This window comes from Bradyrhizobium liaoningense, from assembly GCF_018130825.1.
GTDB lineage: Bacteria > Pseudomonadota > Alphaproteobacteria > Rhizobiales > Xanthobacteraceae > Bradyrhizobium > Bradyrhizobium liaoningense_B.
Genome location: NZ_JAFCJS010000011.1, coordinates 57672 through 114521, shown reverse-complemented (window position 1 = coordinate 114521; position 56850 = coordinate 57672). Strand labels below are relative to the sequence as shown.

General features: G+C 64.8%; 50 protein-coding genes and 1 tRNA gene (2 of these 51 running past the window's edge). 30 read left to right on the top strand and 21 right to left on the bottom strand.

Annotation, left to right across the window (positions count from 1 at the left end; genetic code table 11):
- The 4 genes from JQ603_RS34310 to JQ603_RS34295 form a co-directional block, all read left to right on the top strand.
- Positions 1 to 117, top strand: the final stretch of a protein-coding gene (locus tag JQ603_RS34310) for a sulfite exporter TauE/SafE family protein (RefSeq protein ID WP_212346869.1). It extends 612 nt beyond the left edge of the window; the window shows 117 of its 729 coding nt (coding positions 613-729); its start codon lies beyond the left edge, outside the window; its stop codon occupies positions 115 to 117.
- Between the two features lie 78 nt (positions 118 to 195).
- Positions 196 to 432, top strand: coding sequence for a response regulator transcription factor (locus JQ603_RS34305; RefSeq protein WP_245004040.1), 237 nt, complete (start codon positions 196 to 198; stop codon positions 430 to 432).
- 437 nt (positions 433 to 869) lie between these two features.
- The gene (locus tag JQ603_RS38190) at positions 870 to 1454 is read left to right on the top strand and encodes a hypothetical protein (protein ID WP_245004039.1); all 585 of its coding nucleotides are present in this window, start codon (positions 870 to 872) and stop codon (positions 1452 to 1454) included.
- 214 nt (positions 1455 to 1668) lie between these two features.
- Positions 1669 to 2451 (top strand): response regulator transcription factor, encoded by a 783-nt coding sequence (locus tag JQ603_RS34295; protein WP_212346867.1) that lies wholly within the window; start codon positions 1669 to 1671, stop codon positions 2449 to 2451.
- On the opposite strand, the gene JQ603_RS34290 is transcribed toward JQ603_RS34295, so the two are convergent.
- The 6 genes from JQ603_RS34290 to JQ603_RS34265 form a co-directional block, all read right to left on the bottom strand.
- Positions 2448 to 3866, bottom strand: coding sequence for an HlyD family type I secretion periplasmic adaptor subunit (locus JQ603_RS34290; protein ID WP_245004038.1), 1419 nt, complete (start codon positions 3864 to 3866; stop codon positions 2448 to 2450). The genes JQ603_RS34295 and JQ603_RS34290 overlap by 4 nt on opposite strands.
- 50 nt (positions 3867 to 3916) lie before the next feature.
- Positions 3917 to 5653, bottom strand: a complete 1737-nt coding sequence (locus JQ603_RS34285) for a type I secretion system permease/ATPase (RefSeq protein WP_212346864.1) — start codon at positions 5651 to 5653, stop codon at positions 3917 to 3919.
- Positions 5654 to 5794: 141 nt separating this feature from the next.
- On the bottom strand, positions 5795 to 6253 hold the full coding sequence (locus JQ603_RS34280) for a hypothetical protein (protein ID WP_035705682.1): 459 nt from the start codon (positions 6251 to 6253) through the stop codon (positions 5795 to 5797).
- 239 nt (positions 6254 to 6492) lie between these two features.
- Positions 6493 to 7905, bottom strand: a complete 1413-nt coding sequence (locus tag JQ603_RS34275) for a hypothetical protein (RefSeq protein ID WP_245004037.1) — start codon at positions 7903 to 7905, stop codon at positions 6493 to 6495.
- Positions 7906 to 8364: 459 nt separating this feature from the next.
- Positions 8365 to 8440, bottom strand: a tRNA-Ile gene (locus tag JQ603_RS34270).
- 419 nt (positions 8441 to 8859) lie between these two features.
- Positions 8860 to 9834 carry a Bug family tripartite tricarboxylate transporter substrate binding protein gene (locus JQ603_RS34265; protein ID WP_212346860.1) on the bottom strand — a complete coding sequence of 325 codons (975 nt, stop codon included), beginning with the start codon at positions 9832 to 9834 and terminating at the stop codon, positions 8860 to 8862.
- Positions 9835 to 9941: 107 nt separating this feature from the next.
- On the opposite strand from JQ603_RS34265, the gene JQ603_RS34260 reads away from it, so the two are divergent.
- The gene (locus tag JQ603_RS34260) at positions 9942 to 10907 is read left to right on the top strand and encodes a TAXI family TRAP transporter solute-binding subunit (protein ID WP_212346857.1); all 966 of its coding nucleotides are present in this window, start codon (positions 9942 to 9944) and stop codon (positions 10905 to 10907) included.
- A gap of 19 nt (positions 10908 to 10926) precedes the next feature.
- Here the strand turns inward: JQ603_RS34260 and JQ603_RS34255 are convergent, their stop codons facing one another.
- The 3 genes from JQ603_RS34255 to JQ603_RS34245 all read right to left on the bottom strand — a co-directional run bounded on the left by JQ603_RS34255 (position 10927) and on the right by JQ603_RS34245 (position 13469).
- On the bottom strand, positions 10927 to 12141 hold the full coding sequence (locus JQ603_RS34255; protein WP_212346854.1) for an ABC transporter substrate-binding protein: 1215 nt from the start codon (positions 12139 to 12141) through the stop codon (positions 10927 to 10929).
- A gap of 104 nt (positions 12142 to 12245) precedes the next feature.
- The gene (locus JQ603_RS34250) at positions 12246 to 13139 is read right to left on the bottom strand and encodes a helix-turn-helix transcriptional regulator (RefSeq protein WP_212346852.1); all 894 of its coding nucleotides are present in this window, start codon (positions 13137 to 13139) and stop codon (positions 12246 to 12248) included.
- Positions 13140 to 13232: 93 nt separating this feature from the next.
- A complete protein-coding gene (locus JQ603_RS34245; protein ID WP_212346851.1) occupies positions 13233 to 13469 on the bottom strand; it encodes a hypothetical protein in 237 nt (78 codons plus the stop codon).
- Between JQ603_RS34245 and JQ603_RS34240 the strand changes: the two genes are divergently transcribed.
- The 4 genes from JQ603_RS34240 (at position 13468) to JQ603_RS34225 (ending at position 18682) form a co-directional block, all read left to right on the top strand.
- Entirely contained in the window at positions 13468 to 14301 is an 834-nt protein-coding gene (locus tag JQ603_RS34240; RefSeq protein ID WP_212346849.1) for a substrate-binding domain-containing protein, read from the top strand. The genes JQ603_RS34245 and JQ603_RS34240 overlap by 2 nt on opposite strands.
- A gap of 51 nt (positions 14302 to 14352) precedes the next feature.
- Positions 14353 to 15459, top strand: coding sequence for a molybdopterin-binding protein (locus JQ603_RS34235; RefSeq protein WP_212346847.1), 1107 nt, complete (start codon positions 14353 to 14355; stop codon positions 15457 to 15459).
- Positions 15460 to 15472: 13 nt separating this feature from the next.
- Positions 15473 to 17422, top strand: coding sequence for a molybdopterin biosynthesis protein (locus tag JQ603_RS34230; RefSeq protein WP_245004036.1), 1950 nt, complete (start codon positions 15473 to 15475; stop codon positions 17420 to 17422).
- A gap of 129 nt (positions 17423 to 17551) precedes the next feature.
- Positions 17552 to 18682 carry an FAD-dependent monooxygenase gene (locus tag JQ603_RS34225; RefSeq protein ID WP_212346843.1) on the top strand — a complete coding sequence of 377 codons (1131 nt, stop codon included), beginning with the start codon at positions 17552 to 17554 and terminating at the stop codon, positions 18680 to 18682.
- Here JQ603_RS34225 and JQ603_RS34220 read toward each other — a convergent pair.
- Positions 18649 to 18870, bottom strand: a complete 222-nt coding sequence (locus JQ603_RS34220) for a hypothetical protein (protein ID WP_212346840.1) — start codon at positions 18868 to 18870, stop codon at positions 18649 to 18651. The two genes, JQ603_RS34225 and JQ603_RS34220, sit on opposite strands and share 34 nt — an antisense overlap.
- A gap of 111 nt (positions 18871 to 18981) precedes the next feature.
- On the opposite strand from JQ603_RS34220, the gene JQ603_RS34215 reads away from it, so the two are divergent.
- Positions 18982 to 19281: a hypothetical protein gene (locus JQ603_RS34215; protein ID WP_245004035.1), complete on the top strand. Its 300-nt coding sequence runs from the start codon at positions 18982 to 18984 to the stop codon at positions 19279 to 19281.
- Between the two features lie 5 nt (positions 19282 to 19286).
- Here the strand turns inward: JQ603_RS34215 and mobA are convergent, their stop codons facing one another.
- Together mobA and fdhD are read right to left on the bottom strand one after the other, a co-directional pair.
- Entirely contained in the window at positions 19287 to 19943 is a 657-nt protein-coding gene (mobA, locus tag JQ603_RS34210) for a molybdenum cofactor guanylyltransferase MobA (RefSeq protein ID WP_433996668.1), read from the bottom strand.
- Complete coding sequence (gene fdhD / locus JQ603_RS34205) at positions 19924 to 20814, bottom strand: formate dehydrogenase accessory sulfurtransferase FdhD (protein ID WP_212346834.1); 891 nt, start codon at positions 20812 to 20814, stop codon at positions 19924 to 19926. The genes mobA and fdhD overlap by 20 nt, the downstream gene beginning before the upstream one ends.
- A gap of 211 nt (positions 20815 to 21025) precedes the next feature.
- Here fdhD and mobB point away from each other — a divergent pair, with 211 nt between their 5' ends.
- The 11 genes from mobB to JQ603_RS34150 all read left to right on the top strand — a co-directional run bounded on the left by mobB (position 21026) and on the right by JQ603_RS34150 (position 35613).
- Complete coding sequence (gene mobB, locus JQ603_RS34200) at positions 21026 to 21553, top strand: molybdopterin-guanine dinucleotide biosynthesis protein B (protein WP_212346832.1); 528 nt, start codon at positions 21026 to 21028, stop codon at positions 21551 to 21553.
- Positions 21554 to 21562: 9 nt separating this feature from the next.
- Entirely contained in the window at positions 21563 to 22819 is a 1257-nt protein-coding gene (locus tag JQ603_RS34195) for a molybdopterin molybdotransferase MoeA (RefSeq protein ID WP_212346830.1), read from the top strand.
- Between the two features lie 46 nt (positions 22820 to 22865).
- Positions 22866 to 23099, top strand: coding sequence for a sulfurtransferase TusA family protein (locus tag JQ603_RS34190; RefSeq protein WP_018643991.1), 234 nt, complete (start codon positions 22866 to 22868; stop codon positions 23097 to 23099).
- Between the two features lie 121 nt (positions 23100 to 23220).
- Positions 23221 to 24654: a sigma-54-dependent transcriptional regulator gene (locus tag JQ603_RS34185; protein WP_212346828.1), complete on the top strand. Its 1434-nt coding sequence runs from the start codon at positions 23221 to 23223 to the stop codon at positions 24652 to 24654.
- Positions 24647 to 26671 (top strand): sensor histidine kinase, encoded by a 2025-nt coding sequence (locus JQ603_RS34180; RefSeq protein ID WP_212346827.1) that lies wholly within the window; start codon positions 24647 to 24649, stop codon positions 26669 to 26671. Before JQ603_RS34185 ends, JQ603_RS34180 begins: the two co-directional genes overlap by 8 nt.
- 343 nt (positions 26672 to 27014) lie before the next feature.
- Complete coding sequence (locus JQ603_RS34175; protein WP_212346825.1) at positions 27015 to 28667, top strand: OFA family MFS transporter; 1653 nt, start codon at positions 27015 to 27017, stop codon at positions 28665 to 28667.
- Positions 28668 to 28753: 86 nt separating this feature from the next.
- Positions 28754 to 29035, top strand: a complete 282-nt coding sequence (locus JQ603_RS34170; RefSeq protein WP_212346823.1) for a hypothetical protein — start codon at positions 28754 to 28756, stop codon at positions 29033 to 29035.
- 285 nt (positions 29036 to 29320) lie between these two features.
- A complete protein-coding gene (locus JQ603_RS34165) occupies positions 29321 to 31024 on the top strand; it encodes an NADH-ubiquinone oxidoreductase-F iron-sulfur binding region domain-containing protein (RefSeq protein WP_212346820.1) in 1704 nt (567 codons plus the stop codon).
- Positions 31021 to 33789 (top strand): formate dehydrogenase subunit alpha, encoded by a 2769-nt coding sequence (fdhF, locus tag JQ603_RS34160; protein ID WP_212346817.1) that lies wholly within the window; start codon positions 31021 to 31023, stop codon positions 33787 to 33789. Before JQ603_RS34165 ends, fdhF begins: the two co-directional genes overlap by 4 nt.
- Before the next feature lie 252 nt (positions 33790 to 34041).
- The gene (gene ybaK, locus JQ603_RS34155) at positions 34042 to 34515 is read left to right on the top strand and encodes a Cys-tRNA(Pro) deacylase (protein WP_212346814.1); all 474 of its coding nucleotides are present in this window, start codon (positions 34042 to 34044) and stop codon (positions 34513 to 34515) included.
- Between the two features lie 18 nt (positions 34516 to 34533).
- Positions 34534 to 35613 carry a HupE/UreJ family protein gene (locus tag JQ603_RS34150; protein ID WP_212346811.1) on the top strand — a complete coding sequence of 360 codons (1080 nt, stop codon included), beginning with the start codon at positions 34534 to 34536 and terminating at the stop codon, positions 35611 to 35613.
- Positions 35614 to 35630: 17 nt separating this feature from the next.
- Here the strand turns inward: JQ603_RS34150 and JQ603_RS34145 are convergent, their stop codons facing one another.
- Positions 35631 to 36314: a GntR family transcriptional regulator gene (locus JQ603_RS34145; protein WP_212346808.1), complete on the bottom strand. Its 684-nt coding sequence runs from the start codon at positions 36312 to 36314 to the stop codon at positions 35631 to 35633.
- 160 nt (positions 36315 to 36474) lie between these two features.
- On the opposite strand from JQ603_RS34145, the gene tcuA reads away from it, so the two are divergent.
- From tcuA to JQ603_RS34120, 5 genes are read left to right on the top strand one after another with little or no spacing between them, the layout of a single operon-like run.
- Positions 36475 to 37866, top strand: a complete 1392-nt coding sequence (gene tcuA, locus JQ603_RS34140) for an FAD-dependent tricarballylate dehydrogenase TcuA (protein WP_212346805.1) — start codon at positions 36475 to 36477, stop codon at positions 37864 to 37866.
- A 30-nt stretch (positions 37867 to 37896) separates the two neighbouring features.
- Positions 37897 to 38925, top strand: coding sequence for an esterase (locus JQ603_RS34135; RefSeq protein WP_212346803.1), 1029 nt, complete (start codon positions 37897 to 37899; stop codon positions 38923 to 38925).
- Between the two features lie 4 nt (positions 38926 to 38929).
- Complete coding sequence (tcuB, locus tag JQ603_RS34130) at positions 38930 to 40036, top strand: tricarballylate utilization 4Fe-4S protein TcuB (RefSeq protein ID WP_212346801.1); 1107 nt, start codon at positions 38930 to 38932, stop codon at positions 40034 to 40036.
- A gap of 7 nt (positions 40037 to 40043) precedes the next feature.
- Positions 40044 to 40265 carry a DUF5993 family protein gene (locus JQ603_RS34125; protein WP_212347111.1) on the top strand — a complete coding sequence of 74 codons (222 nt, stop codon included), beginning with the start codon at positions 40044 to 40046 and terminating at the stop codon, positions 40263 to 40265.
- 10 nt (positions 40266 to 40275) lie between these two features.
- Positions 40276 to 40842, top strand: a complete 567-nt coding sequence (locus tag JQ603_RS34120; protein WP_212346799.1) for a disulfide bond formation protein B — start codon at positions 40276 to 40278, stop codon at positions 40840 to 40842.
- On the opposite strand, the gene JQ603_RS34115 is transcribed toward JQ603_RS34120, so the two are convergent.
- Positions 40835 to 41506, bottom strand: coding sequence for an alpha/beta fold hydrolase (locus JQ603_RS34115; RefSeq protein ID WP_212346797.1), 672 nt, complete (start codon positions 41504 to 41506; stop codon positions 40835 to 40837). The genes JQ603_RS34120 and JQ603_RS34115 overlap by 8 nt on opposite strands.
- 4 nt (positions 41507 to 41510) lie before the next feature.
- Positions 41511 to 44915 (bottom strand): acyl-[ACP]--phospholipid O-acyltransferase, encoded by a 3405-nt coding sequence (locus JQ603_RS34110; RefSeq protein WP_212346794.1) that lies wholly within the window; start codon positions 44913 to 44915, stop codon positions 41511 to 41513.
- A gap of 663 nt (positions 44916 to 45578) precedes the next feature.
- Here JQ603_RS34110 and JQ603_RS34105 point away from each other — a divergent pair.
- Positions 45579 to 46214 carry a TetR/AcrR family transcriptional regulator gene (locus JQ603_RS34105; RefSeq protein ID WP_212347084.1) on the top strand — a complete coding sequence of 212 codons (636 nt, stop codon included), beginning with the start codon at positions 45579 to 45581 and terminating at the stop codon, positions 46212 to 46214.
- A 10-nt stretch (positions 46215 to 46224) separates the two neighbouring features.
- Here the strand turns inward: JQ603_RS34105 and JQ603_RS34100 are convergent, their stop codons facing one another.
- The 4 genes from JQ603_RS34100 to JQ603_RS34085 all read right to left on the bottom strand — a co-directional run bounded on the left by JQ603_RS34100 (position 46225) and on the right by JQ603_RS34085 (position 53073).
- Positions 46225 to 48654, bottom strand: coding sequence for an autotransporter outer membrane beta-barrel domain-containing protein (locus JQ603_RS34100; protein ID WP_349630771.1), 2430 nt, complete (start codon positions 48652 to 48654; stop codon positions 46225 to 46227).
- A 552-nt stretch (positions 48655 to 49206) separates the two neighbouring features.
- The gene (locus JQ603_RS34095) at positions 49207 to 50520 is read right to left on the bottom strand and encodes a GGDEF domain-containing protein (RefSeq protein WP_212346790.1); all 1314 of its coding nucleotides are present in this window, start codon (positions 50518 to 50520) and stop codon (positions 49207 to 49209) included.
- Positions 50521 to 50758: 238 nt separating this feature from the next.
- Positions 50759 to 52063 (bottom strand): nicotinate phosphoribosyltransferase, encoded by a 1305-nt coding sequence (gene pncB / locus JQ603_RS34090; protein ID WP_212346788.1) that lies wholly within the window; start codon positions 52061 to 52063, stop codon positions 50759 to 50761.
- Between the two features lie 80 nt (positions 52064 to 52143).
- Entirely contained in the window at positions 52144 to 53073 is a 930-nt protein-coding gene (locus JQ603_RS34085) for a LysR family transcriptional regulator (RefSeq protein ID WP_212346787.1), read from the bottom strand.
- A gap of 97 nt (positions 53074 to 53170) precedes the next feature.
- Here JQ603_RS34085 and pcaH point away from each other — a divergent pair, with 97 nt between their 5' ends.
- Both pcaH and pcaG read left to right on the top strand, forming a co-directional pair.
- Positions 53171 to 53959 (top strand): protocatechuate 3,4-dioxygenase subunit beta, encoded by a 789-nt coding sequence (pcaH, locus tag JQ603_RS34080; RefSeq protein WP_212346785.1) that lies wholly within the window; start codon positions 53171 to 53173, stop codon positions 53957 to 53959.
- A gap of 4 nt (positions 53960 to 53963) precedes the next feature.
- Complete coding sequence (pcaG, locus tag JQ603_RS34075; protein WP_212346783.1) at positions 53964 to 54590, top strand: protocatechuate 3,4-dioxygenase subunit alpha; 627 nt, start codon at positions 53964 to 53966, stop codon at positions 54588 to 54590.
- A 24-nt stretch (positions 54591 to 54614) separates the two neighbouring features.
- Here pcaG and JQ603_RS34070 read toward each other — a convergent pair whose 3' ends face one another.
- Entirely contained in the window at positions 54615 to 55226 is a 612-nt protein-coding gene (locus tag JQ603_RS34070) for an NYN domain-containing protein (protein ID WP_212346781.1), read from the bottom strand.
- A 352-nt stretch (positions 55227 to 55578) separates the two neighbouring features.
- Complete coding sequence (locus JQ603_RS34065) at positions 55579 to 56484, bottom strand: helix-turn-helix domain-containing protein (RefSeq protein ID WP_212346779.1); 906 nt, start codon at positions 56482 to 56484, stop codon at positions 55579 to 55581.
- 50 nt (positions 56485 to 56534) lie between these two features.
- Here JQ603_RS34065 and pobA point away from each other — a divergent pair, with 50 nt between their 5' ends.
- A protein-coding gene (pobA, locus tag JQ603_RS34060; RefSeq protein WP_212346777.1) for a 4-hydroxybenzoate 3-monooxygenase crosses the window boundary here: on the top strand, positions 56535 to 56850 show its start. 857 nt of this gene lie beyond the right edge of the window; only the first 316 of its 1173 coding nucleotides appear in the window; the start codon lies at positions 56535 to 56537; its stop codon lies off the right edge, out of view.

Sequence of the window (56850 nt, the reverse complement as noted above, 5' to 3'; positions counted from 1 at the left end):
GCACTCCTCGCAGGAACGGCGCTCGGCATTTTTGTTTTTCGGTGCGTCGATGATGCGTTGTTCCGGCGAATTATTCTCAGCATCTTGCTGGTTTCGGGACTGTTGCTGGTATTGTAGAGCGCCTCGCGATGCGCAGGCCCCTCGCTTCTCGCCGCAGGACGGCCAGCGTCTGGGCTTCGTGATGCGCGGGTTGAGATGGTTTCCCGTCAGCAACTGCTCAGCCACGGCCTGCTCATCGCCAATGCACCCCTGACACCTGCTGAACGCCGGGTGTTGCTCGCACTGCTCGACGGGCACACGGAAAAGCAGATCGCGCAGAGGATTGACCAAAGTCCGAACACCACGCACTTCCACGTCAAGTCGATCTACGCCAAGTTCGGCGTGCGCAATCGCTCGGCGCCCACCGCGCTGTGGCTCGGCAAGCTGCGATAACGAACTTACACAGTTGATTTGCTGGTGGGCTCGGCAGGACCTCGAACCTGCAACCAGACCGTTATGAGCGGGAGAATATTGGTCAGCTTCGTTGATCTTCCTGCGGTTTTGCTCGATCCCAGTTGCCTTCGTTCCGTTTCTTTCACGCCGTTTCTGGTGCGAAACTGGTGCGGTGCTCTGGAATTGGCCTGAGGGCCATAAGCCGGTGATCGGCAGCTTTTGGTGGTGCAAAGCGGACCTTCGAACACGCAAGTTGCAAAGGGGGCCAAGAGCCGACCAAATCGGGCCATGCTTGCTTTTCTGATCCGCCGATCCAGGCATGGGCCAGACGACTGCGCGCTTAATGGGCGTTTAACGCTTTTGCGCAACAGATGGATCACCAGCGCGGAATTAGTCCTACTTGCAAGTGCGAGCCGAGCTCCCGGGGAGGGAATCGCATGGGACTGCTTTTTGTTGGAGTGCTGGCAGGAGTCCTGATCGGCTTTGGCTGGTTCGCGCCTTCCCGAGGGTATTTCCTTGGGTGTGCGTCACGACCCTGTTTCGACCGGGTTGCGGTCGCCCGACCCGCGCAGCCAATGCCGACGGCATTCGCGCCGGATCCCGTGATCGTCAAATCGAATTCTGCAACTCCGGAAAGGTCCGGCAAGAAATCATCTCCAAAGAAGGGCGGATCGGTCGACCTCGCCAAAGCGGCGTCACCGCGGACGACGATCAGCGTCCCGGCATCCGAACGGCCCGCGGAAGTATCAGATCCTGTCCTGGAAAAGGCGAAGGTCACCGTCGCGGCGAAGATGGAGGATCCAGGATCGACCGAATTCACCGAAATGAAGCGCACGATGCGAAAGAACACGCTTGGACGCCCCGTGGATACGATTTGCGGGCGTGTGAAAGGAAGAAGCGCATCAGGCGGCGAGACCGCAGAGAGACCGTTTCTTTATCTCGTGAAGGAGGATGAAGCATATGTCGTCGACGGCAAGTCGGGGTCGGCGGCGTCAACGGCGTATCGAAATATCTGCAATTAGGGAATGCGTCGACTGCGTCAGCGCGCGGTACGCGCCGAAATGAATTTGAGCGGAAAGAATTTCCACCCAGGCGCCAGGTAAAGCCGCAGTGCATAAGGCACTGGCGGCGGTACAGCGCCACTCTCGTGATGATCATTCAGGATGAATGCAGCAGCAGGGGAGACGCAATACGGAATGGGAATTTCGCGGAAGCTCTTTTCATCTCGAGGAAATCATGGACGACATAACAAACGCCTCAAAGCGGCTCGATGGATCGCTTCACTTTCCGGTTCTGGTAATCGTCGAACCGCTCCTGTTGCCTCGCACATGTATTCTGAACGTCCTCAGGCGGGAATTGGCGGAATTCGAGATCCTCGACATGGCAACGGTCGAAAGCCTGGACTGCACGTCAACCCGCGATGTTCGTCTGGTGGTGCTGAGTATCGCAGACAAGCCTATCGACGATCCCTCGGTTGAGGGCAGTCTCGCCTTCGTCGCGGAGTGTTGTCCCAACGCCGCCGTTGCAATCCTGTCGAACCATGACGACGAGCCGACCGTGCAGGCCGCGATGCAGCGGGGCGTACGCGGCTTTCTTTCTACCTCGCTGCCGATCGAGATCGCCATAGCTGGCCTGCGCCTTGTCCTCGTCGGCGGCGTCTACAGGCCGTTGCCTGTCGCCGGGATGAACAGGATACCGGATTTCGAGGCGCCGGATGCACGCAGGCTTGCGCGCGCATATCTTGTGAACGAGGGAGCCGGAGTGACTATCGAAAGGAGCGTGACGGATCTCACGCCTCGTGAGCAACAGGTTCTGGCGGAATTGGAGCTCGGCCTGCCCAACAAGCTGATCGCCGCCAAATTGAACCTCTCGGAAAGCACAGTCAAAATGCACATCCAGCATATCATGCGGAAATGTGCTGCGCACAATCGGACGGAAGCCGTGCTCCGCTGGCGCGGCCGGTTGCCGGCGCAGGGTCGCGATCACGAACCCGGCGCAGGTCCGATGCAGGAGACCTAGTCCTCTCTGAATGCACCACGGAAGCTGTCGAGCAGGGGCCTGAGCGCGTAGAGAGCCACGGTACCGCGCCCTGTCGTGATGAACACTTGAACCGGCATGCCGGGGACGATCTGGATGTCGTTTGCGACGATCTGCGCGTCGTCGATCCGGATTTTGGTCGCGTAGTATGGCTGGTCGGTACGCTTGTCGAGGAGCCGGTCTGCGGACACGTGCACGACAGTTCCCTTCAGGCGAGGTACGCGACGCTGATTGTACGGTAGGAGGTGAACCTCGGCATTGAGGCCGGGATGAACCACATCGATATCCTCGGGCCTCAGGCGCGCGGTCACGATGAGACGGTCTTGCCGGGGCACCAGGTCCATGAGCGGAGCGCCCGCTCCGATGACGCCACCGGCTGTATGAATCCGCAAATCGGTTATCACGCCGTCCTCTGGCGCCTTGACCTCCGTTCGCGATAGCTGGTCCCTGGCCGCAAGCAACCGCTCGCGGAGCTGGAATATCTGGTTCTGTGCTTCACGAAGCGACTGTGCGATCTCGTTCTGCCTCTCGCTCTCGAGCTTGAACAATGTGGCTTGCTGTTCGCTGATGACTTGCGCGGCGCGGGAAATCTGCGCCGCGATCTCGCCCCGCCGGCCCTCAACGTCGGCCAGTTCCCGCTGCAGGTTCAGAAGTCGCGGCCGCCGTTCGAGCCCCTTGTTGACGAGGGTCGCGACCATATCTAGTTCCTCCCGGACGATGCCGATCCGCTGCCCGGTGGCGCTCTCCTGCGCCGTGAGACCTTCGATCTCCTTCTCGACTTGACGCCTTCGTTCGCGAATGACCGCAAGCTGCGACTCGTGAACCTGCAGGCGCGCCTGGAAAATGAATTGCTGCGCCGACACCGCGGCGGCGGCCACTCCGCTCTGCCTGCTGTCCTGTTCCAGCGCGTCCGGAATTGCGATCCTCTCGAATCTCTGCTGCTCGGCTTGAAGCCGAGCGGCACGAGCAGCCGCATCCCAAAATTGGCCTTGAAGACTTTGTACCTCCGAGCTCGCCCGGGTGTCCTCCAGCGCGATCAGCGTTTGGCCGCTGCGCACGATATCGCCATCCGAAACCAGGATCTTGCTGACGATACCGCCTTCCAGATGCTGGATCGTCTTGCGACTCGATTCCGATTCCACGACGCCGGACGCGATCGCGGCGCTCTCGAGCGGCGCGAGGCTCGCCCATGTACCAAGCCCCAGCATGAAGCAGAGCACCAGCAGATTGCCCGCGACGGTGATAGGGCGAAGCCTTCCGCGTGGCGAGGTCGGCGTAGGCGTCGAGCACCATGGAAATTCCAGAGGCTCGAAATCGTCGATTGCGGTTACCAGGACGCCGGATCGTCGGGCGGGCGGGGGGCGCGCCGGCGCGCGCATGAGCCGGTCCCAGATCATGGGAAGTCTCGAGACGGCAGGATGCTTCCAGATGGTGAGAGAATTCAAGATCATGGCGCAACCTGCGAAGTAACCTGGGGTCGGCTCAGGTGCCGTTCAAAGATGTCCTCGCTGTCGCCGAACGCGGTGACCGCACCGTCTTCCATGATGGCAATCTTGTCCGTGGCGGCGAGGAGACCCATCCTGTGAGTGACGACGACAAGGATGACGCCTGCGAGCTTCATGCGCTCGATGGCATCCAGGAGCATTCGCTCGCCCCCGTAGTCGAGGCTGGCGTTGGGTTCGTCGAGAACGACGAGGCGTGGACTGCCGAAAAAGGCGCGGGCAAGACCGAGGCGCTGCCGATACCCGCGTGAGAAGATTGTTTCACTGTGAACCACCGTGTCGTAACCCTGCGGCAGGCGCATGATCGCCCCATGGATTCCGGCGAGCTTGGCCGCTTCGACGACCTTCCGCCGGTCGGCATCTTCAAGGCGTGCGATGATGTCGTTGATGGTGTCGCCGATCAGATTGATGTCCTGGGGGAGATATCCGAGGCCGTCGCCGTTTCGGCCCTCGCGAAGCAGCGAGACGTCGGTATTGTCGAGGAGGACACGGCCATGCGTCGGCATCGACAGCCCGGCGATCACCTGGCCGAGCAAGGACTTGCCTGACCCGGACGGACCGATGATGCCAAGGCATTCTCCGGGCATGAGGCTGAAGGAGACGCCGTTCAGCAGAAGATGGTCGGTCCCCGCAAGCCATACGCCCACATTGTCGACGACGAGGCCGCTTCGCGCCTGCGGCGGGAAAACCCCCGCGCTCTCCTGCCGGGCGACCGGGAATGCGGCGAGAAGTGCGCCGAGCCGCTGACAGGCGTTCACGGCCGTCACGAGTGATTTCCAGCCTGCGACCGCACTTTCGACCGGCGCGAGCGCCCGGCTGAACATCAGCGTAGAAGCAAAGATGATTGCCGGACTTTTCCCGTGATCGAGGACGAGCCACGCGGCAGCCCCCATGATCAAGACCTGCGACAGCGCGCGAACCGGCTTGGTGGCCAGTGAGACGATCTCGCCTCGCCGGAGCGCCACATCGTGCTCTCTGCCTGCGTGCTGCGCGTCACGGTGGATCATGCGCGCAGCGCTATCGAACATTCCCATGGCGCGGATCATGTGGATGTTGCCCGCGGCAGTCTGAAGGCGACCGTAGCTTCTGGAGAGCGCGGCGCTGGACCTGAGCAAAGCGTCTTCCGTGACCAGCTCTCCGGCGACCGTGAGTGCGAACAGGAAGGCGACGCAGCAGGCGCCCACCACGCCAAGCAGGGGATGGATCAGAACGAGGACAAGGAGGAACAAGGGCGCCCAGAGCGCGTCGAACAGCATCGTACATGAGCCGGACTCGACGAACTGGCGCAGCACGGTGAGGTCCCGATATGCGCCCGACGCTTGCGTCGAATCGCTGCGAAACGCCGATTCGAGGCCGGCCGAAAGCACGCAGGGACGAAGGCGATCGTCGAGCCAGGCGCCGAGGCGTCCAAGGACGGCGCGCCGCAATGCATCGAACACGCCGCCGACGACCACTGTGATCGCGACTATGAGCGTGAGCAGGAGCAACGTGTCGCCGCTCCGGCTCGACAACACCCGGTCGTAGATCTGAAGAAGATAGATGGAGGGCGCAAACAGTAGCAGATTGTAACTGCAGCTATATGCGAATACGAGACCCAGCGGTCCCACGCAGGACCGGAGGGCTGTGTGCAGTGGCGTCCGGATCTGCGGCAGGATGGGCAACCGAATGGGCGGCATCAGCATGATCGTCACCGCCTGAAATCGAGGTCCGGCGCGCCTGACTGATGGTCAACGCAATCCGGCAACCGCATCGGTAGATCTTCGGCGCGAAATCCGGGACCGGCGGCCGCGGCCGCCGGTCCCGCCGGTCGGACGAGCGGCTCGTCAGAGCGTGTCGAGATGGAAGGTCACTCCGCCACCCCATGCGAAGTTGCCGTCTCCGCCATCGCCGCCGATGCCGGCGACGACTTCCTGGTGCTGGTCCACCGCGAGCTTGTTGATCTGGGTGGCATCCGTATTGGCGTAGACCTTGGAGGTATCGTAGCCGCTGTAGGACTTCTGGCTGCCGTTCGACTCGGCGTCTCCGCCATGAGCCTTGGAGAACACCGAGGCCTTGGCGTTGGCGCCGCCGGCATCCCAATCCGCCGTCTGTTTGACGTGATCGCCGGTGCTCACGTGCACGTCGGCGCCTTCCGCCTTGTTGGTCGGATCGTAGTTGACAGTCGGCTTGCTGATGATGGCTCCCTTGAAAGTGCCGTCGCCGCCATTTCCGGCACTTTGACCACCGGTGTCGATCGATTTGACTTTGATCGTATCCGAGATGTTGATTGCCTTTGGCATCATTTGAGGCCTCCGTCGTTTTGTTGGCTGTCGTGCAACATCCATCCCGATCAGGCGGACGCGCACGGCAAGTCTGATCCGCCCGTGCGCGAGAGCGATAGATGTCAAATCGAACATCATCCGGTTTGGTGGGCCTACCTACGAAAGTACGATATTTCGTCAGGGGAGGGCGCCTCTGAGCGGGCTTTGCATGCGAAGAGCGGCGACGGCGCGTGCCGCGATGCGATCGATGCGACGTTTCGCTATGCCACGAGGTGAAGATCCGACAAGAGATGCGCGGCATCGCCACCTGGCGCGAGGTTGCCGTAGCCGCCGTCCCCGCCAACGCCGGCGATCTGGGTCGCACTCTGGTCGATGTGCACGTTGTTGACCTGATCGGCCACGGCCGTCGAATGTGGACCTGCGATTGCTATGTTGATGGGCGCGTAGATCGCGACGCTGACGTCGACCAGACTGCCCGCAAAATAACCGTTGCCGCCATTGCCTGCGCTGTTCGAACCGGTCGCGATCGTATCGGACCCGCCCCACAGATGATGGGAGAGAAGGTTTGCATGGCCGCCCGCTGCGGCGTTGTCGTTGCCGCCGTGCCCGCCAATGCCGGCGATCTGAACCGCGGATTGATCCACGGAGACATCATTTATCTGGACCGCGTAAGCGCTGGAGCCATAGCCCGCGATGGCGATGTTGATCGGGTTGTACACGACAAACGAGGTATGGACGAGTTCCCCGTAGAACATGCCGTCACCGCCATTGCCGGCCTGGCTTCCGCCCGTTTGGACGTCAAAGATGCTCGATCCCCAACTGGGGTCGAGCGTGATGACGCTGCCGCCGGCGGCCACATTGCCATGTCCGGCACTTCCGCCGACGCCCGCGATCTGTGTGGCCGATTGGTCGATGTCGACCGTGTTCGACTGACTTGCATGTGCAGTGCCGCCCGAGCTCGCCAACGCAATATTGATCGGATGATAGATCACCACGGGAGCGTCCACGATCGCACCCGAGAAATAGCCGCTGCCGCCGTTTCCGGCGCTGTTGTCGCCGCTCGCGATCACGCCGGAGCCTGAAAACGTACTGATGCTCCCACCCGCCGCAATGTTGTCATTGCCGCCATGGCCGCCGACGCCGGCCATTTGAAGAGCGGATTGATCGACATTCAAATTGTTGGACTGGTTGGCCAGGGCGACCGAGCCGTATCCCACGCTGATCGAAATGTTGATCGGTTCGTAGATCAAAAGGGACGCGTGAATGATGCCTCCGTAAAAATGGCCATCCCCGCCGTTCCCTGCCGTGTTCGCCCCGCTCTCGACCGAAGCAATGCCCTTCTCGGGAAGGGATGCGCCGGCAGCAGGCTTCGCGGACGGAACATCCGGGCCCGCTGCAGCGTGGTTGCCGGCGTGGCCGCCCATCTCGCCCCCCGATGGGGGATGTTTGGATTGAACCGGGTCGGAGTCTTTATGCTGGCTGTTCGCGCTCGCGGCGTATGCTCCAGGACCAGCAAACGGGCCGGGACGATGGAACATGGCGCCACCGCCGACCGGGTCAGCCACGAACGGAGCACTCGACGCAGGGCCCAATTCGCCCGCGCCATCGTACCCATCGTGGTGACGAGAGGCGTGATGCAGCCGGATTGCATCCGACATCCGCGTAAAATCCATCGTAGCCTCCCTCATCGCAATCGCTCCGCGCGATCGGACGGGTTCTGCACTCCGGAGAGAATGTCGTCCCGGGAAGGTCGAATGCCCAGCCGTCAGTTCGGATATAGCGCTCGTCTGGCATCCGTAACATCGGCTACATCCGTTCGGATGCGGCTACAGCCTTTGCATCAATCTTCCCGGTCCGCGTACTCATCTCGCCTGCGGCCATTGCCGGATTTGAACCGTATTGCGCCTAGGTCGCGGCCGCGTGTCCGGCCAGGGGCGCAATACCGGGGGGTTTCATGTCCGGTTATTTGCGATCTTGTTTCGCCGCTTCTGTACTTCTTGCAGGTCTCTCGACGTCGTCCGCGTCTGCGAACCCATTTTCCGCATTCTTCAAGCCCGAACCCGCGACAACCCCTGCGCCCGCTTCAGCGGAAGCGGAATGCTTGTCGCGGCCCGGCAACGTGATCGATTTATTGGTGGGCCCGGCAGGACTCGAACCTGCAACCAGACCGTTATGAGCGGCCGGCTCTAACCATTGAGCTACAGGCCCCGCCGCGGGACGGCCGCTTGAATGCGGCCGGCAACGGTGCGCGGTTCGTTTACAGGGCCTGAGGCGGGGGTGCAATCCTCAAGCGTTTTCAAAGCGAAGTGGTCCTCGGTTCGCGTCGGGAAAACGCGTCAAACACAGTGCTGCGATCGAGGGGGACGCGGGCGCGCGCGCAAAAGCACTGCTCGCCGGACGACTGCCGAATTCGGAATAATGGCATTTTGCCACTGTTTTGCCCGACGAGTCAAACCGCCCTCACGATCATCCGGCCGGTGCCCATTTTGGCGCCTCCTTAAGCCCCTGTGATTGCTCAATTCTTCTACTGTGCATGGGGTTGTTTTCGCACTTTTTGTTTGAGAGGGCCTGTTGGCCCCCTCAACTGCTTTGCCGGCGCGCGACGGACCCCGCGACGGGCCCGCGGCTTAATCCACCGACACCCCCGCGAACTCCACCACCTTGCGCCACTTCTCGGTCTCGTCGGTGACCAGCTTGCCGAACTCGGCGGGTGTCATCGGCCTCGGGATGCCGCCATTCTCGGTCAGCCGTGCGATCACCTTCGGGTCCTTCAGCGCTTCGCCGACGGCCTTGTTGAGGATCTCGATCACCTCGCTCGGGGTGCCCTTCGGCGCCGAGATGCCGTAGAAGCCGACCGATTCGAAGCCCGGCACGGTCTCGGCGATCGCGGGCACGTCGGGAACGATCGGCCAGCGCTGCGGCGAGGTGACCCCGAGCGCGCGGACATTGCCGCCCTTCGCCTGCTCCAGCGCGGACGGCAGATTGTCGAAGATCAGCTGCACCTTGTTGGAGATGATGTCGGGGAAGGCGATCGCCGAGCCGCGATAGGGCACGTGGATCATGTCGCACTTGGTCATCGCCTTGAACAGCTCGGCCGACATGTGCACCGAGGTGCCGTTGCCGGACGAGGCATAGGAGATCTTGCCCGGATTGGCCTTGCAATAGTCGATGAACTCCTGAACCGTCTTCGGCGGAAACGCGTTGGAGACCACCAGCATGTTGGTGAGCTGCATGATGCTCGCGACCGGCACCGTGTCGCGCAGGAAGTCGAACGGCAGCTTCTTGTAGAGCGAGGTCGAGATCGCGTTGTTCGGCGCGACGAACAGCAGCGTGTAGCCGTCGGGGGCTGCGTTGACCGCGGCCGCGGCCGCGATGTTGCCGCCGGAACCGGTGCGGTTCTCGACGATGAATTGCTGGCCGAGGCGATCCGAGAGCGCCTGCGCCATGATCCGCGCCACGATGTCGACCGGGCCGCCGGCGGCAAAGCCGATCAGCCAGTGCACGGGACGGTCGGGATAAGCCGCGGCGGCGGGAGGGGTGGTGCTGAAAAGACCTAAGAGGGCCGCGAGCCCAAACAAACCGTGACGCAAAATTCGCAACATGATGCCTCCCATTGTTCTATTGTCGTTGGGCTGCATGCTTTCACAAAAACAGGCGGCTGCCTACATCGCCGCAAGTCGGTGTTGACGCAAGCCCGCCGGGAACGACCATGAGATTCGCTCTTCCCATGCTTTTCGCCGCGGCGCTGCTCGCCAGCCCCGCCGCCGCCCAGACCGGAGGCAACGCCATTCCCGCCACGACACTCAGCCTCGGCACCGCGACACCCGGCGGCGGCTTTCCGCTCTATGGCAACGCCTTCGCGGAGGTGATGAACGCGGCCGATCCGGTCATCACCATCGCCCCGCGCAACACCAAGGGCAGCAACGAGAACATTCCGCTTCTGGAGAAGGGCGAGCTCGATCTCGCTTTGGTCGCAGGCGAGCCGGCCTATGAGGCTTTTGCGGGCATCGGGCGCGCGCCGGTACGGCTGAAGATCTTGACGGCAATCTATTCCAACCCCGGCATGTTCGTGGTGCGCGCCGACAGTTCCTACAAGACCATTCGCGACCTTGTCGGCCAGCCGGTCGCGTTCGGCGCCAAAGGCTCCGGCCTGCCGATCCTGGCGCGCTATGTGCTCGATGGCCTCGGCCTCAAGCAGGACGAGGACTTCAAGGCTGTTTATCTCGACCGCGCCGGCGACGGCCCCGCGATGGTCGAGGACCGCCGCGTCGCTGCGCTCTGGGGCGCCGGCATCGGCTGGCCCGGCTTTGCCGCAGTGGCCGCGAGCGCGTCAGGCGCGCGGTTCATCGCGCCGAGTGCTGAAGAGATCGCACGTATCCGCGCCAAGCATGCGTTCCTGAAGCCGCTCACCGTTCCGGCCGGCAGCTACCCGAAGCAGTCCGAGCCGATCGCCTCGCTCGGCTCGTGGAGCTTTGTGCTGACGCGCGAGGATCTGCCCGACGACATCGCCTATCGCCTCGCCAGGACCCTGCACGGCAATGAGGCGACATTCTGCAAGACACTCGCGCAGGCCTGCGAGACCACGGCCGCGAACACCGTCGCGGCCGCGCCGAAGGCGGAGCTGATCCATCCGGGTGTAATGAAGTATTTTCGCGAGATCGGCGTGGTGAAGTGACGATCGCTTTAAGCGATCGTCACTTCTTCACCAGCGGACACGCCGGGTCCGGCGGCCCGAACGCCTTGTCGCCGGAGATCGTCGTGAGGATCTTGTAATAGTCCCACGGATATTTGCTCTCCTCCGGTGTCTTCACCTGCACCAGCCAGAGGTCGTGCACCATCAGATTGTCCTCGCGCAGCTTGCCGTTGCGGGCGAAGAAATCCTCGATCGGCTTTTCGCGCATCTTTGCCGCGACCTTGAGCGGGTCGTCGGTGCCGGTCTCCTTGATGGCGTTGAGATAGTGCATCACGCTGGAATAGACGCCGGCCTGCCACATCGACGGCATCTTGTTCATCTTGGCGAAATAGCGCTTCGACCATTCGCGCGTCTTGTCGTCCATGTCCCAGTAGAACGAGGTGGTCAGCAGCAGGCCTTGCGCGGCCTGCAGGCCGAGGCCGTGGATGTCGGTGATCAGCGCCAGCAGCGCCGCCATCTGCTGGCCGCCCTTGAACACGCCGAACTCCGAGCCGGTCTTGATCTCGTTCATGTTGTTGGGGGGACCGGCGGCAATGCCGATGATCTTGGCCTTGGAGGCCTGCGCCTGCAGCACGAAGGAGGACAGATCAGGCGTTGCCAGCGGCGGCCGCACCGAACCCAGCACCTTGCCGCCATTGGCGGTGACGACGCTGGAGGCATCGCGTTCAAGAGAGTGCCCGAAGGCGTAGTCGTCGGTGATGAAGAACCAGCTGTCGCCGCCGCGCTTGACCACGGCATCCGCGGTGCCGACCGCGAGCGCGCGGGTGTCGAACACCCACTGGATCGCGTAAGGCGAGCAGAACTTGCCGTGGAAATCGGCGGTGCCGGTGGAGTGGGTGATGAACAGCCGCTTCTTCTCGTTGGCGACGTTCTGCACCGCGAGGCCGACGGCCGAGACCGGCACGTCGACGATCAGATCGACCTGGTCGACGTCATACCAGCGCCGCGCGATCGTGCCGCCGATGTCGGCCTTGAGCTGGTGATCGCCGATCACGACGCTGATCGGCTTGCCGAGCACGGTGCCGCCGAAATCGTCGATCGCCATCTGCGCCGCCGTCACCGAGCCCTGGCCGGTCGGCGCGGAGGCCGGGCCGTTCATGTCGGTGAGCACGCCGATCTTGACGACGTTGTCGGACACCTGCGCCATGGCGGCGCCCGGCAGCAGGGCCGCGGCCAGCGCGGCCGCGACCGGCAGTCCAAATCTCGCTCGCTTCACGTTTGTCCTCCCCTGATCCGGCGCGTTGGCCGGGCGTTGCTTTTGCCGGGTATGGCCCGGCTGAATTGGTTTCTTTTGCAACTATTTTGGGGTGGGCGTCAACGTCAGGCCGCGAAGCGGATCTGTCCCGCCGGCGAGGGGTCGTAGCCGGTCAGCTCCTCCGCGCGCTGGCGCAGCCGTCTTTCGCTGAGAAACCGGATCAGCGCCTGCATCGCAGGGCGGAAATAGCTGCGCTGCCGCATCGCGAGATCAAAGTTCTCCCAGACCAGCGGCACGAAATCGAGGCCGGCCGAGCGCGCCGCCGCGCGCGTCGCGATGCCGCAATCGGCTTGTCCGGCGCGGACCATTTCGGCGAGATCCGGCCCGGTGAGGGCCGGCGTCTCCACCCGCCGCAAATCGCGCGTCGTGGCGTCCGCGCGCTTCAGCAGCGCCTCGAGCAGCATCTGCGCGCCTGTGCCCTGTTGTCGCATCGCCATCCTGGCGCCGGCCGCGAGCACGTCGGCGAGGCCGCGCAGCCGTTTCGGATTGCCCGGCGGCAGCACGAGACCCTGCTCGCGCCGCACGAAGGCGACCAGCAGCGCGTCATGCAGGTCCGGAGCGTTTTGCAGCGCCGTCACACTGGCATCGGTGCCAAGATTGCCGGTGGCGTCCAGGCTGTGGAAGTGCACGGCTACGGCCATCACCTCGTCGCGCTGCAGGCGCTCGAGCCCGCGCGCGCTGCCCTCGCTCATCGATCCGAGGCCGGAGCCGGATTCGCGCAGGCTCCAGTCCAGCAGCTCGTCCTGGCTGCCGCCCATGACGGGCGGCGGCTCCGTGGTCAGCATGCCCGCCGGACGTGCGAGGCCCGAGAGGACCCAGAGGTCGAGCTCGTGCCGGGGGAAGAGCCACTTACCGGTCACCTTGCTGCAGGGGATCGCACCGGTGGTGACGAGTTCGTAGAGCTTGCGTTCGCCAAGTCGGAGATAGTCAGCGGCTTCACTGGTCGTCAGGAATTCCATCCTGCATTCCTATGCAAATTCTTGCTTCTTTTTGGACGTTCGTCGCAGGTGGAATTCTGCATTTCAATTAGTGTCCGCGGGAACCATGCCCGATCATCTCGTTGCTTTGCAACACATCCGCGCGCGCGATTTCTGCTTTGGTGAACGATCCTGAAGCGCGCGAATGGTGCGGGCCTTGCGGCTGTCGCGAACGTGCATGCGATCGGCGGTTTTGCAATCGCCATGCCGCGTCGTGCCTTGCCGAAATTTCCCGAACGACAGCGCGATGGCGTCACGAGTGCGGCGCAATCCATCATCATGATCGCGCCGTATCGAAGGGAACCAGCTCATGGCCGCTCGCCGCCTGTCCGTTGCATTCGCGCTTCTCTGCGGCCTTGCTGTGGGCGTTGCGGCCTCCTTCGCGGAGGATCGTGCGATCGTGCTGGCCACGACGACATCGACGCAGGAGTCCGGCCTGCTCGATCATCTGCTGCCGATCTTCCGGGACAAGACCGGTATCGACGTGAGGGTGATCGCGCGGCGTGCGGACGAAGTGCTCGACGGCGCGCGAAAGGGCGAGGCGGACGTCGTGCTGACGCATGCGCGGCCGCAGGAGGAAAAATTCGTCGCCGACGGTTTTGCCGTGAAGCGCTTTGACGTGATGTACAACGATTATGTGCTGGTCGGGCCGAAGAGCGATCCCGCCGGCGTCAAGGGCAAGGACATCGCGACCGCGCTCAAGGCGATCGAGGCCAAGGGCGCGCCGTTCGTGACGCGCGGCGATCGCTCCGGCACCCACGCTGCGGAGCTCGCGCTCTGGATCGTCGCCGGCATCGACATCGCTGCCGCCAAGGGCGCTTGGTATCGCGAGGCCAAGCAGGGAATGGTCGCGGCACTCGAGGCCGCGCGCGCCGCGAACGGCTACGTGCTGTCGGACCGCGGCAGCTGGATCGGCTTCAGCGATCGCGGTGATCTCAATGTCGTCGTCGAAGGCGACAAGCGACTGCTCAACCAGTACGGCGTGATGCTGATGAGCCCCGACAAGTTCCCGAACGTGAAGAAGGAGCTGGGGCAAACCTTCGTCGACTGGCTGATCTCGCCGGAGGGACAGGCCGCGATCGCCGCCTACAAGGTCGACGGCCAGCAGCTGTTCTTTCCAAATGCGGACAAGACGGGCGGCTGAGATCCTCTCCCGCGGTTGCCAAGCCGGACGAGGCATGGTCCATCATGGCGCATGACCCAGCGCCTGCCGCCATCGCTGACGCCGCTCGACACCGCGCTCGCTGCGTTGCTGCGAGGCGTTGATCCGGTCGCGCCGATCGCATTGCCGCTGTCCGAGGCCCTTGGCTGCGTCGCGGCGGGCGCGCCGCCGATGGCCGCCTATCCGCCTCATGACATTGCCGCCGCAGACGGCTGGGCGCTGTGCGCCAACGATCTCGTCGGTGCCTCCGCCTATGCGCCGCTGCCTTTGGCGACGGCCCCCGTCTGGGTCGATGCCGGCGATGCCATGCCGGAGGGATGCGACTGTGTGCTCGATGCCGACGCTGTGGAGGTATCGGGGCCGCTTGCGCAAGTGCTGGCGGAGGGTGTGCCGGGGCAGGGCATCCGACGCGCTGGAAGCGACATTGCCGCCGGCACGACGGCCGGCGCGAAGGGATACCCGGTCGGTCCGGCGGACCTGTTGCTTGCTGGCGTCGCTGCGGTGAACGGGCTGAGCGTGCGCCGACCGCGGCTGTGCATCGTCAACGTGCCGGGCGCGACGACGACGGCGCATATGATCGCCGGGATGGCTAATGCCGCGGGACTTGAGGTGCGGACGCATGAAGCCGGTGCGCGCGATGAAGCATCGATCGCCGATGTGCTCGACGCCTCCGCTTGCGACCTGCTGCTGACGGTCGGCGGCAGTGGCCTCGGTCGCCACGATGCCGCGGTGACGGCATTGGCCGGGCGCGGCGAGTTGCTCGCCCATGGCATTGCGCTTCAGCCCGGCCGCACCGCTGCGGTCGGACGGCTTGGCGAGGTTCCCGCCGTTGCTTTGCCCGGCTCGCCGGATCATGCGCTGGCGGCATGGCTGGCGCTGGTGCTTCCGCTCATCGATCGTCTGTCGGCACGGCAGCCGCGCCGGCAAACGACTCTGCCGCTCGCGCGAAAAATCGCGTCCACGGTCGGCATCGCCGAAATCGCACTGCTGGCCGAGGAACATCGTGCCTGGACGCCGCTTGCCGTGGGCGACTGGCCGCTCCAGGCCATCGCCCGTGCGGATGCATGGCTGATCATTCCCGCCAGCCACGAAGGATTTGCAGCGGCTACGTCCGTCGATGCCTATCTGATGCGGGAGTGATATGGGTTCCGGCATGACCATGATCCCAAAACCGTCCGACCGCAGCGCGCTCGAACAGGAGCAATTCCTCACGATCCTTTCGCGCGAGGAAGCCTTGGCGCGCTTCGAGGCGGCCTTGTTCCCGCGGGCGCTTCCGAGCGAGGCGCGCAAGCTCGCTGCTGTGCTCGGTTCGTCACTCGCCGAGGACATCACTGCGCCGATCGACGTGCCGCCGTTCGATCGTTCCAACGTCGACGGTTTTGCCGTCCGCTCGGCCGATCTTGCGACGGCCGGCGAAGGTGCACCGAGGCGCCTTGCGTTGAACGCCGAGACCATTCAGTGCGGCACCGCGCCGAGGATGCAGGTCGCCACGGGCACCGCCACACCGATCGCCACCGGCGGCCCGCTGCCGCGCGGCGCGGATGCCGTGGTCATGGTCGAGCATACCCAGCCGGCCGGCTCCGATGCGATCGACGTACGTCGCGCCGTCTCGCCCGGGCAGTTCGTGTCCTGCGCCGGCTCCGACATCGCGCGCGGCGAGGCGTTGCTGCGCGCCGGCACGATCATCGGCTCGCGCGAGATCGGCATGCTGGCGGCCTGCGGCATCGCGCAAGTGATTGTCGCGCGAAAACCGCGGGTCGCCGTGATCTCGACCGGCGACGAACTGGTCCAGCCAGGCGAGGCGCTCGCGCCGGCTGCGATCTACGACACCAACGGCGCGATCGTCGCGGCCGCGATCGACGAGAACGGCGGCGAGGCGATCTTCCTCGGCGCCATTCCCGACGATGAGGCCAAGCTCGAAGCCGCCATGCGCAGCGCGCTGGCGGATGCCGACATGCTGGTGCTCTCAGGTGGCACGTCCAAGGGCGCGGGCGATCTGTCCCATCGCATCATCGGCCGGCTCGGTCAGCCCGGCATCATCGCGCATGGCGTCGCGCTCAAGCCCGGCAAGCCGCTGTGCCTGGCGGTGTGCGATGGCAAGCCGGTGGTGATCCTGCCGGGCTTTCCGACCTCGGCGATGTTCACCTTCCACGACATGATCGTGCCGGTGCTGCGCAGGATGGCCGGCCTGCCGCCGCGCTCCGATGCCAAGGTCGGCGCGACCGTGCCGGTTCGCATCGCCTCCGAGCTTGGCCGCACCGAATTCGTCATGGTCTCGCTGGTCGAGGGCAAGAATGGCCTGATCGCCTATCCCTCCGGCAAAGGCTCCGGTGCGATCACGTCTTTCGCACAGGCGGACGGATTCCTGCGCATCGACGCGCTCGCCGACCAGATGCCGGCCGGGACCGAGACCGAGGTGACGCTGTTCACGCCGCATGTGCGGGTGCCCGATCTCGTCATCGTCGGCAGCCATTGCACCGGCCTCGATCTCGTTACCGCACAGCTTGCGCATGCCGGCCTGACGGTGCGCTCGATCGCGGTCGGTAGCCTTGGCGGCCTTGCGGCGGCCAAGCGCGGCGAATGCGATCTCGCGCCGATCCATCTGTTCGACGACAAGAGCGAGACCTACAACACGCCCTATCTCGTCGAGGGGCTCGAACTCGTCCCCGGCTGGCGGCGCATGCAGGGCATCGTCTTCCGCAAGGGCGACACGCGGTTCGAGGGCCTGGGTGCGAAGGAGGCTGTCGCCGCCGCGCTCACTGACCCCGCCTGCATCATGGTCAACCGCAACCAGGGCGCGGGCACGCGCATCCTGATCGACCGGCTGCTCGGCGGTGCGCGCCCGGAAGGCTATTGGAACCAGCCGCGTTCGCACAACGCCGTTGCCGCGGCTGTCGCGCAGCACCGCGCCGACTGGGGCATGACCATTGCGCCGGTCGCCCATGCGACCGGCCTCGGTTTCATTCCGCTCGCGGAAGAGCATTATGACTTCGCGCTGGTGACGGCGCGCAAGCAGCGACCGGCGGTGCAGGCCTTTCTGGATGCGCTGGGCTCGGACAAGGCGCGTGCGGCACTGGAGCGGGCGGGCTTCCGGCCGGCCTAAAGCGCGTGAACGCGCTTTAGATTCTTGTTTGAGCATGATCTGTTCGGAAAACCGCTTCACACTTTTCCGGATCATGCTCTAGATCGACGACGCGGCATTCAAGCTGCGCGATAGAGGGTGGGGGACGCGATGGCAAGGCCGCTTTCGGTTGCGATCGTCGGTGCCGGCATGGGCGGGCTTGCGACCGCCGCAGCGCTTCGCCGTGTCGGCGTCGACGTCATGGTCTACGAGCAGGCCTCCCAGTTCGCGCGCATCGGCGCCGGCATCCAGATCGGCTGCAACGCCATGAAGGTGTTGCGCGCGCTTGGTTTGGAACAGCGAATGCGGAGCCAGTCCTTCTATCCACGCTCCTGGAACAATCGCGACTGGAAGAGCGGCGACATCAAGTTCGATATGATTTTCGGTGAGAGCGCGGAAGAGAAGTTCGGCGCGCCCTATCTGCTCGCTCATCGCGGCGATCTCCACGCGGCACTGGCGAGCGTGGTGCCGCGTGAAGTTGTGAGGCTCAACCGCCAGCTGGTCGGCCTGGATGACACCGACGATGGCGTCCGGCTGACCTTTGCCGATGACACCAGTGCCGTTGCCGATGCCGTGGTCGGCGCGGACGGCGTGCATTCGACGGTACGCGATATCCTGTTCGACACCGCGCCGGCCAGGTTCACCGGCCGCATCGCCTACCGCACCACGTATCCCGCCGCTCTGCTCGGCGGGGAAAAGATCGACGACTGCACGAAGTGGTGGGGCGAGGACCGCCACATCGTGATCTATTACGTCAAGCCGGATCGCAGCGAAGTCTATCTCGTCACCAGCCAGCCCGAGCCTGATTTCCGCATCGAGTCATGGTCGGCGAAGGGCGATGTGCGTGATCTGCGTGCCTCCTTCGAAGGCTTCCACCCGCAGGTCGGTCAGGTGCTCGCGGCGTGTCCCGACGTGCACAAATGGGCGATCATGGACCGCGAGGCGCTCGATCGCTGGGCCGACGGCAAGGTGACGCTGCTCGGCGATGCCTGCCATCCCATGACGCCCTACATGGCGCAGGGCGCGGCCATGGCGATCGAGGATGCGGCCGTGCTGTCACGCTGCCTCGACGGTGTCGATCGCGACGGTGTTGCGAGAGCCTTCCGCCGCTTCGAGGCGACGCGGAAAGGGCGGACAACGCGGGTGCAGGAGACCTCGCGTGCCAACATCTGGCTCAAGGAAAGGACCGATACGAGCTGGGTCTACGGCTACGACGCCTGGTCGGTGCCGCTGGCGGCGTGATCGTGTTGGCGTTCACGTTCCTCGGCTTCGGCAAGTGCACGCTGCGCGGCGGGCGGCAGCGGCTTCGGGTCCGGCGGGACCTCGACGATGTCAGGCTTGCTCAGCTGCTTCGTGCGGTCGATCGTGGCCGAGAGATCGAACACGAAGTCGACGACTTCGAAGATGGCATTGAGGAGCGAGTCGGCCATGGTTGATCTGGAGGCGTGTCCCTAGCAGTGGTCGCGGCCGGCCTCGGTCCGGTTCGATCCTTCCATGAACTCCGGAGGCTGCCGCTGCGACCAAGGAATATGAGCCAGGCCATGACCGCATCGCCCCCTCTGAATTTCCGGAAAACCGCCGCCCTTGTAGCGGCTGCCGGGACACTGTTCTGGCTGTATACTTTCTATTTCATCGCCCATGTCCCGCCGGGCGACGGCACCGGATTCCAGTGGCTCGCGGTATTCCCGCTCGGCGCGATCTTCGGATTGTTCTTCCTGCCGGCCTGGCTGCTGGTCGCGATCGGACGCCTCCCGCGATTCACCACAGCCGTCGGTCTCTGCGGCCTGATCGCCTTCGCGATCATCTGGGTGCAGCTCCTCAACGAGTTTCCCAAATCGTAAGGCTGCTACGACGCGTCATCCAGCGCCGCCAGCCGTTCGGCCTCGGCGATGTCTTCGACCGTGTTGGCGTTGAAGAATGGGTCGAGCGGCTCGGCCGGCCATCTCACCGTCGCGAGCGGGTAGCGCGCGGTCCAGCGGTCGATCTTGCGGAGATCCTCGACGACCAGCGCGTGACGCAGCTCGTCACGCAGGGCAACACGCCACAAGCCGATCACCGGATGCGACTGGTCGCCGGATGCCGCGACCGCGAGCTGCGCGTTCTCTCGGCTCCGCGCTTCGTGTAGGCGTGCGACCAGATCGCGCGGCAGGAACGGGCAGTCGCCGGCGGCGCTGAGCACCCATTCGATGTTCGGCCGGTTCGCCGCGGTCCAGTCGAGCGCAGCGAGGATGCCGGCGAGCGGGCCGGGAAAGCCGGGCACGTCGTCTGCGACGACCTGCAGGCCGAAGGCTGCGAAGCGCGCGGGATCGCCGTTCGCGTTGAGGATCAGCCCGCTGCATTGAGGTTTCAGGCGCGCGATCACGCGCTCCAGAATGGTGCGGCCCCCGATGGTGCGCATCGGCTTGTCACCACCGCCCATGCGGCGCGCGAGGCCGCCGGCGAGCAGCACGCCAAGAGTCGGCGGAACATTCGTTGGCGGAATCTCAGTCGTCACCACCTTCACCCTTGCGCTTGTGCTTGGCTGATTCTTCCTCGACATAAGCGAGGTTTTGGTCGTAGACGATGCGCTCCTCGCCTGCGAGCACAATGAAGCGCTTTCCGCGCGTACGTCCGACCAGCGTCAGCCCGACCTGTCTCGCGAGATCGACGCCCCAGGCAGTGAAGCCGGAGCGCGAGACCAGGATCGGAATGCCCATTCGCACGGTCTTGATCACCATCTCCGAGGTGAGGCGCCCCGTGGTGTAGAGGATCTTGTCGGAGGGATCGACGCCGTGCCGGTACATCCAGCCCGCGATCTTGTCGACGGCGTTGTGGCGGCCGACGTCCTCGGTGTAGCAGAGCGGCTCGCCCGCCTTGCACAGTACGCAGCCATGGATCGCGCCGGCCTCGAGGTACAGCGAGGGCATGGTGTTGATGGTCTGCGTCATCTGGTAGAGCCAGGAGGTGCGCAGCTCCGCCTTCGGCAGCGCGACACTTTCGACCGCCTCCAAGAGATCGCCGAAGGCGGTACCCTGCGCGCAGCCCGAAGTCTGCGTGCGCTTCTTCAGCTTGGCTTCGAAATTGGTGTGGTGCTCGGTGCGCACCACCACCACCTGAAGGTCGTCGTCGTATTCGACCTCTGTGACCACGTCATTATATTTCAGCATGTTCTGGTTCAGCAGGTAGCCGAGCGCCAGATATTCCGGATAGTCGCCGATCGTCATCATGGTGACGATCTCCTGGGAGTTCAGGTAGAGCGTCAGCGGCCGCTCCATCGGCACCTTGATCTCGACCCTGGCGCCGGTCTGGTCGGTGCCGGCCACGCTCTGGGTCAGGCGCGGGTCGTCCGGGTTGGGGACGATCAGGGGCACCGGGGCTTTGTCGATCTTCATCATGGCCGCGACGTTAGCATGACATTCGGGTCAAGCCGATATAAGCATGGCGGGGAGAGAACGAAATGCCGCCTCGTCGTCATTGCGAGCGCAGCGAAGCAATCCAGAATTATATTCGCGGTGACAGTCTGGATTGCTTCGCTTCGTTCGCAATGACGGGGATAGGCCGGCGGGTTCCATCGGCTAGCGAGCCGTTGGCGGAGATCGAACGGTTATGAACGTCATCGGCCTTGCAGGCTGGAGCGGTGCGGGAAAGACCACGTTGTTGACGCGGCTGATCCCGCATTTCAACGCGCAAGGCCTGCGCGTGTCCGTCATCAAGCATGCGCATCACCAGTTCGACGTCGACGTGCCCGGCAAGGATTCCTGGCGGCATCGCGAGGCCGGGGCGGCAGAAGTCCTGGTTGCCTCGTCGAATCGCTGGGCCTTGATGCATGAATTGCGCGGCGCGGCGGAGCCGCGGCTGCCGGAATTATTGAGCAAGCTCTCGGCGGTCGATCTCGTCGTGGTCGAGGGGTTCAAGCGCGAGCCGCATCGCAAGATCGAGGTGCATCGCGCCGCCAATGGCAAGCCGCTGCTGTTTCCGGACGACCCCGGAATCGCCGGGATCGCGACCGACACCGCCATTGAAACCCGGCTGCCGACCGTCCATCTCGATGATATCCCCGCTGTGGCCGCGCTGCTGCTGCGCGCGGCGATGCCGGTCGAGGAAGCGGTGGCGAAGAGCGCCGCGATACGCTGACGAGGCACCATGGCGCAACTGTCAGACGATTGCTTTGCCTTCGGCGGACCGATGATGTCGGTCGACGAGGCCGTTGGCCTGATCACGACGCGCGTCAACGCGATCGTCGATCTGGAAACCGTGGGGCTCGTCGATGCCGACGGGCGCGTGCTGGCGCGCGATATCGCAGCGCCCCTACCGCTGCCGCCGTTCACCAACTCGGCGGTCGACGGTTACGCCGTGCGCAACGCTGACCTTCCGCAAGCTACGGAGCAGGCATTCCCGCTCGACGGCCGCATCCAGGCCGGCGGTCTTGCGCAGGCACCGATCAAGCCCGGCCACACCGCGCGCATCTTCACGGGTGCGCCGATGCCGCCGGACGCCGAAACCGTCTTCATGCAGGAGGATGTCCGCATCGATGCTTCCGGCAGGATCGTGTTGCCGCCGGGGCTGAAGCCGGGCGCGAATGTCCGCCCTGCCGGCGAGGATATTCCGAAGGGACACGTCGCGCTGCGCGCCGGCCAGCGCTTGCGGCCGCAGCATGTCGGCCTTGCTGCGGCGTTCGGCCTTGTCAGGCTCGACGTCGTCAGGCGCCTCCGCGTCGCGGTGTTCTCGACCGGCAACGAGCTGGCCTCGCCCGGCGAGCCGCGCGAGGCCTCGCAGCTGTTCGATTCCAATCGCTTCATGCTGATGGCGATGCTGCGCCGGCTCGGCTGCGAGGTCAGCGATCTCGGCATCTTGCGCGACGAGCGAACGTCGCTTGCGAGCGGCCTGAAGCAGGTGGCAGGCGCGCATGATCTGATTCTCACCACCGGTGGTGTCTCGACCGGCGAGGAGGACCACGTCAAGGCGGCGGTCGAGAGCGTCGGCTCGCTCGTGCTGTGGCGGATGGCGATCAAGCCGGGCCGTCCCGTGGCCATGGGCATCATCGGCGGCACGCCGCTGATCGGCTTGCCCGGCAATCCCGTCGCGAGCTTCGTTACTTTCGTCCATGTGGTGCGGCCGACGGTGCTGGCGCTGGCCGGTGCCCTCCCGGAGCCGATCGTTCCGATCCCCGTCCGTGCCGCCTTCACCTACAGGAAGAAGGAAGGCCGGCGCGAATATGTCCGCGTCTTCCTGCGCAAGGGGCAGGACGGTGCGCTCGAGGTAACCAAGTTTCCGCGCGAGGGTGCGGGGCTCCTGTCGTCGCTGGTCGAGACCGACGGCCTGGTCGAGCTCGGTGAAGCCGTCACGGGCGTCGAGCCTGGGCAGAGCGTCGGCTTCCTGTCCTATGCCGGCCTGATCTGATGCCCCACGCGTTGACGCCGCCGGCCCGCCCCGCCATGTTGCCGCGATGACCAGGACGACACTCGATCTCACCGGGCTGAAATGCCCGCTACCGGCCCTCAAGACCCGCAAGGCGCTCAAGCCGCTCAAGGCAGGGGACCAGCTCGAGGTCCACTGCACCGATCCCCTCTCGGTGATCGACATCCCCAACCTGATCCGCGAAACCGGCGACAAGGTCGAGATCACCGAGCGCAACGAGGCGCGCATCGTGTTCCTGGTCGAAAAGAGCGACGGCCCGTAGAAAGGCGAATGTTCACCGCCGCAACGCTTGACTATGGTGCTCCCACGGGGAACGGCCGGAGCTTCGCTGCAGTGCGATAAGGCCGGTTGCGGTGGATGATCTCAAACCTAAGACGTCGGGCATGAATCTCTCAACATCGAAGGCGAGCGCAGCTGCAGGTTCCGCGGCCGCCCGCGAGCCTGCCGTCAAGCTCGGCAAGACGGCCACGGGTCCCGAGTTCAGCGCACTGTCGCAGGCCTCCATCCTGATCGTCGACGACGAGCCGGGCATGCGCAATTTCCTGGTGCGCACGCTTGCGCCGCGCTGCAAGCTGGTGGACGAGGCGGCCGACACCGATCAGGCATCGCGCAAGCTCGATTCCAACCGCTACGACGTCGTCATTCTCGACAACATCATGCCGGGCAAGAATGGCGTCGATTGGCTCGCGGAGCAGCGCGCTGTCGGCTTTTTCGCCGACGCGATCCTGATCACCGCCTATGCCGACCTCGACACTGCGATCCAGGCCCTGCGCGCCGGCGCGGCCGATTTCGTGCTCAAGCCGTTCCGCTCCAACCAGATCCTCAACGCGGTGGCGAGATGCCTCGACCGTGTCCGCCTCCAGCGCGAGAACTATGTGCTGCGCTATGCTTTGCGCGCCTCGTCCGACCGCACCTTCCTGCGCGACAACCTGATCGGACAGTCGGCGCCGACGCTGCGCGTGCGCGAGACCATCGCACGCGTCGCGCGCCTGCCGACCTCGGTTCTCCTGACCGGCGAATCCGGCACCGGCAAGGAAGTGGCAGCGCGCTCGATCCACTCGCTGTCAGACCGCGCCGACAAGCCCTTCGTGCCTGTGAATTGCGCGGCGATCCCGCCCGAGATGATCGAGGCCGAGCTGTTCGGACACATCAAGGGCGCCTTTACCGGCGCCGATTCCGGACGCGAAGGCCTGTTCCTGTATGCGCATGGCGGCACGCTGTTCCTCGACGAGATTGGCGAGCTGCCGTTGCCGATGCAGAGCAAGCTGCTCCGCGTGCTCGAGGATCGCCGCGTCCGTCCCGTCGGCTCCGAGCGCGAGGTTCCGGTCGACCTGCGCTTCATCTTCGCAACCAATGCCGAGCTTCAGAAGGAGGTCGAGAAGGGCCGCTTTCGCGCCGATCTGTTCTACCGCCTCAACGTGATGCAGATCCACTTGCCGCTTCTGAAGGATCGCGGCGACGACGTGCAGGAGCTCGCCGCCATCTTCATGAGCAAGCTGTCGGCTCAGCTCGGCATGCCGCCGGTTCCGATCGATGCTTCGGTGCGCGCGGCGCTCGCAAGCTATGACTGGCCGGGCAATGTGCGCGAGCTGCGCAATTTGATCGAGCGGACGCTGATTCTCGGCGCTTTCCCCGACGACTTCGCCGGTCCCCGCAACGACGGCCAGTCCGCGCCCGCCGACAGTCTCGCGGAGCTCGAGCGCCGTCACATTCTCGGCGTGCTGAAAGAGGTCAATGGCAATCGCGAGGAGGCGGCGCGGCGGCTCGGTATCTCGCGCAAGACCATCGACCGCAAATGCGCGTTGTGGGATGTCTGATGCGGCACGCCGCAGCGATGAACCCGTGCGGGGGCGCTCCGTCCGCTTCCGCCTGCTCGCGATCGCGCTGTTGCCGATGCTGGTCATCCTGCCGCTCTTGCTCGGCGTTGCGATCTATCGCTGGAACGCAAAATTCGACGCGACCCTGATCTCCAAGGTGAACGGCGATCTCACCATCGCCCACCAATATCTCGCCCGCATCCTCGAAAAGACCGGCGTCCAGCTCCGGGCGCTCAGCCTGTCGGCCCGCTTCCAGGAGGTGCTGGCGCCGGATGCGCGCGGCTCCCTGCGCGATCTGCTCGACGAGACCCGCAAGGAAATCGGTCTCGACTTCCTGTATCTGACCAACGTCCGCGGCGACATCCTGGCCTCATCGCCGCCGTTGCAGCACCAACCGAGAAATGACTGGCCGATCATCATGTCGGCGCTGTCGGGGCAGGTCCCGGCGACGGGCATCGACATTTTCGGCAATGACGAGCTCGCCGCGATCTCGCCGACCCTGGCCGAGCGCGCGCGCCTCGACCTCGTGCCGACGCCGAATGCGGTGCCGACCGACCGCAGCACGGAGACGCGCGGCATGGTCGTGCATGCGGCGAGCCGCGCGATGCTGCCCGACGGCGGCGCCGCGGCGCTGGTCGGCGGCACGCTGCTCAACCAGAATCTCGAATTCATCGACACGATCAACGACCTCGTCTATCGCGCGGCGAGCCTGCCGGAGGGCAGCCAGGGCACCGCGACGCTGTTCCTGGAGGACGTGCGGATCTCGACCAACGTCCGTCTGTTCGAGGGACGGCGCGCGCTCGGCACGCGCGTCTCGGCGGCGGTACGCTCGGCCGTGCTGGGCGAGGGACGCACCTGGCTCGACAGCGCCTTTGTGGTCAATGACTGGTACATCTCCGCCTACGAGCCGCTGGTCGACAGTTACGGCAAGCGCGTCGGCATGCTCTATGTCGGCTTTCTGGAAAAGCCTTTCAGCGAAGCCAAATACCAGACGCTGGTGATCGTCATCGCGGCGTTCATCGCGATCACGGCCGCGACCGTACCGATCTTTCTGCGCTGGGCGAGCTCGATCTTCATGCCGCTGGAGCGCGTCACCGCGACGATCGGCGAGGTGGAGCGGGGGAACCTCTCCGCCCGCACCAAGATGCCTGTCTCGGGTGACGAGATCGGCCGCGTCGCGGTTCATCTCGACAGCCTGCTCGACCAGATCCAGGAACGTGACCGGCAGCTCCGGGAATGGAACGAGGAGCTGAACGTCCGCGTGCGGGAGCGGACCCGGGACCTCGAGCACGCCAATCTCAAGCTCGAGACAACCACCAAGCAGCTCATCATGTCGGAGAAGCTGGCTGCGATCGGCGAGATCACCGCGGGCGTCGCACACGAGATCAACAATCCGATCGCGGTGATGCAGGGCAATCTCGACGTCATCCGCAGCGTGTTCGGGGCCGATGCCGACAAGGCGAGGGTCGAGTTCCGCCTGCTCGACGAGCAGATTCACCGCATCAGCCAGATCGTGACCAAGCTGTTGCAGTTTGCAAGGCCGGAGGAATATGCCGGCTATGTCGAGCGCCATGCGCCGGCAAGCATCATTTCGGACTGTCTGCCGCTGGTGCAGCATCTCCTGAACAAGACCGAGATTGCCGTCGTCAGGGACGACCGCGCCAGCCGGCTGGTGCTGATGAACCGCAACGAGCTGCAGCAGGTGCTGGTCAATCTGATCGTCAACGCGATCCACGCCATGCCGGATGGCGGAACCCTGACGCTCCGCGCCTTCGATGCCGAGCGCGACGGCCATCAAGGCGTCGCCATCGAGGTCGCCGACACCGGCATCGGCATGAGCACTGAGGTGATCGAAAAGATCTTCGATCCCTTCTACACGACGAAACGGCGGCAAGGCACCGGGCTGGGCCTCTCCATCAGCCAGACGCTGATCAAGCGCCAGGGCGGACAGATCACGGCGGAGAGCCGCGTCGGTTCCGGCAGTACATTCACGGTGTGGCTGCCCGAGGCGGCTTGATTGGACATTTTGTCCGGGGATTTCAGGACATTTTGTCCCGCGCAGTACTTTGCGCTGCGGGAAGTCATTGATTCATCACAGCGCGACTTCTGGCACGGGCGTTGCTCATCCCAAGACAGGGTGTTGAGGGGGATGAGGGCGCGATAGCCGTCACTGCAACGCTGCTCGCGAGGCGAAGGGACATCACCCGCGAGCAGCTGCTTGCTCGGCGCACACGACGAGATGCGCGCCAGGCGATTCCACTTCGGCATGAAGTTCGACCGGTCATGCGCGGCTGCCAAGCACGCGTGCGACCGGTCTCAAACCAATGCGCCAGTAAGGCCACGCTTTGGAGGTAATGCTTATGTCAACTGCCGATACCGTTCTTGCACCTGTTGGTGCCTCCGGCTTTCTCGATCGTGAACGCACGATCGCGACAGCCGGTTTCAATCGCTGGCTGGTGCCGCCGGCGGCGCTGTGCATCCACCTCTGCATCGGCATGGCCTATGGCTTCTCGGTGTTCTGGCTGCCGCTGTCGCGCGCGATCGGCGTGACTGCGCCGAAGACCTGCGGTGACATTTCGCTGTTGCAGGAGCTGTTCACGACCAGCTGCGACTGGAAGGTCGCCAGCATGGGCTGGATGTACACGCTGTTCTTCGTGCTGCTCGGTATCGCGGCCGCGGTCTGGGGCGGCTGGCTGGAGCGCGTGGGTCCGCGCAAGGCCGGCTTCGTTTCGGCGCTGTGCTGGTGCGGTGGCCTGTTCCTCGGTGCGATCGGCGTCTACACCCATCAGCTCTGGCTGTTGTGGCTGGGGTCGGGCGTGATCGGCGGCGTCGGCCTCGGCCTTGGCTATATCTCGCCGGTGTCGACGCTGGTGAAGTGGTTCCCGGATCGCCGCGGCATGGCGACTGGCATGGCCATCATGGGCTTCGGCGGCGGCGCCATGATCGGCGCGCCGCTGGCGAACCTGCTGATGAACTATTTCAAGACCCCGACCTCGGTCGGCGTCTGGGAGACCTTCGTCGCGATGGGCGTCATCTACTTCGTGTTCATGATGATCGGCGCATTCCGCTATCGCCTGCCGCCGCCTGGCTGGCAGCCCGAGGGCTGGACCCCGCCGGTCAAGGCCAACGCGATGATCTCTAAGAACAACGTCCATCTCAACGACGCGCACAAGACCCCGCAGTTCTGGCTGATCTGGTGGGTGCTCTGCCTGAACGTGTCGGCGGGTATCGGCGTGATCGGCATGGCCTCGCCGATGCTCCAGGAGATCTTCGGTGGCAAGCTGATCGGCCTGCCGGACGTCGGTTTCAACGCGCTTGATGCCGGGCAAAAGGCGCAGATCGCGGCGATCGCCGCCGGCTTCGCCGGATTGCTGTCGCTGTTCAACATCGGCGGCCGTTTCTTCTGGGCGTCGCTGTCGGACAAGATCGGGCGCAAGAACACCTACTACACCTTCTTCATCCTCGGCATCGTGCTCTACGCGCTGGCGCCGACCTTTGCGGCGATGGGCTCGAAGCTCCTGTTCGTGCTCGGCTTCGGCATCATCCTGTCGATGTATGGCGGCGGGTTCGCCACCGTGCCGGCCTATCTCGCCGACATGTTCGGCACCCAGTTCGTCGGGGCCATCCACGGCCGGCTGCTGACGGCGTGGTCGACGGCCGGCATCATCGGCCCGGTCGTCGTGAACTACATCCGCGAGTTCCAGCTCGCGGCCGGCGTGCCGCGCGACCAGCTCTACAACACGACGATGTACATCCTGTGCGCGATGCTGATCGCGGGCCTGATCTGCAACTATCTGGTCAAGCCGGTCGATGCGAAGTGGCACATGAAGGATGCCGACGTCGCCAAGTTGCAGGCGGCGAGCGCCAGCGCCGCCGCCGCGGGGCCGCACGGCTCCTACGGCATCGGCTTTGGCGGGCTCGACGCCAAGGCGGCGCTGTTCTGGGCGTTCGTCGGCGTTCCCTTGGCTTGGGGGGTCTGGAAGACGCTGGAGAGCGCGGTCAAGATTTTCTGATCGCCCATTCATCGCGAGCGGGAGCGCACCATGCGCGCGCTCCCGCCGCCATCTCGATTGTTCAAAATGACCCCTGGGGGAATTCGATGGTTCGTAAACTCGTTTGTGCCGCCGCCATGCTGCTCGTCGCCGGCGCCCTGCAATCCGCATCCGCACAGACCGCTGCGGCACCGGCCCCAACGCCGCCCGCCGCGACCGAGGCCAAGCCCGGCAAGATCAAGCTGACCGTGCAGAAGCTGAAGGACATGAAGGCCAAGTGGAGCGCCAACAAGCCGAAGCTCAAGGAGTGCCGCAAGGATGTGAAGGCCAAGGGCCTCGCGGGCGACGATCGCTGGTTCTATATCGAGGAGTGCATGGGCAAGAGCTGACCCTATCAGCATCGGGGCATGGAGGGTCACCTGTAACCTCGGCGCGGGAGCTCGATACGATTTCGCTATCGCAGCATAGGAAGCCTTTATTGATCTCCAGACCAATTCAGGCTTCGTTTGATCAGTTGGCGCGTTGGGCGAACGCAAGGCCGTGTCCGGGCAGCGATCCAGGGTTGCCCTTGAGCTGCGCTTAAATGCTTCCGCGAGCATGATAATTCGCTTGGCATCTGGCATGCCAGAAGCTAGAACTGGAGCCGTTCTAAAAGACGAGATCGAGACGAATCGATGAGCCACGACGTGCAGCAGGTCCGTTCGTTCGAACATCCGGGCGAGGGACGGAAGCGAGCCAAGGCCACGCCCAAGGGGCGGCAGGTCGATCCGACCGCCGCCCACGAGATCGAGCAGTTGCTCGGCGACAGGCCGCGGCGGCGCGATCTTCTGATCGAATATCTGCACCTGATCCAGGACAAGTATCACCAGATCTCGGCCGCGCACCTTGCCGGGCTCGCCGACGAGATGAAGCTCTCCTTCGCCGAGGTGTTCGAGACCGCGACGTTCTATGCGCATTTCGACGTGGTGAAGGAAGGCGAGCCCGACATCGCGCCGCTGACGATCCGCGTCTGCGATTCTCTCACTTGCGCGATGCTCGGCGGCGAGAAGCTGCTCGAGGATTTGCAGAGCGCATCGGGGCCCGGCATCCGCGTCGTGCGCGCGCCCTGCGTCGGTCGCTGCGATACCGCACCGGCCGCTGAAGTCGGACACAACTTCGTCGATCATGCGACCGTCGCCAATGTGATGGCGGCCGCGAAGGCCGGCGACACCCACGCGCATCTCCCCAAATATATCGACTACGACGCCTATGTTGCCGGCGGCGGCTACAAGCTGCTGGGCCGCCTGCGCTCGGGCGAGCTGTCGAAGGACGACCTCCTGAAGTCGCTCGACGATGCCTCGCTGCGCGGCCTCGGCGGCGCCGGCTTCCCGACGGGACGCAAATGGCGCGCGGTGCTGGGCGAGCCCGGTCCGCGGCTGATGGCCATCAACGGCGACGAGGGCGAGCCCGGCACGTTCAAGGACCGCTACTATCTGGAAACCGATCCGCACCGCTTCATCGAGGGCATGCTGATCGGCGCGCATGTGGTGCAGGCCTCCGACGTCTACATCTATCTGCGTGACGAATATCCGGCCTCCCGCGAGATCCTCGAGCGCGAGATCGCAAAATTGCCCGCCGGCGGTCCGACGCTGCATATGCGGCGTGGCGCCGGTGCTTACATCTGCGGCGAAGAGTCCTCACTGCTCGAGAGCATCGAGGGCAAGCGCGGCCTGCCCCGGCACAAGCCGCCTTATCCGTTCCAGGTCGGCCTGTTCGGCCTGCCGACGCTCATCAACAACGTGGAAACGCTGTGGTGGGTGCGCGACATCGTCGAGAAGGGCGCCGACTGGTGGAAGAGCCATGGCCGCCATGAGCGTCACGGCCTGCGCAGCTTCTCTGTCTCGGGCCGCGTCAAGAATCCCGGCATGAAGCTCGCGCCCGCGGGCATCACGATCCGCGAGCTGATCGACGAATATTGCGGCGGCATGGCCGACGGCCACACGTTCTATGCTTACCTGCCGGGCGGCGCGTCTGGCGGCATCCTGCCGGCATCGATGGATGACATCCCGCTCGATTTCGGCACGCTGGAGAAATACGGCTGCTTCATCGGCTCGGCCGCGGTCGTCATCCTGTCGCAGAAGGACAGCGTGCGCGCGGCTGCGCTGAACCTGATGAAGTTCTTCGAGGATGAGAGCTGCGGCCAGTGCACGCCGTGCCGCGTCGGAACCCAGAAGGCGGCGCTGCTGATGCAGAAGCCGGTCTGGAACCGTGCCTTGCTGGAAGAATTGAGCCAGGCGATGCGCGACGCCTCGATCTGCGGGCTCGGACAGGCGGCATCGAATCCGCTGTCCTCCGTGATCAAATATTTCCCTGACGAGTTCAAGGAAGCGGCCGAATGACGAAGATTACGTTCGAGCTCGACGGCAAACAGGTCGAAGCCAAACCTGGCGAGACGATCTGGCAGGTCGCAAAACGGCAAGGCCGCGACATCCCGCATCTCTGCTATTCGCCCGCGCCCGACTATCGCCCCGACGGCAATTGCCGCGCCTGCATGGTCGAGATCGAGGGCGAGCGCGTGCTGGCTGCATCGTGCAAGCGCACGCCGTCGGTCGGCATGAAGGTGAAGACCGAGAGCGCCCGCGCGACCGCCGCGCAGAAGATGGTGATGGAGCTGCTCGTCGCCGACCAACCGGCGCGCGAGACCTCGCACGATCCGGATTCGAAGTTCTGGCACTGGGCCGAGACCACGGGCGTCACCGAAAGCCGCTTCCCCGCCGCCGAGCGCTGGGAGACCGATGCCAGCCATCCGGCGATGCGCGTCAATCTCGATGCCTGCATCCAGTGCGGCCTGTGCGTGCGCGCCTGCCGCGAGGTCCAGGTCAACGACGTCATCGGCATGGCCTACCGCAACCATGGCGCCAAGATCGTGTTCGATTTCGACGATCCCATGGGCGAGTCCACTTGCGTCGCCTGCGGCGAATGCGTGCAGGCCTGTCCGACCGGCGCCTTGATGCCGGCCGTGATGCTCGACGAGAACCAGACCCGCGTGACTTACGCGGACAAGAAGGTCGACTCGCTCTGTCCGTTCTGCGGCGTCGGCTGCCAAGTGACCTACGAGGTCAAGGACGAGAAGGTGATCTATGCGGAAGGCCGTGACGGTCCCGCCAACCACAATCGCCTCTGTGTCAAGGGCCGCTTCGGCTTCGACTACATCCACCATCCGCATCGCCTGACAAAGCCGCTGGTGCGGCTGCCGAATGCGAAGAAGGACGCCAACGACCAGGTCGACCCGGCCAATCCGTTCACGCATTTCCGTGAAGCGAGCTGGGAAGAGGCGCTCGACATCGCCGCCAAGGGTCTCGTCAAGATCCGCGACGAGAAGGGCGTGAAGGCACTGGCCGGCTTCGGCTCGGCCAAGGGCTCGAACGAAGAGGCCTATCTGTTCCAGAAGCTGGTGCGCACCGGTTTCGGCTCGAACAATGTCGACCATTGCACGCGCCTGTGCCACGCCTCGTCGGTCGCGGCGCTGTTCGAGGGCCTGAGCTCCGGTGCGGTGTCGGCGCCGTTCTCCGCCGCGATGGATGCCGAAGTCATCATCGTGATCGGCGCGAATCCGACCGTGAACCATCCGGTCGCCGCGACCTTCATCAAGAACGCGGTCAAACAGAACGGCGCAAAACTGTTCGTGATGGATCCGCGCCGGCAGTCGCTGTCGCGGCATGCGACCAAGCATCTGCAGTTCAAGCCCGGCTCCGACGTCGCGATGCTGAACGCGATGATCAACACGATCATCACCGAAGGCCTGACCGACGACCAGTACATCGCCGGCTACACCGAGGGATTCGAAGACCTCAAGGAGAAGATCAAGGAGTTCACGCCGGAGAAGATGGAGCCGATCTGCGGCGTCCCGGCGCAGACCCTGCGCGAGGTCGCGCGCACCTATGCGCGGGCAAAATCCTCGATCATCTTCTGGGGCATGGGCATCAGCCAGCACGTTCACGGCACCGACAATGCGCGCTGCCTGATTGCGCTGGCGCTGATCACCGGCCAGGTCGGCCGTCCCGGCACCGGCCTGCATCCGCTGCGCGGCCAGAACAACGTGCAAGGCGCCTCCGACGCCGGCCTGATCCCGATGTTCCTGCCGGACTACCAGCCGGTCGGCCGCGACGACATGCGCGGGGCTTTCGAGAAGTTGTGGCAGCAGGACCTCGATCCCGTGCGCGGCCTGACCGTGGTCGAGATCATGAACGCGATCCATGCCGGCGAGATCAAGGGCATGTACATCGAGGGCGAGAACCCCGCGATGTCCGACCCGGATCTGCAGCATGCGCGCCATGCGCTCGCGATGCTCGATCATCTCGTGGTGCAGGATCTCTTCGTCACCGAGACCGCCTTCCACGCCGACGTCATCCTGCCGGCCTCCGCGTTTGCGGAGAAGGACGGCTCCTTCACCAACACCGACCGCCGCGTGCAGCTCGCGCGCCAGGTGATCAAGCCGCCGGGCGATGCGCGCCAGGACCTCTGGATCATCCAGGAGATCGGCAAGCGCATGGGCCTGCCCTGGAATTATGCCGGGCCCGGCGACGTCTATACAGAGATGGCGGAACTGATGCCGTCGCTGAAGAACATCAGCTGGGAGCGGCTGGTGCGCGAAGGCGCCGTCACCTATCCAGCCGACGATCCGAACAAGCCCGGCAACGAGATCATCTTCACCACGGGATTCCCGACCGCGAGCGGACGCGGCAAGATCGTGCCGGCGAAGGTCGTCCCGCCGGACGAACTGCCCGACGCCGAATATCCGATGGTGCTGTCGACCGGCCGCGTGCTGGAGCACTGGCACACCGGCTCGATGACTCGCCGCGCGCAGGTGCTCGACCAGATCGAGCCCGAGGCGGTCGCCTTCATGTCGCCGAAGGACATGCGCAAGAAGAAGCTCGCGCCGGGCGATTTCATTCGCCTGGAGACCCGCCGCGGCGCCGTCGAGGTCAAGGTCCGCTCCGACCGCGACGTGCCGGAGAACATGGTGTTCATGCCGTTCTGCTACGCGGAGGCGGCGGCGAACCTGCTCACCAACCCCGCGCTCGATCCGTTCGGCAAGATCCCGGAGTTCAAGTTCTGCGCGGCGAGGGCCGAGCGCGCGGAGATGCGGGACGCGGCGGAGTAGGGGGCTGGCTCGCCGCCTTTGGGTGGCGCAAGGCCGCCAAACATTCGGTGTCGTCCCGGCGAAGGCCGGGACCCATAACCCCAGGGAGCAGTTTGGCGGAGGGTAGTCGTTCGGGACTGCGACCATCCGCAATGGAAAGATCACGCGGTATGGGTCCCGGCCTTCGCCGGGACGACATCTGAGGATATGGCGTGCATAAACCCCGCGCTGCCATCCCTTCGCGCCGTGCCGCACCGATGCTACACATCGCCCATGTCCAAAGTCACCCCAGCCACGCGCGCGCTTGACGCCGCCGGTGTTGCCTTCACCGTCCACGCTTACGACTACGATCCCGACGCCGAGAGCATCGGGCTGCAGGCGGCCGCCGCGCTGGGCGAAGATCCGGCACGTGTCCTGAAGACGCTGATGGCGCTGGTGGACGGGAAGCCGGTCTGCGTGGTCGTTCCGTCGGACCAGGAGGTCTCGATGAAGAAGCTCGCGGCGGCGGCGAGCGGCAAGTCGGCGCAGATGATGAAGCCGCCCGAGGCCGAGCGTGTCACCGGCTTCAAGGTCGGCGGCATCAGCCCGTTCGGGCAGCGCAAGCCGGTGCGCACCGTGATCGAGCAGAGCGCGCTCTTTCACGACCTGGTCTACCTCAATGGCGGCCAGCGTGGGTTGCAGGTGCGGCTGAAGCCCACCGACGTGCGGGATGTCCTGAAGGCGGTCGTCGCGGATGTGCTGGCGTGAAGGCGATGGAGCGGGATCGTGAGGTGGCCGCTGTTGCCGTGGCTCCTGGCCCTGCTCTGCCTTCCGGCTGAGGCGCATCAGATCAACCTCGTGACGGCTCGTGTCGCGCTGACAGGCGACCGCATGGTGACCGTCGAGCTCGGGCTGAAGGGCAGCGATGTCGATCGCCTGATCGGCGCGAAGACTTATGATGTGAGGCAGGATGCGGTCGATCCGGCCGCGGTGGAAGCGATGAGGGCCGTCATCCTTGCCTACTTTGACAGGCACCTGGCCGTGACAGGCGGCGGCACGGCCTGCCCGCCGGATGATGCCGCGATCCTGCCTGATGGTGACGGCCTCATCTATCGCAACAAATTCGCCTGCGCGAACCTGGCCGGCGACATCGTTTATCGCTCCACGGTGCTGACCGAGAAGGACAAGACCGCGCGCCAGGTGGTGCTGATCGCGCTGGGCAAGTCCGAGACGCAGGCCTTGCTCGACGCCGGCAATACGACGGTTACGCTCTCGACGCTGCCGCCGTCGCTGCTCTCGACTATGCGGCGCTATCTCCTGGCCGGCATCGAACACATTCTTCTCGGCTACGATCACATCGCATTTTTGATCGCAGTCGTATTGTGGGCGCGCCGGCTCTGCCCGGTCATCAAGATCGTCACCGCCTTCACTATTGCTCACTCCCTGACGTTATCGCTGGCAGCGCTGGATGTCCTGATCATCCCGAGCCGCATCGTGGAGCCCGCGATCGCGGCCTCGATCGTGTTCGTGGCGGTCGAGAACTTCTTTTCGCGTGACGTCGACAAGCGTTGGCGCGTGGCTTTTCTGTTTGGCTTGATCCACGGCTTTGGCTTCGCCGGCGCGCTTCGCGAGATCGGCTTGCCGCCGGATGCGATCGTCCCGGCGCTGGCCGCCTTCAACATCGGCGTCGAGATCGGGCAGATCGCGATCGTCACGCTGATGGTGCCGGCGCTTGGCCTGTTGGACAGGCTGACTGCGGTCGACCGGGCGGAGCCGGCGCGGGCGGCGCGGCTGGTTTACACGATGTCCGCAATGATCGGTCTTCTGGGCGGCTACTGGCTGCTGATGCGTGTGTTCGAGGCGTGATCGCGTCGGCGATCGGCCTATTGCTTTTGCAACAATTTCAGCCGGCAGCGCAGCGCCTCGCGGATATGCGCGCGCGCCAGCTGCTCGGCCTTGTCGCCGTCGCGCGCGGCGATTGCGTCGATGATCGCCTGATGCTCGCCGTGGCTGGTCGAGGGGCGGCCTGTCACCGTGAAGGTGGTCGGGCCGAGCAGGGCGATCCAGTCCTGCAACTCGCGGGAGGCGTTGTCGAGATAACGGTTGCGCGCCGCGCGGCAGATCGCCTCGTGAAAGGCGCGGTTGAGCCGAGCCATCTCGGCGGCGTCGGTCTCTGACGCCCCGATAAAGGCCTGCTCGATATCCCTGAGTGCGTCGATCTCCGTGGCCGAGGCATGCCCGGCGGCAAGACGCGCGGCGGCACCTTCCATGATCTCGCGCATGGCGTAGAGCTCGAGCACCTCCGAGATGTCGAGGTTGCGGACGATCAGGCCGCGGCCGCCGGCGGGCTCGACGAAGCCACGTGCCGCAAGGCGCCCCAGCGCTTCCCGCACCGGCGTGCGGCTGACCTTGAGCCGCTGCGCGACCTCCTCCTCGCGGAGACGGTCCCCGGCGCGATAGTTGCCGGCCTGCAGCGCCTCGCACAGCGAGCGGAACACGGCTTCGCCCAGTGCCACGCCGCCGCCGCGCCCGATTGATCCGCTTGTCTTTGCCGGGCGCTTGGCCATGCATCCTCGTCGGCCGCCAAGCGCATCCTGCCCATGCAGAGATGTCGCTTGCGACGTCTCTGTATATCTTTGTATACAAAAGTACGCAATGGCGGGCGCTGTTGATCCGTGCCGGCCGGCGGGCAGAATGTCTCTAACTTCGTCGCATCGGGCAGACGGCATGAGCAATAAATACGACGTGCTGGTGATCGGCGGCGGCAACGCGGCACTGTGTGCGGCGATCAGCGCCCGGCGCGGAGGTGCCTCCGTCCTCGTGCTAGAAGGCGCGCCAAAATTCTATCGCGGCGGCAACACCCGCCACACCCGCAACATGCGCTGCGCCCATGACGCCGCGACCGAAATCCTCACTGGTCCCTACACCGAGGAGGAGTTCTGGAAGGATCTGCTGCTGGTCACGGGCGGGCAGACCGACGAGGAACTCGCGCGCCACATGATCCGGGAGTCCAAGGACATCCTGAACTGGATCGTGGAGCAGGGCGTGCGCTGGCAGCCCTCGCTCGGCGGCACGCTCAGCCTCGGCCGCACCAACTCCTTCTTCCTCGGCGGCGGCCGCGCGATGCTGAATGCGTTGTATCTGACCGCGGAGCGGCTCGGCGTCGATGTCGAATACGACGCCGAGGTCACCGACCTCGTGATCGAGGACGGCATGTTCCTCGCAGCGCGCCTCAAGCGACCGATCAAGGGCGAGACCGAGATCCGCGCCACGTCGCTGGTTGCCGCCGCCGGCGGCTTCGAGGCCAACATCGAATGGCTGAAGCAATATTGGGGCGAGGCCGCCGATAATTTCCTGATCCGCGGCACGCCCTATAACCGCGGCTCGATCCTGAAGATGCTGCTGGACAAGGGCGTGCAGGAGGTCGGCGACCCCACGCAGTGCCATGCGGTCGCGATCGACGCCCGCGCGCCGAAATTCGACGGCGGCATCATCACGCGCCATGACTCCGTCGTGTTCGGCATCGTCGTCAACAAGTACGCGCAGCGCTTCTACGACGAGGGCGAGGACATCTGGCCGAAGCGCTACGCGATCTGGGGCCGGCTGGTCGCGGCCCAGCCGGACCAGATCGCCTACATCATCTTCGATTCCACCGTCGTGACGAGCTTCATGCCGACGCTGTTCCCGCCGATCGCCGGACAGACCGTCGCCGAGCTTGCCGGCAAGCTGGAGCTCGATCCGGCCGCGCTGGAAAAGACCATCACCGAGTTCAACGCGGCGGTGCGGCCCGGCACTTTCGACCACACGATTCTGGATGACTGCGTGACCGAGGGCATCACGCCACCCAAGACCCACTGGGCTCGCAAAATCGAGACGCCGCCTTATCTCGCCTATCCGGTGCGGCCCGGCATCACCTTCACCTATCTCGGCACGCGCGTGAACAAGGAGGCGCGCATGCTGATGGCTGACGGCAAGCCGTCCGCCAACATGTTCGCGGCCGGCGAGATCATGGCGGGCAATGTGCTCGGCAAGGGTTATGCGGCCGGCATGGGCATGACCATCGGCAGCGTGTTCGGGCGGATTGCGGGACGCGAAGCGGCGCGCAACGCCAGGAACTAGGGATCAAGAAGAAAGATGATGGGAGAAACCATGTCACGCATTGCCATCGCTTCGATCACAGCGCTGCTGATCGCCGGCCACGCCCGCGCTGCCGAGCCCATCACGCTGCGCGACATGGGGTCGTTCCACGTCGGTGGGCGTCTGGTCGAAATCTCCGGCAAGCCGGTGAAGGAGGTCATGTTCACGCCCGGCGGCGTGCCGGCCAAGGTCGATCCCAACGGCACCTATCAGGTCGAGCAGATGTACGTGCAGTATTTCCTGCCGGCCAACGAGAAGGGGGCCTATCCGCTGCTGATGTGGCATGGCGGCGGACTGACCGGAGTCACCTACGAGACCACGCCCGACGGCCGCGAAGGCTGGCTGAACTACTTTCTGCGCAAGGGATGGGCGGTCTACAATTCCGACGCCGTGGAGCGCGGGCGCGCAGGCTGGGCGCAATATCCTGACATCTTCAAGAGCGAGCCGGTTTTCCTCACCACGTCCAATCCGTTTGAGCGCTTCCGCATCGGCGACGGACCCAACTCCTACGACATGGATCCCGCCAAGCGGAAAGTGCTGCCGGGCAACCGGTTTCCCGTCGAAGGCTACGAAAACTTCGTCAAGCAGAACGTGCCGCGCTGGACCACGACTGACGATGCGACCGTTGCCGCCTATATCGCCGAGGTCGACCGCGTCGGTCCGTCGGTGATCCTGTTCCACAGCCAGGCCGGCAGCTTCGGCTTCAAGGTGGCGCAGGCACGGCCAGACAAGGTCAAGGCGCTGATCGCGATCGAGCCGGCCGGCATCGGCGATCCCGCCAAGGCGGATGTGCTGAAGAACATTCCAACCCTCATCATCTATGGCGACTATATCGAGCGCGACTCGCGCTGGCCCAAGATTCGCGCCAACGGCGTCGCCTTTGCGGACGCCATCAAGGCGGCCGGCGGCAGCGTCGACATCGTCGACCTCCCGCAGGCCGGCATCAAGGGCAATTCGCATATGGTGATGATGGACAAGAACAACCTCGAGGTCGCTGGCCTGATCCAGAAATGGCTCGAGGCAAAGGGCCTGGCGAAGTAGACCCATGCACGGAACCCAAATCCTCGACGAGGCCGACCGTCTGATGACGGTCTGCAATTCCTGCCGCTACTGCGAAGGATTGTGCGCGGTGTTTCCGGCGATGGAGATGCGGCGCGCCTTCTCCGACGGCGACCTCAACTATCTCGCCAATCTCTGCCATTCCTGCGGCGCCTGCTACGTCGATTGCCAGTTCTCGCCGCCGCACGAGTTCAATGTCAACGTTCCCAAGACGCTTGCGGTGGCGCGCGCCGAGTCCTATGCGGCCTATGCCTGGCCGCCGGCGCTGTCCGGTGCCTTCGCGCGCAACGGTCTCGTCATCAGCATCATCGCCGCGCTCAGCATGGCGGGCTTCATCCTCGGCTTCGCCGCGCTCAACGACCACAGCGTGCTGTTCGGTGTTCACACCGGGCCGGGCGCGTTCTACAAGCTCATGCCGCACAATGCGATGGCCGCGCTGTTCAGCGCCGCCTTCATCTACGCCATCCTGGCCCTCGTCATGAGCGTGCGCGCGTTCTGGCGCGACATCGGTCCAGCTATCGGTGGCCGGGCCGACGGTGGTTCGATCTTCCAGGCGATCCGCGATGCCGGCGAGCTGCGCTATCTCCATGGCGGCGGCGTCGGCTGCTACAACGAGGACGACAAGCCGACAGACCGGCGCAAGCTCTATCATCACCTGACCTTCTACGGTTTCCTGCTGTGCTTTGCCGCAACCTCGGTCGCGACGCTCTATCACTATCTGCTGGGGCGCGAGGCGCCATATCCGTGGTGGGACCTGCCGGTCGTGCTCGGCACGCTGGGCGGCATCGGTCTGATCATCGGGCCGATCGGCCTGTTCGCGGCCAAGACGCAGCGCGATCCGGCGTTGCTCGACGAGAACCGCTACGGCATGGATGTCGGCTTCATCGCCATGCTGTTCCTGACCGGTCTCACCGGCATGCTGCTTCTCATTATGCGCGAGACCACGGCCATGGGGCCGCTGCTCGCGCTGCACCTCGGCGCCGTGTTCGCATTGTTCATCACCATGCCCTACGGCAAGTTCGTCCACGGCATCTACCGCTTCGTGGCTTTGGTGCGCTATGCGCAGGAGCGCCGCAGCGAGGCGGGCTCTTGAGGGGCGTATGGGGCTGACGTATGTCTTCTCGGCTCGCGCACAGCGCGAATCGCTTGGGGAGCCCGCGCTCATGTATATGTTTTTGCCATTCTTGCTGGCGCTCGCGGGTTGCGCGAGCGTCTGGCGTTCGCGCGCGGGACTGAGCTATCTGCTCTGGAGCGCAACAATTGTCGTCACCGTCGCGTGGTTCTTCCATCACGCGACCGATCCGCTGAAATTCTCTTTCTGACGGTGTCGAGATGAGCATCGTTGATACGAGCAAGCAACGGCCGGTCGGCGCGATTCTGAATGCGCTTGGCTTGCTCGGGATCTCGTTGATCCTGACGGTCGCGTTCATCTATCAGCTTGCGCTTGGCGAATTGCCCTGCCCGCTGTGCCTGCTGCAACGGGCCGGGTTCATCGCGATAGGCATGGGGTTCCTGTTCAACCTGCGCCTCGGCGAGCGTCCGTCGCATTATGCGATGATCCTCATCGCCAGCCTCGTCACCGGCTTCATCGCGATCCGGCAGGTGTCTCTGCATCTGGCGCCCGGCGATCCCGGATACGGCTCGGCGTTGTTCGGGCTGCACTTCTACACCTGGGCGCTCATCGCCGCGGTAGGCGTCGTGTGCTATGTCGCTCTGGTCCTTGTCCTGAAGGATGCGGCCGGCAAGCGAGAGGGGGATGCGCCCATGGTCGGGCTCGCATCCAACACGGTCTTCGCGATCTTCGCATTGCTGGTTGCCGCAAATCTCCTGTCCACCGTGCTGGAGTGCGGCGCAGGTCAGTGCGACGACAACCCGGTCCGCTATCTCCTGCTCAAGTGACGGAGGCGGCGCGGAAGCGGCCGTCGCGCAGGAAGGCGATCGTCTGTTCGATCGCGGCGGCGTGACGCGGAAGCCCGGTGTGAGACGCCTTCACGACGATATGGTCGGTCATGCCGGCCAGCATCGCGCTCTGCACCGACACCCGCCCGTCATTGGGCTTCGGCAGAACCAAGAGGCCGGCGACGGGATCGATGAAGCGGCTTCCGGCGATCACGCCAACGGGGTAGTCCACAGAGGGCAGGGCACGGATCGCAGTCGTAAGTTCAAGTCCAGCCGGGCCGTAGAACGCGCGGTAGAGGCGGGATCCGCTGAGGAGATCGGCGACCTCGCTGCCGCTGTTCGGCGTGCCCAGCATCACGACGCGGCCAAGCCGGGCCGGGCGGTGTCTTGCAATGTAGGCGCGCGCGACGAGGCCGCCCATCGAATGCGCGACGAAATGCAGCGGCGCGTCACGTTCGGCGAAACGGGCGACCGCCGGATGAATGTCGTCCGCGATGGCCGCGATCGGCTTGCTGCGGCTGGGATAGTCGATGTTGAGCGCCGTGAACCCGCTCGCCTGGAGCGCCCGTTCCAGCTTGGTCAGGGACGCCGAGGTTCGCGCGATGCCGTGAAGCAGAACCACTCCGGGGCATCGCGCGTCGCCTGATTGAGGCGCCTCGCGCATTCGTCTACGCCACCTCGCGGTCCGGCGCGGATGCCTGCTCGCGGGCCATCGTCGTTGCGGTGACATAATCGGTCTTGCCGGTGCCGAGCAGCGGCACCTTGTCGACCACCATGATGGTTGCGGGAACGGTCAGCTCGGACGCGCCGATCGTCTTGGCCTGGGCCTGCATCGCACTGCGCTCGGCGTTCTTCTCCGTCGTCAGCAGCACGATGCGTTCGCCCTTGCGCGGGTCCGGGATCGACACCGCGACCGAAGCGGCCTGCGGCCACAGCGCCGTCGCGATGGCTTCGACCGCCGACAGCGAGACCATTTCGCCCGCGATCTTGGCAAAGCGCTTGGCGCGGCCCTTGATGGTGATGAAGCCGGCGGAGTCGATCGCCACGATGTCGCCGGTGTCGTGCCAGCCCTCGGGAAGCTTTTCGAGCACGCCGGGATTCTCGGCCCGCAAGTAGCCGAGCATCACGTTCGGCCCACGCACCGAGAGGCGTCCGCCTTCCTCGATGCCGGGAACCGGATCGAGGCGGCTTTCCATCAGCGGCGAGAGCCGGCCGACGGTGCCGGGACGGTTGGCCATCGGCGTGTTCATCGCCAGCACCGGCGCCGTCTCGGTGACGCCGTAGCCTTCGAGGATGCGGATGCCGTAGCGCTCCATGAACACCTGGCGCGTGCGGTCCTTCACCGCCTCGGCGCCGGCGATCACGAGGCGCAGGGTGCGGAAGTCGTAGGCATGCGCCGAGCGGGCATAGCCGGTGAGGAACGTGTCGGTGCCGAACAGGATGGTGGCGCCGGTCTGGTAGATCAGCTCGGGCACAATGCGGTAGTGCAGCGGCGAGGGGTACATGTAGATCGGAATGCCCGCGAGCATCGGCATCATCATTCCGCCCGTCAGGCCGAATGAGTGGAACACCGGAAGCACGTTGAACACCTTGTCATTGGCGTTGGCGTCGACCCGCGCCAGCGCCTGCGCCGCGTTGGCGAGGATGTTGCGGTGGGAGAGCACCACACCCTTGGGCGTGCCTTCCGAGCCCGACGTGAACAGCACGACGGCCGGATCGTTGGCCTGGCGGGCGACGCGCGGCGCGGTGCCCGCGAGCAGGCCCTTGATCTTGTCGGCCAGCCCGATCGAGGCGCGGACGTCCTCGAGATAGACGACGCGCGCCTCCGCGGAGATCGCGGCCATCAGCTTGTCGAGCTTGCCCTTCTCGATGAAGGCCTTCGAGGTCAGCACGGTCTTGACCTGTGCGGCCTTCATGGCGGCGAGGACGTTGACCGGGCCGGCCGAGAAGTTGAGCATTGCCGGGACGCGGCCGATGCTTTGCAGCGCCATGAAGACCACGGCGACGCCCGCCGAGTTCGGCAGCAGCACGCCGACATTCTCGCCGGCCGCGGTGCCCGTCTCGAGCTTGCGGCTCAAAACCTGCGCGCCGAGGATCAGCTTGCGATAGGTCAGCTTGGTGCCGAGCGCATCCTCGATGATGACCTTGCCGGTGTCGCGGTCGCGATAGGCGTGCCCAAGCGCTTCGAACAGGGTGTGATCGAGCATGGCGTTCTTGACCATCGCATCGATCATCACGTCCTGGAGCGCGGCGCCGGCGGCATTGCGGCGCGCCTTGCCCTTGAGCGCTTCATCGACCGGAAGCTTGACCGGCGGCAGGATGGTGACCGTCACGCGCGGAAACCACGAGCGCTTGATCTGGCTGGAGTTGAGATAGCTGAGATGCGAGCGCTGCGCACCTTCGATGCGGACCGGCACGACCACGGCGTCGGCCTTGTCCGCGATCATCGCGGTGCCGTCATAGACCTTCATCAGCGAGCCGGAGACGGTGATGCGTCCTTCCGGGAAGATGACGACAGGCTCGCCCGCGGCGACGAGCTTGATCAGATCGCGCGCGGCCAGCGGCTTGGTCGGGTCCATGGTGTAGTGCTTGACCACGCGCAGGAACGGCTTGGCCCACCAGGCCTTGGCAATGCCGGTATCGACCGCAAAACTTGCCTCGATCGGCAGCACGGCGTGCAGCAGCGGGCCGTCGATCAGGCTGACATGGTTGGGCGCGATCAGCATGCGCGTGCCCGGAGGCGGCAGGTTCTCGAGGCCACGCACCTCGGTGCGGAAGAGGGCGCGGAACAAAAGTCCGCCGGCATCGCGCACGCCTTCCTTGCCCCATTTCGTCAGCACGAACCACACCGCGCCGAAGCTGGCGAGGCCGAGGCCGAAGAAGATCCAGCCGACATGCAGTCCGCCCGCCTGCAGCAGCGCGACGAACAGCGAGCCGATCACCATGAAGGCAGCCTGCAGCACGTTGCCGGCGGCGATGATGCGCGCGCGCTCGGAGGGGACCGACCAAGCCTGGACCGCAGCGAAGGAGGGGACCACGAACAGGCCGCCGCCGAATGCGAAGGCGACGAAGTCGGCCAGCATGCGCAGGCCAGCAAACGAGGTCGCGAAATCGACCGCGGTGATGTCCTGGCCCTTGGTGGTCACACCGATGGCCCAGGCGAGATCAAGGCCGGCAAAGCCCATGATGATGGCGCCGATCGGCACCAGCGCGAGATTGGGGCGGACGTGGCTCAGGCTTGCGGCGAACAGCGAGCCGATGGCGATGCCGATCGCGAAGATCGCAAGGCACAGCGTCACCACGCCCTCGGTGCCGCCGACCACTTCCTTGATCAGCGCCGGCAGCAGCGACAGCACGATGGCGCCGACCAGCCAGAACCAGGAGACGATCACGGTGCCGTCCCACAGACGGTGGTCGGCATAGAGCGTCTTCAGCAGGCTGAGCGTCGAGGTCCAGGGATTGGCGTCAACGGGCAGGTCGGGCGCGGAGGGCGTTGTCTGCGGAATGCGGGAGGCGAAAGCCCAGGACAGCAGGGCCAGCACGACCACGGCGGAGGCGACCCAGCCCATATGCGCGGAGCCGGCGACGAACTGGCCGCCGGCGACGGTGCCGAGCAGAATGGCCATGAAGGTCGCGCCTTCGACCAGCGCGTTGCCGGTCGCGAGTTCGCCGAGCTCGAGCTGGTCCGGCAGCATGGCGTATTTCACCGGGCCGAACAGGGCGGCGATGGTGCCGAACAGCGCGAGCGCTGCGAACAGCAGCGGCACCGAATGCAGGAAGAAGCCGGCGGCGGCGAAGGCTGCGGCAAAAATCTCGGCGAATTTGAGCCGGCGTGCGACGACGGACTTGACGTATTTGTCGGCGAGCTGGCCGCCGAGCCCGGACAGGATGAAGTAGGGGAAGATGAAGACGGCGCCTGCCACCGTCACCAGCGCATCGCCATGGCCGGTCGCGGCGCTGTAAAGCAGGATGATGACGAGTGCGTTCTTGAGCACGTTGTCATTGAGCGCCGAAAAGAATTGCGCCCAGAACAGCGGCGCGAAGCGGCGTGACGACATCAATTCCCTGATCATGACTAGTCCTGTTTTGGAAAGGCAGCCTGAGGTTGATACGTTGGCGGTGAAAGTGTCACGACCGGAAGGGCATGGGACGAACGATTGCAGAGTGGCTGTTGTCGTCGGTCTGCTCTGTCCCCCTGGTCCCTCTGATCCTGTTGGTCTCCAAATGGTCTTGTTTGGTTCGCAAATTTCCTGACGCGGCCGCGTCAGCTTTGGGCGGAAGGGCCGCTCCGACCGGGATATGCGACGGGCCGTGAGCAAAAACTGAACCGCACCGGTGAGGCCCGCGACATCGGCTGCGAATGTCGGCAAATGGTAAGCCCTTCATTGCGGCCTTTCCTTGCATTCGAGCCGTTTCGCGGGGCGCGTCTAGGTGAGATGGGCGAGATGGCGAAAGGGCGACAGGCGGCCAAGCAGGCTGAACCGGCGGCCGTCGCGGCCACGGTTGGCCCGCCACATCCGGAAGGTCGCGCGCCGCTCGGCGAGCACGCCGGCAATGTCGCAGGCATTGGCGATGCGATCGATCGGCGCCATCACGAACTTGAGGGCAGCCCGGCCGAGGCCGGTCACGAGGGCTGCGGCGTCATCGACGAAGGTGGCGGCGATATCAACAGCGAGGGTTTGCATTTTGCAGGTCTCCGGGTTAAGTTGAACAATGTTCACATTGGTAGCTTGAAAATGAACAATGTTCAAGAAGAATCGCTGCGGGACCAGAAAAAAAATCGGCGCCGCGTCCAGATCCTCGAGATCGCCCGTGGCATAATTGCCTCTAAGGGCTTGAGATCACTCAAGGTTCGGGACGTCGCGGAGGCCGCCGGCTGCTCGGTCGGCAGCGTCTATAACGAGTTCGGCGACTTCGACGGGGTGATCCTGACCGTTAACCGGGAGACCGTTCAGGCGCTCACGGCCCGGCTGCGCGGGGTTCCGGCCGAGGATCCCATTCGCCAGCTCTACGGGCTTGCCGAGACCTATCTCGAATTCTTTGCCGAGCACGCCAATCTGCTGCGGTCGCTGTTCGAGCACCGGATGGAGGACGACCGCCCCTATCCCGACGACATCCTTCAGATGGTGATGGACGCCTTCGCGCTGATGCACGCGCCCCTGGTGCGGGTGCTACCGGATGCGGACGACGTGAAGATCGCGCTGCTGTCGCGCACCCTGTTCTCCGCGGTGCACGGCATCATCTCGCTCGGCCTCGAGGAGCGCATGGTGGCCGTGCCGCCCCAGATGCTGCGCCAGCAGATCGAACAGTTCATCGACGCGCATCTGGCCGGTCTCGGAATTCGGCCGGTCGGCGCACGGCAATCTCGATGAGGCGCCGCCCCTACCAGGCGTATCGCAGGCTCGCAGTGCCGGAGTAGGTCGTGCTGCGCGCCGCGAACTCGCCGTCGAACTTGGCGGATAGCGTGACGCCGTTCGAAAACTTCAACTCGGCACCGGCGGACGCGAGTGCGGCGTCTTTTGCCGGCGTCGCGCCATTGACGATGAAGCTCGCGCCAGGTAGCGCCTGGAATGCAGCGACGAGCGTCGGATCGCTGACCCAATCATGCGCCCAGGCCGCGCGACCGCGCAACGTGAGGACCGCATTCGGCGCGACCAGTGTCGCGCGATCGAAACGCGCGCCAACCTCGCTCCGTGTGTCGGAGGCGGTGCGTCCCTGATAGGTCAGACCGAAGCCGCTGCCGGCCGGATCAGTCTCGGTGTAAGTCGGCATGCGAAAAGCCTGCGCCTGCGCTGCAGCGTATGGCGTGAAGCCGCCGATCGGCGTGGCGAAGCGATAGCCGCCCTCGATGCGGCCACCGACGGTTTGTGCGTCGAACTTCGCGGTGAGCTGATTGCCGAACGGTGCGAGCCGATCGGTCGACATCCAATGATTGGCCACGGCGAGAGAGGCAGCGAAATAGGCCGGCCCGTTGCGTACGGCGGTGTAGACGCCGGCCTGCATCGCCTCGCTCTTGCCGCCGCCGATCGCCTGCGCGAGGTCCCATTTGGTGCCGCCACCCGAGAGCGCGAAGCCGACCAGCGCGTCGCGGCTGAAATGATAATCGGCGCCGGCCGCGACGCCGCCGGCGCGCGCGTTGAGGTCGTGGCTGCCGATCACAACGGGATCGCCGCTAGTGCGGTTGGTGCCGCCGAACGCGGTGCCCCAGGCCGACCAGCGCTCGGCAAAGGCCGGCGCTTTCGCGGCCGGCATGCCCAAGGCCTTGTTGTAGGCGAGGGCAACGGCTTCCGGCAGTGCGGGACGCTCGGGGCTGAAGCCGAATGCCGTGCCGCCCGCATCGACGAGGCCGCTGCCGCGGCCATCGACGAATGGATCGAGCATCAGGCCGAGGAACTGGCCCGTGAACTGGAAGGCACCCTGTCGTGCGCCGGTCGCAGCTTCCCCTGAGAGCTGGTCCAGATTGTAACGAAGCTGCGCATCGCTGAGACCCGCGAACGAGGACAGGAAAGGCAGGTTCGGGCCGAACGCGCTCAGCGCGCCAGCCACGGCCTTCTGGTTCTGCGTCTGGGCCAGGGAGAGGAACGCAGCGTCATTGTAGTTGAGCGTCAGGAGGACGGCGAACCCGTCATAGCTGAGAGCGGAGGTGAAGAACTGTGGATTGTATCCGCTGAGCGTCACGCCGGAGAAAGCGCCGGTGAGGCCGGTCGTCGTGGTCAGGATCGTATATTGCGTCGATGCGCCGTAAGCGCCCGCAAGCGTGGTGACGGCGACCGTGCCGCCGCTCAGCGTCGCGGTCACCGCAGCGATCTTGTCGGATTGTCCGGCCGCGTTGACCGAGATCGCATAGGTCGAACCGGCGTTGAATGTGGCATTGCCGTAGCTCGTGAGCGAACCGAAATTGCCGGGTGCGACCCTGCCGCCCGACAGCACGACGAGATCGCCAACATTGCCGTTGCCGCCAAGGGTGCCGCCGCTGCTGACCGTCGTCACAACATTAGGCATTGCGCCGTCGACGATGAGGGTACCGGCCTGGACGTTCATGATCGCTGTGTCCGTCGTCGAGCCGGTCAGTGTCCAGGTGGAGCTGCCGGTCTTTTCCAGCGCCTCGAATTCCCGGAACTGACCGGCCGAGCCGAATATGCTGAGATTGAACGCTGCGTTGGTGGCCCCGCCCAAGCGGAGCGTGTCCGTTCCGCTGCCGCCCAGGACCCACCCGGTGATGCCCGATCCGGCACGCATCTCGAACACGTCGTTGCCTCCCTTGAGGTCGGCAGCCGTGCTGACGCCACCGCTGCTGATCGTGCCTGAGTTGATGATGGTGTCCTGATTGGCCGAGCCGATGATTGCCGTGCCCGAGGCACTCGATATCGTGCCGGCATTGTTGATGATATTGCCGTCGGCTGCGCCGCTGAGATCGACGGCCGCGACATTGATGGCATGGACAAAGCCGCTCGACAGGATACTCGCCTGATTATTCGCCGACCCGGCGCCGATGCTGATGCCGATGGCTCCGGTAAAGCCGTTTCCGACCGTACCTCCGATTGCGATGACGTTGTTGCTCGAATTGGCCAGAGCTAGCCCCGACGTGCCGAGGCTCGATGACCCAACGATAGCGCCGGCGTCCACGGTGATGGTATTGCCGCCACCGCCGATCACTGCGATGCCGTCGCTGTTGGCGGACGTAACCGTTGCGTTGTTGAAGACCTTGATGGCGCTATTTGATGCCGCTTCGAAGACAATGCTCGCAAAGGTGGGATCGTTCAGGGACGTCGCGGTGCCGTCGCCGATGTTGACGGTCACACCGCTGACCACGGGTGCCGTCTTGACCTGGGTGTTGCCCGCCCCGGTGCAGGTGATCGAATCGCCTGACTGAAGCGTCGTCTGAGAACCGCTTCCGCTAATCACACAGGCCGCTGCAGCGGGGGCGGTAAACCAGGTCAGCGTGCTAGCCGTGGCAAGAGCACTGATTGCGGTGCTCACAAGAAACGCAGGCCGCCGATACGCCTTCGCGCGAGGGACATCCGGTGGGGTGAACGAAGCATTCCAAGGCACCTGCGAATTCCTTTTATCGTTCGGGTCGGACGGAATCCGGCCGCAACGCTGGGCAGTTGCCATGCTTAGTGGTGGAGATCCCGGCCTTCTTGGACCAGCGCGCAAAGCGATGTGTCGAAATGCGAAAGAGGCGACCTTTCCGGAAAAATGTGGCCAGGGCGCCACAACGGGGCCGTCCCGCAGCGTTTGCCCCTCATGCCAGGCCTGATCAGGGCGCCATTACGTATGGCTTGGAACGCACTCGGCCTGATCTCACGTGTCCGAGCGGCGGGTCCTCGTGCCTGACGAGATGCAGCGGCTCGCGGGCGGCCTTCAACCTCGTGCCGCGACGGCCTCGCGCGCCCGGGCTGCAACGACGACGACGTCCGGTCTCACGCTGTCGACCTGAACCCGGTTGCGGCCCTTTTCCTTGGCGCGGTAGCAGGCGGCATCCGCACGGCGCATCGCCTCCTCGAGCGTGGTATCCCGGTCGGCGATGCAGGTGACGCCGACGCTGGCCGTCACCGCGAAGCAGCGATCGTCCCAGGCGAAGTTGAACAGCTCGAGCGATCGCCGCAGGCGTTCGGCGATATCGACGGTGTTCGACGGCGAGCACTGCGGCAGGATCAGGCCGAACTCGTCGCCGCCGAGCCGGGCCACCAAATCGTGCGGCCGCCGGTCCTGTTGCAGGAGGCCGGAGACCTGGCAGAGCAGGCGGTCGCCCGCGAGATGGCCGCAGCTGTCGTTGACGTTCTTGAACTGGTCGAGGTCGAGCAGGATCAGCCCCAGCGGACCTGCCGCGACCTTGTCCAACTCGCCCTGCAGGCGCGCCTCGAAGGCGCGGCGGTTGGAAAGGCCTGTCAGCCAGTCGTGCGATGCCTGCCAGGCGAGGCGCTCCTTCTCGGCATGGAGTGCATCTTCGAAGGCCTGTCGTTGCAGCACCAGTCGTCGCGTGTGCCAGATCAGGAGCAGGATCAGGGTCGCGGCGGTCGCGATGTTGATGCAGGTGAGCGTCACCTTGATGGCGCGGGAGCCTTCGCCGAGCACAGTGGAGAAGCGCTTGGCATGCACCGTGAATTGGGTGTTGAGCTCCGAGAGCCGCGCCGACAGGAATTGCAGGCGGCCGTTGTCCTGAACGGGCCCCTTCGCCAGTTCGGACCGGATGACCTCGCCGAAGACGCTCAGCTCCAGCAGCATGGGATCGGTGGCGGCCCACTCGCGGATCGCTTCCTGGAGAAAGCTGACGCCATTGAAGTAGCGAAACAGCCAGATCAATCCCGGAACGTCATCAGGATGGTTGCCGCCTTGCAGGAAGCCGATGCGGGCGGCCTCGACGTCGACCGGATCGCGCTCGAGCGCCCAGCGTGCGAACTCGTCGCCGATGGGAACGGCGAGCGAGGCCTGATATTGCGCGAACTGGCGCGGCTCGCCCGAATGCAGATAGAGATTGAGGAAATAGACCGCGTTCTTCTGCGAGCGCGACCATAGCGCTTCGCCCGCGACATAGGCGCGGACCGATGACATCACCTCGAGGCTGAATCCCGCAATTGTCGCCTGGAGCACAACGACCATCACGAAAGGCGAGACGAGCTTGATGACGTGAAGGAAGCTGCGCCCCTTCATCGACGACGCTGTTCTGCGAAACACCCTGCGTTCCCCAAATCGCTCAACGACCCCCAGTGGAGCGTTGCGCCTGCAACGCCAAGTAGAGGAGAAGGTTGCTTAACCCCGGCTGAAAACAGCGCAGGACCGCATCGCAGGGTGAAGACGTCGTGAAGTGGATGGACGGAGATCGCTTCAAATGCCGAGAAAGCGGAACTGACGCGGTGTCGGCGAGCCAATGCCGCGCATTCGTCGTCTGCGGTTTACCCGATCGAGAGAATTGCTAGACCAGCACCGGCTTGCGTACGCGGCCGGCGTCGCCGAACACGCGCAGATAACGCTCGATCTCCGAGGGCAGGCCGGTTGCCTTCTCCGGATTGTCGGAGAGCTTGACGGCCGGATGGCCGTCGACCGAGGACACCTTGCAGACCAGCGAGATCGGATCGAGATCGAACGAGCCGTCCGGGGTGCAGCCGACGAAGTCGTTGGTGAGATTGGTGCCCCAGCCGAAGGAGAGCCGCACCCGGCCGGTGAAATGGTGATAGGTCTCCTCGATCGAGCCGACATCCATCGCGTCGGAAAAGACGAGCAGCTTGTCCCTTGGGTTGCGGCCCTTCTTCTCCCACCAGGCGATGATCTCCTCGCCGGCCTGGATCGGCGGCGCGCTGTCGGGGCGGAAGCCGGTCCAGTCGGCGACCCATTCCGGCGCATCGCGCAGGAAAGCCTTGGTGCCGAAGGCATCGGGCAGCGCGATCAGCAGGTTGCCGCCATAGGTCTGCCGCCACTGGTCGAGGATGCGATAGGGCGCCCAGCGCAACTCCTCGTCGTCCTTGGCGAGCGCAGCGGCGACCATCGGCAGCTCATGCGCGTTGGTGCCGATCGCTTCGAGATCGTTGTCCATCGCGAGCAGCACATTGGACGTGCCGATGAAAGAGGGCCCGAGGCCTTCCTTCACCGCCTCGACGCACCAGCGCTGCCAGAGGAAGCCGTGGCGGCGGCGGGTGCCGAAGTCGGAGAGCCGCAAGTTCTCCAGCTTGCGCAGCCGCTCGACCTTGGTCCACAGCTTGGCCTTGGCGCGGGCATAGAGCACGTCGAGCTCGAAGCGGCCGCGGCCCTTCATCGCCGCGCGCGAGCGCAGCTCGTTCAGGATCGCGAGCGCCGGAATCTCCCACATCGAGGTGTGGGTCCACGGTCCGTGGAAGTGCAATTCGTATTGGCCGTCGACCTTGCGCAACTCGTACTCGGGAAGGCGGAATTCGGCGAGCCAGCGGATGAAATCCGCCGAGAACATGTGGGTCTTGCCGTAGAACGTGTTACCGGCCAGCCAGATCAGCTCTTTCTTGGTGAAGCGGATGGTGCGGGCGTGGTCGAGCTGGGCGCGCAGCTCGCCCTCGTCGATGATCTCGGCGAGCCGCACATGGCGCGAGCGGTTGATGACCGAGAAGGTCACCCGCTGATCCGGGTAATCTTCCCGAATCATCTGCAACATCAATAGCTTGTAGAAGTCGGTATCAAGCAGGCTGCGGATGATGGGATCCAGCCGCCAGCTGTGATTGTAGGTCCGGCTCGCAATGTCGGTCACTGTCATGGGGCAATTCTAGCGTGCCCATCGCGAGGCAACCAGTGGGTTCCGCGAGGGGCAGGCTTCCGCGAATTCGGAGCGGGAGCTCAGTCTCCGGCTGCGGTCGTTGCGACGGTTTCGAGCTGGCTTCGAATCCAGCGATGCGCCGGGTCCTTCTGGTAGCGCTGGTGCCAGACCATGAACATCGGCAGCTCGGCCAGCGTCCGTGTGCGCGACGCCAATGGAATGCGCGTTTGCGCGAAGCCGCCCATCACGCCGGACGCGAGCAGGCTCGGCATGCTCGCGAGCATCTGCGAGCCGCGCAGGAACGAAGGCACGCCGGAAAAGCTCGGCACCGAGATCGCGATGTCGCGGTGGAATCCATTGGCGGCCAGGCGGCGGTCGAAGTCGAGCCGCTCGTTGTCGGTATAGACGACGGTGATGTGGCGCGCCGCGAGATAGGCATTGCGGTCGGAAGGCGCCGCGCGCGCCTTGGGATCGTAGTAGCAGACGTAGTGATCGCTGAGCAGCCGCTTCTGCACGATGTCGACGCCGGACGGCGGCAGCGGCGTGATCATGAGATCGCAGCGGTTTTCGCGCAGCATGGCGGGCGAGGGGGATTGCGAGGGGATGACGCGCAGGTTCAGGCTCTTCACCTGGCCGGCGACATGATCGAAGAAGCGCGGCAGCAGAAGGTCGCGCTGGAAGTCGTTGGCGGCGATCGTCAGCGACAGCTGCGCCCGCGCCGGCGCGAAGCTGACGCCGCCGGCGAAGCTGCGCATCTCGTCGATCAGCGCACGCGCCTTCGCCGCGAGGGCTTGCGCGTGCGCTGTGGCGACGATGCCGCGCCCGGACTTGGCGAACAGCGGATCGCCCGCGATCCGCCGCAGCTTGTTCAGGCCGTGGCTGACGGCGGATTGCGTCAGGCCGAGCCGTGTCGCAGCCGCCGTCACCGAGCCTTCCTCCAGCACCGCGAGGAACAATTCGAGGGCGTGGCCGTCGAGGGCCAAATGATCGATTTCTTTCATGGAATTCATTATAATCGATCTATTTATCTTGAGAATAGGTGGCGGCATTATCGTTCAATAAGCCGCGCACCCGGACCCCGGGACGCCCAAGGGAGAGACAACGCCGATGAATGCCCAGGCGCCAGCCTTGCAGGATCCCCGCCTCAACCGCCCCGAGCCGTTCGCGTCGCCGCTCGGCGATGGCGGCTTCTTCCAGCGCGACCGTTCCATCCATCCGCCGGCGCACGCGCCCGGCTACAAATCCTCGGTGCTGCGCTCCCCGCGCCAGGCGCTGTTGTCGCTGGAGAACTCGGTCTCGGAGATCACCGGGCCGGTGTTCGGCCACAACGATCTCGGTCCGCTCGACAACGACCTGATCCGCAACTACGCCAAGGACGGCGATCCCGTCGGCGAACGCATCATCGTGCACGGCCGCGTACTGGACGAGACCGGCCGGGGCGTTCCGAACACGCTGGTCGAATTCTGGCAGGCCAATGCCGGCGGCCGCTACCGGCACAAGAAGGACACGTATCTGGCGCCGGTCGATCCGAACTTCGGCGGCTGCGGCCGCGCGCTGACCGATGACACCGGCTATTATTATTTCCGCACCGTGAAGCCGGGTCCCTATCCCTGGCGCAACTACGTCAACAGCTGGCGCCCCGCCCACATCCACTTCTCGGTGTTCGGCTCGGGCTTTGCGCAGCGGCTGATCACCCAGATGTATTTCGAGGGCGATCCCCTGATCCCGGTCTGCCCGATCCTGACGACGATTCCGGACAAGGATGCGCTCGACCGTCTGGTCGCGCCGCTCGACCTCAACGCCTCGACGCCGTTCGACTCGCTCGCCTATCGCTTCGACATCGTCCTGCGCGGCCAGCGCTCCACCTATTTCGAAAATCGCACCGCGGGGAACTAAGTCCATGCCGCAGCCGCTCAACTATCTCAAGGAAACCGCCTCGCAGACCGCCGGGCCCTACGTCCATATCGGCCTGATCCCGGCCATGGCCGGCTTCGACATCTTCGAGAAGAACTTTTCCAACGTGCTGGTGACGCCGAACACCAAGGGCGAACGCATCACGCTGGAAGGCAGGGTGCTCGACGGCAGCGGTACGCCGCTGCGCGACGTGCTGCTGGAAATCTGGCAGGCCAATGCGGCCGGCCGCTACAACCATCCGGCGGATCGCTCGACCGGCGCGCTGGAACAGGAGTTTCGCGGCTGGGGCCGCGCCGGCTCCGACTTCGACAGCGGCCTCGTCACCTTCGAGACCATCAAGCCCGGCGCGATCACCGACAAGACGGGGCACAAATGCGCGCCGCACGTCAATGTCTGGATCGTCGCGCGCGGAATCAATATCGGTCTCAACACGCGGCTCTATTTCTCGGACGAAGAGGCCGCCAATGCCGCCGATCCCGTGCTCAACCTGATCGAGCAGCCGGCGCGCCGCAAGACGTTGATCGCGACGCGCAGCGAGCGCGCCGGCAAGGTCGTGTATTCCTTCACGATCAACTTGCAGGGGCCGGAGGAGACGGTGTTCTTCGACGTGTGAGGATCCGGCGGTCGTCGCGCAGGGTCACTCGACCCGGTCGTCGCGTTTGACCGTTCCGCGCGCGAGGAATTGCGGTGGCTGCCGCACCTCGCGCGATGCCGGGCGGTCGACCGGATCGCGCCCCACCTTTTGTTTCAGCTCAGCCAAATCGATAAAGACGTCCGCCTGCCGGCGCAGGTCGTCGGCGATCATGGGCGGCTGAGTGGAGAGTGTGGAGACGACTGTCACGCGGACACCGCGGCGTTGCAGGCTTTCCACCAGCGAACGAAAATCCCCATCGCCCGAGAACAACACGATCTGATCGACGTGTTCGGCAAGTTCCATCGCGCTCACGGCGAGATCGACATCCATGCTGCCCTTCACCTTGCGGCGGCCGGTAGTGGCGTCGACGAACTCCTTGGTGAGCTTGGTGACGACGGTGTATCCGTTGTAATCGAGCCAATCGATCAACGGACGAATTGACGAGAACTCCTGATCCTCGACGACGGTCGTGTAGTAGAAGGCGCGCAGCAGCGTGCCCCGGCTTTGAAACTCGCTGAGCAGGCGCCTGTAGTCGATGTCGAAGCCGAGCGCCTTGGAGGTGGCATAGAGATTGGAGCCATCGATAAAGAGTGCGATCTTCCCAATTGAAGACATTATGCACAAATCTCCAGTTCCGCACGAAGCCAGCCGGTCTCGCCGCCAAGGCACGGTGTATCGGCGGCAAAACACCGAAGGCGCCGATGGCCAGCTAAAAAAGCGGCGCAGACGACCGGACAGGGGTGGCCGTCTTGCGCCGAGGTTATGGAGGTCCCAATGCCACCAGCGCCAGGGCGCCGAATGCAGCCACGCTAGGGCGAGCGCATTCCCTGCTCAATTGTACTGAGGTTAAGGGCCTCTATCCAAAGGATAGCACCCCATATACGAAGGTAAGTGGGGCGCGCCGGCAACCAGCGCGCTTGCAGTGTTGCCTCCGACCATCAGCGCGCGTGGTCCTTCATCCGATGGGTCAGCCTTCGTCGTCATGAAGCTGCGCGCGAAAGGCACGCGGCGACAGTCCTGTGGCGGCCGCATAGACCCGGCTGAAATAGGCGGGGTCCTCGAAGCCGAGCGCGTAGGCGATCGTCGAGACCGGCAGGTTGGTGTAGACGAGGTTGCGCCGCGCCTCGCGGATCAGCCGGTTGAGGATCAGGTGCGAGGCGGTGTCGCCCGTTGCCGCCCGCGTCACGCGGTTGAGATGGGTCGGCGTGATCGACAGCGCGTCCGCGTAATCCGCAACGCTCCAGCGCTCCAGATGATGCTGTTCGAGCAGCGCCTCGAAGCGGCGGAACAGGCCGCTTTCCGCCGTGCCGTTGCCGCCGCTCCCGCTGGTGAGCGCGCGGGCCACGAGACCGATCATGGCTGCGGACAATGCACGCAGCACATGGGCGCGGCCGTAGTCGCGTCCCGCGTGCTCGGCGAAGATCTGCTTCATGGTGGCCCGGATCTGCGGCGTGCCGCGCACCACGCCCGATTGCGACAGGACTCCGCGCAGGCCTTCGGCCGCGAGCAGCGCCTCGTCCAGGATCTCGGCGGCGATGGTCAATACCCAGCCCTGGGTATCCGGCTCGAAGCGGAAGCCGTGGACGTGTCCGACCGGCACGTTGACGATCTGCATCGGCTTCAAGGGCACGACCCGGCCGTCGAGCGTCGCCTCGCCGCCGCCGCGCTCGATCAGCAGCACCTGGTGCAGCCGGGCATGGCGGTGCACCGCCAGCGTCCAGTCATGCAGCACAGAGCGGGACGCAATGGTCTCGCAATGCACGACGTCGGGCAGATCGCCCGATTCACCGAACAGATTGTAGACCCGGATCGCCGGGGCAGGGGCGGTGCTTCTCATGTTCGAATAGTACAAGACAATGGCGAAACCCTCCATCGGTTGGCAGCGCCAAATCTGCAAAAAAGTGCCGACGGGAGGACGCAAAAATGAAAGTTCAGGTCTGTATCATCGGCGGTGGGCCGTCCGGGCTGCTGCTGTCCCAGCTCCTTCATTTGAAGGGCATCGACACGATCGTGCTGGAGAAATACAGCCGCGATCATGTGCTCGCCCGGATCCGCGCCGGCGTGCTCGAGCACGGTTTTGCAAAACTGATGCGCGAGGCGCAATGCGGCGAGCGGATGGATCGCGAGGGCGAGATCCACAACGGGTTCGAGATTGCCCATGACGGCATGCTGTCCCATATCGATCTGCACAAGCATTCCGGCGGCAATTCGGTGCTGGTCTACGGCCAGACCGAGCTCA

What these genes read in the sequence shown, in the direction of transcription:
- JQ603_RS34305 (WP_245004040.1), top strand. Translation starts at nt 196, where the DNA reads ATGGTTTCCCGTCAGCAACTGCTCAGCCACGGCCTGCTCATCGCCAAT.
- JQ603_RS38190 (WP_245004039.1), top strand. Translation starts at nt 870, where the DNA reads ATGGGACTGCTTTTTGTTGGAGTGCTGGCAGGAGTCCTGATCGGCTTT.
- JQ603_RS34295 (WP_212346867.1), top strand. Translation starts at nt 1,669, where the DNA reads ATGGACGACATAACAAACGCCTCAAAGCGGCTCGATGGATCGCTTCAC.
- JQ603_RS34290 (WP_245004038.1), bottom strand. Translation starts at nt 3,866, where the DNA reads ATGATCTGGGACCGGCTCATGCGCGCGCCGGCGCGCCCCCCGCCCGCC.
- JQ603_RS34285 (WP_212346864.1), bottom strand. Translation starts at nt 5,653, where the DNA reads ATGCTGATGCCGCCCATTCGGTTGCCCATCCTGCCGCAGATCCGGACG.
- JQ603_RS34280 (WP_035705682.1), bottom strand. Translation starts at nt 6,253, where the DNA reads ATGATGCCAAAGGCAATCAACATCTCGGATACGATCAAAGTCAAATCG.
- JQ603_RS34275 (WP_245004037.1), bottom strand. Translation starts at nt 7,905, where the DNA reads ATGGATTTTACGCGGATGTCGGATGCAATCCGGCTGCATCACGCCTCT.
- JQ603_RS34265 (WP_212346860.1), bottom strand. Translation starts at nt 9,834, where the DNA reads ATGTTGCGAATTTTGCGTCACGGTTTGTTTGGGCTCGCGGCCCTCTTA.
- JQ603_RS34260 (WP_212346857.1), top strand. Translation starts at nt 9,942, where the DNA reads ATGAGATTCGCTCTTCCCATGCTTTTCGCCGCGGCGCTGCTCGCCAGC.
- JQ603_RS34250 (WP_212346852.1), bottom strand. Translation starts at nt 13,139, where the DNA reads ATGGAATTCCTGACGACCAGTGAAGCCGCTGACTATCTCCGACTTGGC.
- JQ603_RS34240 (WP_212346849.1), top strand. Translation starts at nt 13,468, where the DNA reads ATGGCCGCTCGCCGCCTGTCCGTTGCATTCGCGCTTCTCTGCGGCCTT.
- JQ603_RS34245 (WP_212346851.1), bottom strand. Translation starts at nt 13,469, where the DNA reads ATGAGCTGGTTCCCTTCGATACGGCGCGATCATGATGATGGATTGCGC.
- JQ603_RS34235 (WP_212346847.1), top strand. Translation starts at nt 14,353, where the DNA reads ATGACCCAGCGCCTGCCGCCATCGCTGACGCCGCTCGACACCGCGCTC.
- JQ603_RS34230 (WP_245004036.1), top strand. Translation starts at nt 15,473, where the DNA reads ATGACCATGATCCCAAAACCGTCCGACCGCAGCGCGCTCGAACAGGAG.
- JQ603_RS34225 (WP_212346843.1), top strand. Translation starts at nt 17,552, where the DNA reads ATGGCAAGGCCGCTTTCGGTTGCGATCGTCGGTGCCGGCATGGGCGGG.
- JQ603_RS34220 (WP_212346840.1), bottom strand. Translation starts at nt 18,870, where the DNA reads ATGGCCGACTCGCTCCTCAATGCCATCTTCGAAGTCGTCGACTTCGTG.
- JQ603_RS34215 (WP_245004035.1), top strand. Translation starts at nt 18,982, where the DNA reads ATGACCGCATCGCCCCCTCTGAATTTCCGGAAAACCGCCGCCCTTGTA.
- fdhD (WP_212346834.1), bottom strand. Translation starts at nt 20,814, where the DNA reads ATGATGAAGATCGACAAAGCCCCGGTGCCCCTGATCGTCCCCAACCCG.
- mobB (WP_212346832.1), top strand. Translation starts at nt 21,026, where the DNA reads ATGAACGTCATCGGCCTTGCAGGCTGGAGCGGTGCGGGAAAGACCACG.
- JQ603_RS34195 (WP_212346830.1), top strand. Translation starts at nt 21,563, where the DNA reads ATGGCGCAACTGTCAGACGATTGCTTTGCCTTCGGCGGACCGATGATG.
- JQ603_RS34190 (WP_018643991.1), top strand. Translation starts at nt 22,866, where the DNA reads ATGACCAGGACGACACTCGATCTCACCGGGCTGAAATGCCCGCTACCG.
- JQ603_RS34185 (WP_212346828.1), top strand. Translation starts at nt 23,221, where the DNA reads ATGAATCTCTCAACATCGAAGGCGAGCGCAGCTGCAGGTTCCGCGGCC.
- JQ603_RS34180 (WP_212346827.1), top strand. Translation starts at nt 24,647, where the DNA reads ATGTCTGATGCGGCACGCCGCAGCGATGAACCCGTGCGGGGGCGCTCC.
- JQ603_RS34175 (WP_212346825.1), top strand. Translation starts at nt 27,015, where the DNA reads ATGTCAACTGCCGATACCGTTCTTGCACCTGTTGGTGCCTCCGGCTTT.
- JQ603_RS34170 (WP_212346823.1), top strand. Translation starts at nt 28,754, where the DNA reads ATGGTTCGTAAACTCGTTTGTGCCGCCGCCATGCTGCTCGTCGCCGGC.
- JQ603_RS34165 (WP_212346820.1), top strand. Translation starts at nt 29,321, where the DNA reads ATGAGCCACGACGTGCAGCAGGTCCGTTCGTTCGAACATCCGGGCGAG.
- fdhF (WP_212346817.1), top strand. Translation starts at nt 31,021, where the DNA reads ATGACGAAGATTACGTTCGAGCTCGACGGCAAACAGGTCGAAGCCAAA.
- ybaK (WP_212346814.1), top strand. Translation starts at nt 34,042, where the DNA reads ATGTCCAAAGTCACCCCAGCCACGCGCGCGCTTGACGCCGCCGGTGTT.
- JQ603_RS34145 (WP_212346808.1), bottom strand. Translation starts at nt 36,314, where the DNA reads ATGGCCAAGCGCCCGGCAAAGACAAGCGGATCAATCGGGCGCGGCGGC.
- tcuA (WP_212346805.1), top strand. Translation starts at nt 36,475, where the DNA reads ATGAGCAATAAATACGACGTGCTGGTGATCGGCGGCGGCAACGCGGCA.
- JQ603_RS34135 (WP_212346803.1), top strand. Translation starts at nt 37,897, where the DNA reads ATGTCACGCATTGCCATCGCTTCGATCACAGCGCTGCTGATCGCCGGC.
- tcuB (WP_212346801.1), top strand. Translation starts at nt 38,930, where the DNA reads ATGCACGGAACCCAAATCCTCGACGAGGCCGACCGTCTGATGACGGTC.
- JQ603_RS34125 (WP_212347111.1), top strand. Translation starts at nt 40,044, where the DNA reads ATGGGGCTGACGTATGTCTTCTCGGCTCGCGCACAGCGCGAATCGCTT.
- JQ603_RS34120 (WP_212346799.1), top strand. Translation starts at nt 40,276, where the DNA reads ATGAGCATCGTTGATACGAGCAAGCAACGGCCGGTCGGCGCGATTCTG.
- JQ603_RS34115 (WP_212346797.1), bottom strand. Translation starts at nt 41,506, where the DNA reads ATGCGCGAGGCGCCTCAATCAGGCGACGCGCGATGCCCCGGAGTGGTT.
- JQ603_RS34110 (WP_212346794.1), bottom strand. Translation starts at nt 44,915, where the DNA reads ATGATCAGGGAATTGATGTCGTCACGCCGCTTCGCGCCGCTGTTCTGG.
- JQ603_RS34105 (WP_212347084.1), top strand. Translation starts at nt 45,579, where the DNA reads ATGAACAATGTTCAAGAAGAATCGCTGCGGGACCAGAAAAAAAATCGG.
- pncB (WP_212346788.1), bottom strand. Translation starts at nt 52,063, where the DNA reads ATGACAGTGACCGACATTGCGAGCCGGACCTACAATCACAGCTGGCGG.
- JQ603_RS34085 (WP_212346787.1), bottom strand. Translation starts at nt 53,073, where the DNA reads ATGAATTCCATGAAAGAAATCGATCATTTGGCCCTCGACGGCCACGCC.
- pcaH (WP_212346785.1), top strand. Translation starts at nt 53,171, where the DNA reads ATGAATGCCCAGGCGCCAGCCTTGCAGGATCCCCGCCTCAACCGCCCC.
- pcaG (WP_212346783.1), top strand. Translation starts at nt 53,964, where the DNA reads ATGCCGCAGCCGCTCAACTATCTCAAGGAAACCGCCTCGCAGACCGCC.
- JQ603_RS34070 (WP_212346781.1), bottom strand. Translation starts at nt 55,226, where the DNA reads ATGTCTTCAATTGGGAAGATCGCACTCTTTATCGATGGCTCCAATCTC.
- JQ603_RS34065 (WP_212346779.1), bottom strand. Translation starts at nt 56,484, where the DNA reads ATGGAGGGTTTCGCCATTGTCTTGTACTATTCGAACATGAGAAGCACC.